Source organism: Aquamicrobium soli (assembly GCF_042646345.1).
Classification (GTDB): Bacteria; Pseudomonadota; Alphaproteobacteria; order Rhizobiales; family Rhizobiaceae; genus Mesorhizobium; species Mesorhizobium soli_A.
Genome location: NZ_JBHRTK010000015.1, coordinates 1 through 54,562 on the forward strand (window position 1 = coordinate 1; position 54,562 = coordinate 54,562).

61 protein-coding genes (1 of these 61 cut by a window edge) are annotated in these 54,562 nt (G+C 65.0%); 46 read left to right on the plus strand and 15 right to left on the minus strand.

The window, feature by feature from the left end; genetic code table 11:
- The 34 genes from ACFOHJ_RS15475 to ACFOHJ_RS15640 form a co-directional block, all read left to right on the plus strand.
- Positions 1-190, plus strand: a 190-nt coding sequence (locus ACFOHJ_RS15475; protein WP_449224167.1) for an EF-Tu C-terminal domain-related protein, incomplete at its 5' end; no start/stop codon positions are given.
- Positions 191-263: 73 nt separating this feature from the next.
- On the plus strand, positions 264-572 hold the full coding sequence (gene rpsJ, locus ACFOHJ_RS15480) for a 30S ribosomal protein S10 (RefSeq protein WP_006205468.1): 309 nt from the start codon (positions 264-266) through the stop codon (positions 570-572).
- A 75-nt stretch (positions 573-647) separates the two neighbouring features.
- Positions 648-1,361, plus strand: a complete 714-nt coding sequence (gene rplC / locus ACFOHJ_RS15485) for a 50S ribosomal protein L3 (RefSeq protein ID WP_378221979.1) — start codon at positions 648-650, stop codon at positions 1,359-1,361.
- Entirely contained in the window at positions 1,361-1,981 is a 621-nt protein-coding gene (gene rplD / locus ACFOHJ_RS15490) for a 50S ribosomal protein L4 (RefSeq protein ID WP_378221980.1), read from the plus strand. The genes rplC and rplD overlap by 1 nt, the downstream gene beginning before the upstream one ends.
- A complete protein-coding gene (locus ACFOHJ_RS15495; RefSeq protein WP_378221982.1) occupies positions 1,978-2,271 on the plus strand; it encodes a 50S ribosomal protein L23 in 294 nt (97 codons plus the stop codon). Before rplD ends, ACFOHJ_RS15495 begins: the two co-directional genes overlap by 4 nt.
- A gap of 22 nt (positions 2,272-2,293) precedes the next feature.
- Positions 2,294-3,127 carry a 50S ribosomal protein L2 gene (gene rplB, locus ACFOHJ_RS15500; protein ID WP_378221984.1) on the plus strand — a complete coding sequence of 278 codons (834 nt, stop codon included), beginning with the start codon at positions 2,294-2,296 and terminating at the stop codon, positions 3,125-3,127.
- A 16-nt stretch (positions 3,128-3,143) separates the two neighbouring features.
- A complete protein-coding gene (gene rpsS / locus ACFOHJ_RS15505; protein ID WP_378221985.1) occupies positions 3,144-3,422 on the plus strand; it encodes a 30S ribosomal protein S19 in 279 nt (92 codons plus the stop codon).
- Positions 3,423-3,424: 2 nt separating this feature from the next.
- Entirely contained in the window at positions 3,425-3,814 is a 390-nt protein-coding gene (gene rplV / locus ACFOHJ_RS15510; protein WP_378221987.1) for a 50S ribosomal protein L22, read from the plus strand.
- On the plus strand, positions 3,814-4,527 hold the full coding sequence (gene rpsC, locus ACFOHJ_RS15515; RefSeq protein WP_378221988.1) for a 30S ribosomal protein S3: 714 nt from the start codon (positions 3,814-3,816) through the stop codon (positions 4,525-4,527). Before rplV ends, rpsC begins: the two co-directional genes overlap by 1 nt.
- 29 nt (positions 4,528-4,556) lie before the next feature.
- Positions 4,557-4,970 carry a 50S ribosomal protein L16 gene (rplP, locus tag ACFOHJ_RS15520; RefSeq protein WP_378221990.1) on the plus strand — a complete coding sequence of 138 codons (414 nt, stop codon included), beginning with the start codon at positions 4,557-4,559 and terminating at the stop codon, positions 4,968-4,970.
- 11 nt (positions 4,971-4,981) lie between these two features.
- A complete protein-coding gene (gene rpmC, locus ACFOHJ_RS15525; RefSeq protein ID WP_378221992.1) occupies positions 4,982-5,182 on the plus strand; it encodes a 50S ribosomal protein L29 in 201 nt (66 codons plus the stop codon).
- Positions 5,183-5,193: 11 nt separating this feature from the next.
- Positions 5,194-5,433: a 30S ribosomal protein S17 gene (rpsQ, locus tag ACFOHJ_RS15530; protein WP_378221994.1), complete on the plus strand. Its 240-nt coding sequence runs from the start codon at positions 5,194-5,196 to the stop codon at positions 5,431-5,433.
- A gap of 76 nt (positions 5,434-5,509) precedes the next feature.
- A complete protein-coding gene (gene rplN / locus ACFOHJ_RS15535) occupies positions 5,510-5,878 on the plus strand; it encodes a 50S ribosomal protein L14 (RefSeq protein ID WP_024924768.1) in 369 nt (122 codons plus the stop codon).
- A 12-nt stretch (positions 5,879-5,890) separates the two neighbouring features.
- The gene (gene rplX, locus ACFOHJ_RS15540) at positions 5,891-6,205 is read left to right on the plus strand and encodes a 50S ribosomal protein L24 (RefSeq protein ID WP_378221996.1); all 315 of its coding nucleotides are present in this window, start codon (positions 5,891-5,893) and stop codon (positions 6,203-6,205) included.
- On the plus strand, positions 6,198-6,770 hold the full coding sequence (rplE, locus tag ACFOHJ_RS15545; protein ID WP_378221997.1) for a 50S ribosomal protein L5: 573 nt from the start codon (positions 6,198-6,200) through the stop codon (positions 6,768-6,770). The genes rplX and rplE overlap by 8 nt, the downstream gene beginning before the upstream one ends.
- A gap of 26 nt (positions 6,771-6,796) precedes the next feature.
- The gene (gene rpsN / locus ACFOHJ_RS15550; RefSeq protein ID WP_378221999.1) at positions 6,797-7,102 is read left to right on the plus strand and encodes a 30S ribosomal protein S14; all 306 of its coding nucleotides are present in this window, start codon (positions 6,797-6,799) and stop codon (positions 7,100-7,102) included.
- A 12-nt stretch (positions 7,103-7,114) separates the two neighbouring features.
- Positions 7,115-7,513, plus strand: a complete 399-nt coding sequence (gene rpsH / locus ACFOHJ_RS15555; RefSeq protein WP_378222001.1) for a 30S ribosomal protein S8 — start codon at positions 7,115-7,117, stop codon at positions 7,511-7,513.
- A gap of 118 nt (positions 7,514-7,631) precedes the next feature.
- Positions 7,632-8,165, plus strand: coding sequence for a 50S ribosomal protein L6 (gene rplF / locus ACFOHJ_RS15560; protein WP_378222003.1), 534 nt, complete (start codon positions 7,632-7,634; stop codon positions 8,163-8,165).
- A gap of 126 nt (positions 8,166-8,291) precedes the next feature.
- A complete protein-coding gene (gene rplR / locus ACFOHJ_RS15565; RefSeq protein WP_378222005.1) occupies positions 8,292-8,651 on the plus strand; it encodes a 50S ribosomal protein L18 in 360 nt (119 codons plus the stop codon).
- 144 nt (positions 8,652-8,795) lie between these two features.
- Positions 8,796-9,359 (plus strand): 30S ribosomal protein S5, encoded by a 564-nt coding sequence (rpsE, locus tag ACFOHJ_RS15570; RefSeq protein WP_378222007.1) that lies wholly within the window; start codon positions 8,796-8,798, stop codon positions 9,357-9,359.
- 24 nt (positions 9,360-9,383) lie between these two features.
- The gene (gene rpmD / locus ACFOHJ_RS15575; protein ID WP_378222009.1) at positions 9,384-9,581 is read left to right on the plus strand and encodes a 50S ribosomal protein L30; all 198 of its coding nucleotides are present in this window, start codon (positions 9,384-9,386) and stop codon (positions 9,579-9,581) included.
- 22 nt (positions 9,582-9,603) lie between these two features.
- The gene (gene rplO / locus ACFOHJ_RS15580) at positions 9,604-10,077 is read left to right on the plus strand and encodes a 50S ribosomal protein L15 (protein ID WP_378222010.1); all 474 of its coding nucleotides are present in this window, start codon (positions 9,604-9,606) and stop codon (positions 10,075-10,077) included.
- Between the two features lie 132 nt (positions 10,078-10,209).
- Complete coding sequence (gene secY, locus ACFOHJ_RS15585) at positions 10,210-11,550, plus strand: preprotein translocase subunit SecY (RefSeq protein WP_378222012.1); 1,341 nt, start codon at positions 10,210-10,212, stop codon at positions 11,548-11,550.
- Complete coding sequence (locus ACFOHJ_RS15590) at positions 11,547-12,140, plus strand: adenylate kinase (RefSeq protein WP_378222013.1); 594 nt, start codon at positions 11,547-11,549, stop codon at positions 12,138-12,140. The genes secY and ACFOHJ_RS15590 overlap by 4 nt, the downstream gene beginning before the upstream one ends.
- Positions 12,141-12,326: 186 nt before the next feature.
- On the plus strand, positions 12,327-12,695 hold the full coding sequence (gene rpsM, locus ACFOHJ_RS15595; protein WP_378222015.1) for a 30S ribosomal protein S13: 369 nt from the start codon (positions 12,327-12,329) through the stop codon (positions 12,693-12,695).
- A gap of 157 nt (positions 12,696-12,852) precedes the next feature.
- A complete protein-coding gene (gene rpsK / locus ACFOHJ_RS15600; protein ID WP_378222016.1) occupies positions 12,853-13,242 on the plus strand; it encodes a 30S ribosomal protein S11 in 390 nt (129 codons plus the stop codon).
- 100 nt (positions 13,243-13,342) lie between these two features.
- Complete coding sequence (locus ACFOHJ_RS15605) at positions 13,343-14,353, plus strand: DNA-directed RNA polymerase subunit alpha (RefSeq protein WP_378222018.1); 1,011 nt, start codon at positions 13,343-13,345, stop codon at positions 14,351-14,353.
- 105 nt (positions 14,354-14,458) lie between these two features.
- Positions 14,459-14,884, plus strand: a complete 426-nt coding sequence (gene rplQ / locus ACFOHJ_RS15610) for a 50S ribosomal protein L17 (protein ID WP_378222019.1) — start codon at positions 14,459-14,461, stop codon at positions 14,882-14,884.
- Positions 14,885-15,082: 198 nt separating this feature from the next.
- The gene (gene phoA, locus ACFOHJ_RS15615) at positions 15,083-16,540 is read left to right on the plus strand and encodes an alkaline phosphatase (RefSeq protein WP_378222021.1); all 1,458 of its coding nucleotides are present in this window, start codon (positions 15,083-15,085) and stop codon (positions 16,538-16,540) included.
- Between the two features lie 130 nt (positions 16,541-16,670).
- Positions 16,671-18,149 (plus strand): DegQ family serine endoprotease, encoded by a 1,479-nt coding sequence (locus ACFOHJ_RS15620; RefSeq protein ID WP_378222023.1) that lies wholly within the window; start codon positions 16,671-16,673, stop codon positions 18,147-18,149.
- 9 nt (positions 18,150-18,158) lie between these two features.
- The gene (locus ACFOHJ_RS15625) at positions 18,159-19,469 is read left to right on the plus strand and encodes a replication-associated recombination protein A (RefSeq protein ID WP_378222024.1); all 1,311 of its coding nucleotides are present in this window, start codon (positions 18,159-18,161) and stop codon (positions 19,467-19,469) included.
- Between the two features lie 75 nt (positions 19,470-19,544).
- On the plus strand, positions 19,545-20,108 hold the full coding sequence (locus tag ACFOHJ_RS15630; RefSeq protein ID WP_378222026.1) for an RNA polymerase sigma factor: 564 nt from the start codon (positions 19,545-19,547) through the stop codon (positions 20,106-20,108).
- A 2-nt stretch (positions 20,109-20,110) separates the two neighbouring features.
- Positions 20,111-22,072 (plus strand): vWA domain-containing protein, encoded by a 1,962-nt coding sequence (locus ACFOHJ_RS15635; RefSeq protein ID WP_378222028.1) that lies wholly within the window; start codon positions 20,111-20,113, stop codon positions 22,070-22,072.
- Between the two features lie 27 nt (positions 22,073-22,099).
- Positions 22,100-22,492 (plus strand): hypothetical protein, encoded by a 393-nt coding sequence (locus ACFOHJ_RS15640; protein WP_378222030.1) that lies wholly within the window; start codon positions 22,100-22,102, stop codon positions 22,490-22,492.
- A gap of 15 nt (positions 22,493-22,507) precedes the next feature.
- Here the strand turns inward: ACFOHJ_RS15640 and bmt are convergent, their stop codons facing one another.
- Positions 22,508-23,524, minus strand: coding sequence for a betaine--homocysteine S-methyltransferase (gene bmt / locus ACFOHJ_RS15645; protein WP_378222031.1), 1,017 nt, complete (start codon positions 23,522-23,524; stop codon positions 22,508-22,510).
- Positions 23,525-23,601: 77 nt separating this feature from the next.
- Positions 23,602-24,450, minus strand: coding sequence for a helix-turn-helix domain-containing protein (locus ACFOHJ_RS15650; RefSeq protein WP_378222033.1), 849 nt, complete (start codon positions 24,448-24,450; stop codon positions 23,602-23,604).
- A 215-nt stretch (positions 24,451-24,665) separates the two neighbouring features.
- Here ACFOHJ_RS15650 and ACFOHJ_RS15655 point away from each other — a divergent pair, with 215 nt between their 5' ends.
- A complete protein-coding gene (locus ACFOHJ_RS15655) occupies positions 24,666-25,679 on the plus strand; it encodes a fatty acid desaturase (protein WP_378222035.1) in 1,014 nt (337 codons plus the stop codon).
- 48 nt (positions 25,680-25,727) lie between these two features.
- Positions 25,728-26,618: a phosphate/phosphite/phosphonate ABC transporter substrate-binding protein gene (locus ACFOHJ_RS15660; RefSeq protein WP_378222037.1), complete on the plus strand. Its 891-nt coding sequence runs from the start codon at positions 25,728-25,730 to the stop codon at positions 26,616-26,618.
- A gap of 12 nt (positions 26,619-26,630) precedes the next feature.
- On the opposite strand, the gene ACFOHJ_RS15665 is transcribed toward ACFOHJ_RS15660, so the two are convergent.
- The 5 genes from ACFOHJ_RS15665 to ACFOHJ_RS15685 all read right to left on the minus strand — a co-directional run bounded on the left by ACFOHJ_RS15665 (position 26,631) and on the right by ACFOHJ_RS15685 (position 34,156).
- Positions 26,631-29,201: a GcvT family protein gene (locus ACFOHJ_RS15665; RefSeq protein WP_378222039.1), complete on the minus strand. Its 2,571-nt coding sequence runs from the start codon at positions 29,199-29,201 to the stop codon at positions 26,631-26,633.
- 81 nt (positions 29,202-29,282) lie between these two features.
- A complete protein-coding gene (locus tag ACFOHJ_RS15670; protein WP_378222040.1) occupies positions 29,283-30,860 on the minus strand; it encodes a trimethylamine methyltransferase family protein in 1,578 nt (525 codons plus the stop codon).
- A gap of 186 nt (positions 30,861-31,046) precedes the next feature.
- Positions 31,047-32,111, minus strand: coding sequence for a quaternary amine ABC transporter ATP-binding protein (locus ACFOHJ_RS15675; RefSeq protein ID WP_378222042.1), 1,065 nt, complete (start codon positions 32,109-32,111; stop codon positions 31,047-31,049).
- The gene (locus tag ACFOHJ_RS15680) at positions 32,104-32,991 is read right to left on the minus strand and encodes an ABC transporter permease (protein WP_378222044.1); all 888 of its coding nucleotides are present in this window, start codon (positions 32,989-32,991) and stop codon (positions 32,104-32,106) included. Before ACFOHJ_RS15680 ends, ACFOHJ_RS15675 begins: the two co-directional genes overlap by 8 nt.
- 166 nt (positions 32,992-33,157) lie before the next feature.
- Complete coding sequence (locus ACFOHJ_RS15685; protein ID WP_378222046.1) at positions 33,158-34,156, minus strand: ABC transporter substrate-binding protein; 999 nt, start codon at positions 34,154-34,156, stop codon at positions 33,158-33,160.
- Between the two features lie 420 nt (positions 34,157-34,576).
- On the opposite strand from ACFOHJ_RS15685, the gene ACFOHJ_RS15690 reads away from it, so the two are divergent.
- The 4 genes from ACFOHJ_RS15690 to ACFOHJ_RS15705 all read left to right on the plus strand — a co-directional run bounded on the left by ACFOHJ_RS15690 (position 34,577) and on the right by ACFOHJ_RS15705 (position 38,974).
- Positions 34,577-35,758 carry an MFS transporter gene (locus ACFOHJ_RS15690; RefSeq protein WP_378222048.1) on the plus strand — a complete coding sequence of 394 codons (1,182 nt, stop codon included), beginning with the start codon at positions 34,577-34,579 and terminating at the stop codon, positions 35,756-35,758.
- The gene (locus ACFOHJ_RS15695) at positions 35,755-36,918 is read left to right on the plus strand and encodes an MFS transporter (protein WP_378222050.1); all 1,164 of its coding nucleotides are present in this window, start codon (positions 35,755-35,757) and stop codon (positions 36,916-36,918) included. Before ACFOHJ_RS15690 ends, ACFOHJ_RS15695 begins: the two co-directional genes overlap by 4 nt.
- A 224-nt stretch (positions 36,919-37,142) precedes the next feature.
- Positions 37,143-38,522, plus strand: a complete 1,380-nt coding sequence (locus ACFOHJ_RS15700; protein ID WP_378222051.1) for an aspartate aminotransferase family protein — start codon at positions 37,143-37,145, stop codon at positions 38,520-38,522.
- An 86-nt stretch (positions 38,523-38,608) separates the two neighbouring features.
- Entirely contained in the window at positions 38,609-38,974 is a 366-nt protein-coding gene (locus ACFOHJ_RS15705) for a hypothetical protein (protein ID WP_378222053.1), read from the plus strand.
- A 236-nt stretch (positions 38,975-39,210) separates the two neighbouring features.
- Here ACFOHJ_RS15705 and mmsB read toward each other — a convergent pair whose 3' ends face one another.
- Positions 39,211-40,095 carry a 3-hydroxyisobutyrate dehydrogenase gene (gene mmsB, locus ACFOHJ_RS15710; RefSeq protein WP_378222055.1) on the minus strand — a complete coding sequence of 295 codons (885 nt, stop codon included), beginning with the start codon at positions 40,093-40,095 and terminating at the stop codon, positions 39,211-39,213.
- A gap of 96 nt (positions 40,096-40,191) precedes the next feature.
- Positions 40,192-41,361: an isobutyryl-CoA dehydrogenase gene (locus ACFOHJ_RS15715; protein WP_378222056.1), complete on the minus strand. Its 1,170-nt coding sequence runs from the start codon at positions 41,359-41,361 to the stop codon at positions 40,192-40,194.
- 132 nt (positions 41,362-41,493) lie between these two features.
- On the opposite strand from ACFOHJ_RS15715, the gene ACFOHJ_RS15720 reads away from it, so the two are divergent.
- Complete coding sequence (locus ACFOHJ_RS15720; RefSeq protein WP_378222058.1) at positions 41,494-42,966, plus strand: cobyric acid synthase; 1,473 nt, start codon at positions 41,494-41,496, stop codon at positions 42,964-42,966.
- A gap of 99 nt (positions 42,967-43,065) precedes the next feature.
- Here the strand turns inward: ACFOHJ_RS15720 and rsmA are convergent, their stop codons facing one another.
- The 6 genes from rsmA to lptF form a co-directional block, all read right to left on the minus strand.
- A complete protein-coding gene (gene rsmA, locus ACFOHJ_RS15725; RefSeq protein WP_378222060.1) occupies positions 43,066-43,896 on the minus strand; it encodes a 16S rRNA (adenine(1518)-N(6)/adenine(1519)-N(6))-dimethyltransferase RsmA in 831 nt (276 codons plus the stop codon).
- Positions 43,893-44,921, minus strand: coding sequence for a 4-hydroxythreonine-4-phosphate dehydrogenase PdxA (gene pdxA, locus ACFOHJ_RS15730; protein WP_378222062.1), 1,029 nt, complete (start codon positions 44,919-44,921; stop codon positions 43,893-43,895). The genes rsmA and pdxA overlap by 4 nt, the downstream gene beginning before the upstream one ends.
- Positions 44,922-44,931: 10 nt before the next feature.
- Positions 44,932-45,864, minus strand: a complete 933-nt coding sequence (locus tag ACFOHJ_RS15735) for a peptidylprolyl isomerase (protein WP_378222063.1) — start codon at positions 45,862-45,864, stop codon at positions 44,932-44,934.
- Between the two features lie 93 nt (positions 45,865-45,957).
- The gene (locus ACFOHJ_RS15740) at positions 45,958-48,294 is read right to left on the minus strand and encodes an LPS-assembly protein LptD (RefSeq protein ID WP_378222064.1); all 2,337 of its coding nucleotides are present in this window, start codon (positions 48,292-48,294) and stop codon (positions 45,958-45,960) included.
- A 95-nt stretch (positions 48,295-48,389) separates the two neighbouring features.
- Positions 48,390-49,478, minus strand: coding sequence for an LPS export ABC transporter permease LptG (gene lptG, locus ACFOHJ_RS15745; protein ID WP_378222065.1), 1,089 nt, complete (start codon positions 49,476-49,478; stop codon positions 48,390-48,392).
- Positions 49,475-50,647 carry an LPS export ABC transporter permease LptF gene (gene lptF / locus ACFOHJ_RS15750; RefSeq protein ID WP_378222066.1) on the minus strand — a complete coding sequence of 391 codons (1,173 nt, stop codon included), beginning with the start codon at positions 50,645-50,647 and terminating at the stop codon, positions 49,475-49,477. Before lptF ends, lptG begins: the two co-directional genes overlap by 4 nt.
- A 321-nt stretch (positions 50,648-50,968) precedes the next feature.
- On the opposite strand from lptF, the gene ACFOHJ_RS15755 reads away from it, so the two are divergent.
- From ACFOHJ_RS15755 to ACFOHJ_RS15775, 5 genes are all read left to right on the plus strand, one after another.
- Positions 50,969-52,465, plus strand: coding sequence for a leucyl aminopeptidase (locus tag ACFOHJ_RS15755; protein ID WP_378222068.1), 1,497 nt, complete (start codon positions 50,969-50,971; stop codon positions 52,463-52,465).
- Between the two features lies 1 nt (position 52,466).
- On the plus strand, positions 52,467-52,916 hold the full coding sequence (locus ACFOHJ_RS15760; RefSeq protein ID WP_378222069.1) for a DNA polymerase III subunit chi: 450 nt from the start codon (positions 52,467-52,469) through the stop codon (positions 52,914-52,916).
- On the plus strand, positions 52,913-53,767 hold the full coding sequence (locus ACFOHJ_RS15765) for a 23S rRNA (adenine(2030)-N(6))-methyltransferase RlmJ (RefSeq protein ID WP_378222070.1): 855 nt from the start codon (positions 52,913-52,915) through the stop codon (positions 53,765-53,767). Before ACFOHJ_RS15760 ends, ACFOHJ_RS15765 begins: the two co-directional genes overlap by 4 nt.
- 71 nt (positions 53,768-53,838) lie before the next feature.
- Positions 53,839-54,285, plus strand: a complete 447-nt coding sequence (locus ACFOHJ_RS15770; RefSeq protein WP_378222072.1) for a hypothetical protein — start codon at positions 53,839-53,841, stop codon at positions 54,283-54,285.
- 41 nt (positions 54,286-54,326) lie between these two features.
- A protein-coding gene (locus ACFOHJ_RS15775) for a ribonuclease T2 family protein (RefSeq protein WP_378222074.1) crosses the window boundary here: on the plus strand, positions 54,327-54,562 show its 5' end (the start). It continues 505 nt past the right edge of the window; only the first 236 of its 741 coding nucleotides appear in the window; the start codon lies at positions 54,327-54,329; the stop codon falls past the right edge of the window.

The following is a 54,562-nucleotide window of genomic DNA, read 5'->3' on the forward strand; positions in this document are numbered from 1 at the left end:
CTTCCGCACGACGGACGTGACGGGCGTGGTGACGCTGCCGGAAGGCACCGAGATGGTGATGCCGGGCGACAACATCACGGTCGACGTGGAACTGATCGTGCCGATCGCCATGGAGGAGAAGCTGCGCTTCGCCATCCGTGAAGGCGGCCGCACCGTCGGCGCCGGCATCGTCGCATCCATCAAAGAGTAAGAAGAAGACTTAAGCGATCTGTCGTCGGCGCGGCTCAAATTGTCCGCGCCGCGCCGGAACAAGGAATGACTAAATGAACGGACAGAATATCCGCATCCGCCTCAAGGCGTTTGACCACCGGGTGCTCGATGCTTCGACCCGCGAAATCGTGTCGACGGCCAAGCGCACGGGCGCAAATGTCCGCGGCCCCATTCCGCTGCCGACGCGGATCGAGAAGTTCACGGTCAACCGCTCGCCCCACGTCGACAAGAAGAGCCGCGAGCAGTTCGAGATGCGCACCCACAAGCGGCTGCTCGACATCGTCGATCCGACGCCGCAGACCGTCGACGCTCTCATGAAGCTCGACCTGGCCGCCGGCGTCGACGTCGAGATCAAGCTCTAGGACCCGACAGGGAACCTTGAAAAGACATGAGCCTAAGGCGACAGGCCGATGGCTCCTCTGAAGGAAGATGAACCGATGCGTTCAGGTGTGATTGCAAAGAAGGTGGGAATGACCCGCATCTATAACGATGCAGGCGAGCATGTCCCCGTCACCGTTCTCCACATGGAGAACTGCCAGGTCGTTGCCCAGCGCACGCAGGAGAAGAATGGCTACACCGCCGTTCAGCTCGGCGTCGGCCTTGCCAAGGTAAAGAACACGACGAAGGCGATGCGCGGGCATTTCGCCACCGCTTCGGTCGAGCCCAAGGCGAAGGTCGCGGAGTTCCGCGTTTCGGCCGACAACATGATCGATGTCGGCTCCGAGATCACCGTCGAGCACTTCGTCGCCGGCCAGAAGGTCGACGTGACGGGCACGACGATCGGCAAGGGCTTCCAGGGCGTCATCAAGCGCCACCATTTCGGTTCGGGCCGCGCTTCGCACGGTAACTCGCTGTCGCACCGCATTCACGGTTCGACCGGCCAGCGCCAGGATCCGGGCAAGGTGTTCAAGGGCAAGAAGATGGCCGGCCACCTGGGTTCGGTCCGCGTGACCACCCAGAACGTCGAGATCGTTTCGACCGACCTCGACCGCGGCCTGATCCTGATCCGTGGCGCCGTCCCCGGTTCCGCCGGTTCGTGGATTTATGTACGCGACGCCGTGAAGGCTCCGCTGCCGGCCAATGCGCCGAAGCCGGCGGGCATCCGCGTGGCGAAGAAGGAAGAAGCCCCGGCCACCGAGGGAGCGGAATAATGGACATCAAGATCACGACGCTTGCCGGCAAGGACGCCGGCAAGGTGGAGCTTTCCGAGGCGATTTTCGGCCTCGACCCGCGCGAGGACATCCTGCAGCGCGTCGTGCGCTGGCAGCTGGCCAAGCGCCAGCAGGGCACGCATCAGGCCAAGGGCCGCGCCGACATCGCGCGTACCGGCTCCAAGATGTACAAGCAGAAGGGTACGGGCCGCGCCCGTCACTCTTCGGCCCGCGCTCCGCAGTTTCGCGGCGGTGGCAAGGCGCACGGCCCGGTCGTGCGCAGCCATGAGCACGACCTGCCGAAGAAGGTCCGCGCGCTCGGCCTCAAGCACGCGCTGTCGGCCAAGGCCAAGACGTCGAGCCTGATCGTCATCGACGACCTGAAGCTCGCCGAGGCCAAGACCAAGGCGCTGGTCGCCAACCTGGCGGCGCTCGGCCTCACCAACGCACTGGTGATCGGTGGCGCCGAGCTCGACCAGAACTTCAAGCTGGCGGCGACCAACATTCCCAACATCGACGTGCTGCCGATCCAGGGCATCAACGTCTACGACATCATGCGCCGCGGCACGCTGGTCCTTTCCAAGGCCGCCGTCGAGGCTCTCGAGGAGCGCTTCAAATGACCGACCTTCGTCACTACGACGTGATCGTTTCTCCCGCGATCACCGAAAAGTCGACCATGGCTTCCGAGCAGAACCAGGTGGTCTTCAACGTCGCCAAGAAGGCGACGAAGCCGGAGATCAAGGCCGCCGTCGAGGCGCTGTTCGGCGTCAAGGTGACGGCGGTCAACACGCTGGTTCGCAAGGGCAAGGTCAAGCGCTTCCGTGGCACGATCGGCCGCCAGGGCGACGTCAAGAAGGCGGTGGTGACCCTGGTCGACGGTCAGTCGATCGACGTCGCGACGGGCCTGTGAACGGGGCCGCGAGGATAAGAAAATGGCATTGAAGCATTTCAACCCGATTACGCCGAGCACCCGCCAGCTGGTCATCGTCGACCGCTCGGGTCTCTACAAGGGCAAGCCCGTCAAGGGCCTGACCGAGGGCCTGACCAAGTCCGGCGGCCGCAACAACTACGGTCGCATCACGGCCCGCTTCATCGGCGGCGGTCACAAGCGTTCGTACCGCATCATCGACTTCAAGCGTCGCAAGTTCGACGTCGTCGGCACGGTCGAGCGTCTCGAGTACGACCCGAACCGGTCGGCCTTCATCGCGCTGATCAAGTATGAGGACGGCGAGCTGTCCTACATCATCGCGCCGCAGCGCCTGGCCCCTGGCGACAAGGTCGTCGCCGGCGAGTCCGTCGACGTCAAGCCGGGCAACGCGATGCCGCTTTCGGCGATGCCGGTGGGCACCATCGTCCACAACATCGAGCTGAAGCCGGGCAAGGGCGCCCAGGTGGCCCGTTCGGCCGGTACCTATGCCCAGCTGGTCGGTCGCGACCAGGGCATGGCGATCCTGCGGCTTTCCTCCGGAGAGCAGCGCGTCGTGCACGGCTCCTGCCTGGCGACGGTCGGCGCGGTGTCCAATGCCGACCACGGCAACATCAACGACGGCAAGGCCGGACGCACGGTCTGGCGCGGCAAGCGCCCGCACAACCGCGGCGTCGTGATGAACCCGGTCGACCACCCGCATGGCGGCGGTGAAGGCCGCACCTCCGGCGGCCGCCATCCGGTGACCCCGTGGGGCAAGCCCACCAAGGGCAAGAAGACGCGGTCCAACAAGGCGACCGACAAGTTCATCCTGCGCTCGCGTCATCAGCGCAAGAGCTAACAAGAGGTAGGCCCAAGTGACTCGTTCTATTTGGAAAGGCCCCTTTATCGACGGCTTCCTTCTGAAGAAGGCAGACAAGGTTCGTGAAGGCGGTCGCAATGAGGTGATCAAGATGTGGAGCCGCCGTTCCACCATCCTGCCGCAGTTCGTCGGCCTCACCTTCGGCGTCTATAACGGCCAGAAGCATGTTCCGGTCTCGGTGAACGAGGACATGGTCGGGCACAAGTTCGGTGAGTTCGCTCCGACCCGGACCTACTACGGTCATGGTGCGGATAAGAAAGCGAAGAGGAAATAATCATGGGCAAGGCCAAAGCTCCGCGCAGGCTTGCTGACAACGAAGCGCGCGCCGTCCTGCGCACGATCCGTATCAGCCCGCAGAAGCTCAACCTGGTTGCCGCGCTGATCCGCGGCAAGAAGGTTGCGGCGGCGCTCAACGATCTCGAATTCTCGGCCAAGCGGATTTCCGGCACCGTCAAGAAGACGCTGGAATCGGCGATCGCCAACGCGGAAAACAACCACGACCTCGACGTCGATGCCCTGGTGGTGGCGGAAGCCTATGTCGGCAAATCGATCGTCATGAAGCGTTTCCACGCCCGTGGCCGCGGTCGTGCCAGCCGCGTCGAGAAGCCGTTCTCGCACCTCACGATCGTCGTTCGTGAAGTCGAAGAAAAAGGGGAGGCCGCATAATGGGCCAGAAAATCAATCCGATCGGTCTTCGCCTCGGCATCAACCGGACCTGGGATTCGCGCTGGTACGCGAACACCGGCGACTACGGCAAGCTGCTGCATGAGGACCTGAAGATCCGCGAGTACCTGGAAAAGGAACTCAAGCAGGCGGCGATCTCCAAGATCGTCATCGAGCGTCCGCACAAGAAGTGCCGCGTCACCATCCATGCCGCGCGTCCGGGCCTGATCATCGGCAAGAAGGGCGCGGACATCGAGAAGCTTCGCAAGAAGCTGATGGAGATGACGCAGTCCGAGACGCACCTCAACATCGTCGAGGTGCGCAAGCCGGAGACCGACGCGACGCTGATCGCGCAGTCGATCGCCCAGCAGCTCGAGCGCCGTATCGCGTTCCGCCGCGCCATGAAGCGCGCCGTCCAGTCGGCGATGCGCCTGGGCGCCGAAGGCATCCGCATCAACTGCGGCGGCCGTCTCGGCGGCGCGGAAATCGCGCGCATGGAGTGGTACCGCGAGGGCCGCGTGCCGCTGCACACGCTGCGCGCCGACGTCGACTACGGCACGGCCGAAGCCAACACCGCCTACGGTATCTGCGGCGTCAAGGTCTGGGTGTTCAAGGGCGAGATCCTCGAGCATGACCCGATGGCCTCCGAGCGCCGCGCGACCGAGGGCGATCACGCCGGCGACCGCGGTGGCAGCCGCCGCCGCGAGAACGCCTGAGCGGATTTTGAGAATCTGGAGTAGATAAGATGCTGCAACCGAAGCGCACGAAGTTCCGCAAGCAGTTCAAGGGTCGCATTCACGGCGCTGCCAAGGGCGGCACCGACCTGAATTTCGGCGGCTTCGGGCTGAAGGCGCTGGAGCCGAACCGCGTTACCGCGCGTGAGATCGAGGCGGCCCGCCGCGCGATCACCCGCGAGATGAAGCGCGCCGGCCGCGTGTGGATCCGCATTTTCCCGGATCTGCCGGTGACCTCGAAGCCGACCGAAGTCCGCATGGGCAAGGGCAAGGGCGCGGTGGACTACTGGGCCGCTCGCGTCAAGCCGGGTCGCATCATGTTCGAGATCGACGGCGTTCCGGAAGAGACGGCGCGTGAGGCGCTGCGCCTCGGCGCCGCCAAGCTGTCGGTCAGGACGCGCTTCGTTCAGCGCATTGCGGAATAAGGATCAAGATCATGAAAGCCGACGATCTCCGCGCCAAGACGCAGGATCAGCTTACCGATGAACTGGCGAGCCTGAAGAAGGAGCAGTTCAACCTGCGCTTCCAGAAGGCGACCGGCCAGCTCGAAAAGACCGCGCGCGTCAAGGAAGTCCGCAGGGACATCGCGCGTATCAAGACCATCGCGGCGGAAAAATCCGCTGCCAAGAAGGCTTAAGGACGAAGATCATGCCAAAGCGCATTCTGCAGGGCACCGTCGTCAGCGACAAGAACGAGAAGACGGTCGTTGTCAAAGTCGAACGGCGCTTCACGCATCCCGTTATGAAGAAGGTTGTTCGTATGTCCAAGCGCTACAAGGCGCATGACGAGAACAACGCACACAAGGTCGGCGACCAGGTGTTCATCCAGGAGTCGGCGCCGATCTCCAAGGACAAGCGCTGGGTCGTGGTCGAGAGCGACCAGGCCTGAGCAGAGACGAATTTCAGACAGACTGGGGGAGGGCGTGAACCGCCCGCTCCGTTAGAAAAGAAGAAGGCGGCCAGTCATGATTCAGATGCAAACAAACCTCGACGTGGCGGATAATTCCGGCGCACGTCGTGTCATGTGCATCAAGGTGCTGGGCGGCTCGAAGCGGAAGTACGCCTCCGTCGGCGACATCATCGTGGTGTCGATCAAGGAAGCCATTCCGCGCGGGCGCGTCAAGAAGGGCGATGTGATGAAGGCGGTCGTGGTCCGCACGGCCAAGGACATCCGCCGCCCCGACGGCAGCGTGATCCGTTTCGACAAGAACGCGGCCGTTCTCGTCGACAACAAGAAAGAGCCGGTCGGCACGCGTATCTTCGGACCGGTTCCGCGCGAACTGCGCGCCAAGAACCACATGAAGATCATCTCGCTCGCGCCTGAAGTGCTGTAAGGGAACCGACCAATGCAAAAGATCCGTAAAGGCGACAAGGTCGTCGTCCTGGCCGGCAAGGACAAGGGCCGTACCGGCGAAGTCCTTTCGGTGCAGCCGAAGGAAGACACCGCGCTGGTGCGCGGCGTCAACCTGATCCGCCGCCACCAGAAGCAGACCCAGTCCCAAGAGGGCGGGATCATCACCAAGGAAGCGCCGATCCACCTTTCGAACATCGCGATCGCCGACCCCAAGGACGGCAAGCCGACCCGCGTCGGCTTCAAGTTCGAGAAGGACGGCAAGAAGGTGCGCGTCGCCAAGCGCTCAGGAGAAGTCATCAATGGCTAAGGCAGCACAGGCAGAAGCCAAGAACACGCCGCGGCTGAAGAAGGTCTATAACGAGACCATCCGCAAGGCGATGATGGAGCAGTTCAAGTACGACAACGAGATGCAGATTCCGCGCATCGACAAGATCGTGCTGAACATGGGCGTCGGCGAAGCCACGGCGGACTCGAAGAAGCCTTCGGTCGCGGCCGAGGACCTCGCGCTGATCACCGGCCAGAAGGCCGTCGTGACCCGTGCGCGCAAGTCGATCGCCGGCTTCAAGGTGCGCGAGCACATGCCGATCGGCGCCAAGGTCACGCTGCGCCAGGAGCGCATGTACGAGTTCCTGGATCGCCTGGTCAACATCGCGCTGCCGCGCGTTCGCGACTTCCGCGGCCTGAACCCCAAGAGCTTTGACGGCCGTGGCAATTACGCCATGGGCATCAAGGAGCACATCGTGTTCCCGGAGATCAACTACGACAAGGTCGATCAGGTCTGGGGCATGGACGTCATCGTATGTACGACGGCGAAGACGGACGACGAAGCCAGGGCTCTGCTCAAGGCTTTCAACTTCCCCTTCCGCCAGTAACGGCAGCGAGCAAAGGAAAATCTGAAATGGCAAAGACCAGCTCAGTCGAAAAGAACAAGCACCGCCGCAAGCTCGTGGACCAGTACGCCGCGCGCCGGGCCGCCCTGAAGGCGATCATCATGGATCAGTCCAAGCCGATGGACGAGCGCTTCCGCGCCCAGCTGAAGCTTTCGGCGCTGCCGCGCAACTCGGCCAAGATCCGCATCCGCAATCGCTGCGAAGTGACCGGGCGTCCGCGCTCCTACTATCGCAAGCTCAAGGTTTCGCGTATCGCGCTTCGCGATCTCGGCAATAACGGCCAGATCCCGGGCCTGGTCAAGTCGAGCTGGTAAGGAGGACACGAGATGTCATTGAGCGATCCTATCGGCGATATGCTGACCCGCATCCGCAACGCCTATGGCCGCAAGAAGTCGAGCGTTTCGACGCCGGCCTCGCGGCTGCGCGCCCGCGTCCTCGACGTGCTGAAGTCCGAAGGCTATATCCGCGACTACAGCCAGACCGATTTCGATAACGGCAAGTCCGAGATCAACATCGAGCTGAAGTATTTCGACGGCTCGCCGGTGGTGCGTGAAATCGCCCGCGTTTCGAAGCCTGGCCGCCGCGTCTACGTTTCGGCCAAGTCCATCCCGCAGGTAGCCAACGGGCTCGGCATCGCCATTCTTTCGACCCCGAAGGGTGTGATGGCCGATCACGAGGCCCGCGAACAGAATGTCGGCGGCGAAGTTCTCTGCCAGGTATTCTAAGGGTGAATGGTCAATGGTGAGCAGGGAAGGGTGACAGACCAGGTGCCAAGCGGCCCTTCGTCCATTCACCCTTTTACCGCCCGCCATTTGCGAAGACTAAGGAAAGAGGAGACACCAAATGTCTCGTATTGGTAAGAAGCCCGTATCTGTTCCGCAGGGCGTGACCGCGAGCGTCGACGGCCAGACCGTGACGGCCAAGGGTCCGAAGGGCGAGCTGAAGTTCGTCGTGAACGACGAGGTGCTGGTCAAGATGGAGAACGGCGAGATCGCCGTCCAGCCGCGCGACCAGTCCAAGGAAGCCCGCTCCAAGTGGGGCATGTCGCGCACGCAGATCGTCAACATCCTGACGGGCGTGAAGGACGGCTTCGAGCGCAAGCTCGAGATCAGCGGCGTTGGCTACCGTGCGGCGATGCAGGGCAAGAACCTGCAGCTTTCGCTCGGCTTCAGCCATGAAGTTGTGTACCAGACGCCGGAAGGCATCACCATCGCCACGCCGAAGCCCACCGAAATCACCGTTTCGGGCATCGACAAGCAGAAGGTGGGTCAGGTTGCCGCGGAAATCCGCGAGTATCGCGAACCCGAGCCCTACAAGGGCAAGGGCGTGCGCTACGAGGGCGAGAAGATCGTCCGCAAGGAAGGCAAGAAGAAGTAAGACAGCGAGGGGCAGGGCGATACGTATTCGTCCGCACCCTCGGGATTTCAACGCCACGGGGCATTGTCGCGGGAGCTTCGGCTACCGCATAGGGCAAGCCCCGGTTCATGAAGGCAGAAGACTACTATGGCATCCAAAGAGACCACCCAGCGCCGCTCGGCGCGCGTTCGCCGCCAGCTCAAGAGCGTCGCCAACGGCCGTCCGCGCCTGTCGGTGCACCGCACCTCGAAGAACATCTACGTCCAGCTGATCGACGACGCGAAGGGCCAGACGCTGGCCGCCGCGTCGACCCTGGAAAAGGATTTCAAGGCCGGCAAGAAGACCGGGGCCGACACCGCCGCCGCCGCCGCCATCGGCAAGCTGATCGCCGATCGCGCTATCAAGGCCGGCGTCAAGGACGTCGTGTTCGACCGCGGCGCCTACATCTATCACGGCCGCGTCAAGGCCCTGGCCGAAGCCGCCCGCGAGGGTGGCCTGAACTTCTAAGCGACTGATCGGGCGGTGGTCGGCGCAGATTCGCCGACTTTCGCGCCCGATCGTTCAAGAGGCATTTGATTTCGCCGCCGGTGCCCGCTAAGAGGACCGGCATTCAGTAACCCGTGCTTCCGGAAAAGAACAAGGAACTAGGATATGGCACAGGAACCCAGGGGCCGCGAACGCGGCCGGGACCGCGAAGAGCGTGACGACGGCATCGTCGACAAGCTCGTTCACATCAACCGCGTCGCCAAGGTGGTGAAGGGCGGCCGTCGCTTCGGCTTCGCCGCGCTCGTCGTCGTCGGCGACCAGAAGGGCCGGGTCGGTTTCGGCCATGGCAAGGCGCGCGAAGTGCCGGAAGCCATCCGCAAGGCGACCGAATCGGCCAAGCGCGACATGATCTTCGTGCCGCTGCGCTCCGGCCGCACGCTGCACCACGACGTGGAAGGGCGCTGGGGCGCCGGCCGCGTTCTCCTGCGCTCGGCCAAGGTCGGTACCGGCATCATCGCCGGCGGCCCGATGCGCGCCGTGTTCGAGACGCTCGGCATGCATGACGTCGTCGCCAAGTCGATGGGTTCCTCGAACCCGTACAACATGGTTCGCGCCACCTTCGACGCGCTGAAGAACCAGATGCATCCGAAGGATGTGGCTGCCGCGCGCGGCATCAAGTATTCGACGCTTCAGGCCCGCCGCGGCAGTGCCGTAGCGGCTGAAGAATAGTCGGCGCTGACAAGGACCAGGACCATGGCCAAGAAAGCAGGAAAGACCATCACCGTTGAGCAGATCGGCTCGCCGATCCGCCGGCCCAAAGAGCAGCGCGCGACGCTGGTCGGCCTCGGCCTCAACAAGATGCACAGGAAAAGCACGCTGGAGGATACGCCCTCCGTGCGCGGCATGATTGCAGCCGTTCAGCACCTCGTCCGCGTCGTGGACGAGGCTTGAGCCGGCGCGCAGGAGAACGACCATGAAACTCAACGAACTGCGTGACAACGAAGGCGCGACCCCGTCCAAGAAGCGCGTCGGTCGCGGCATCGGCTCGGGCAAGGGCAAGACCGGCGGCCGCGGCGTCAAGGGCCAGAAGTCCCGCTCCGGCGTGGCGATCAACGGCTTCGAGGGCGGCCAGATGCCGCTCTACCGCCGCCTGCCCAAGCGCGGCTTCAACAACATCTTCGCCAAGAGCTTCGCGACCGTGTCGCTCGGCCGCGTGCAGGCGGCGATCGATGCCAAGAAGCTCGACGCCAAGGAGACGGTGAATGCCGAGGCGCTGGTCAAGGCCGGCGTGCTGCGCCGCGCCAAGGACGGCGTGCGCGTGCTTTCGGACGGCGAGCTCAAGGCCAAGCTTTCCTTCGACGTCGCCGGCGCTTCCAAGGCCGCGATCGAGAAGATCGAGAAGGCCGGCGGTTCGGTCAAGCTGCCCGAACAGGCCGCCGCCGAGTAACGTTTTTCCGTAGGCGGCCGCGTCATCGCGGCCGCTTGCATCTTTGGCACGCGGAGCCTATCTCGGTGGCTTCGGTGTCACGCATCGCCCTGACCTGCGGGCCCCTGAGCGTGACCAAGCGGAGAATCACGCATGGCTTCGGCTGCTGAACAACTAGCCTCCAATCTCAATTTCGCGGCCTTCGCCAAGGCCGAAGACCTGAAGAAGCGCATCTGGTTCACGCTGGGTGCGCTGTTCGTCTATCGGCTCGGCACCTATATCCCGCTGCCCGGCATCAACCCGGAGGCGTTCGCGCAGGCGTTCCAGCAGCAGAGCGGCGGCGTGCTCGGCATGTTCAACATGTTCGCCGGCGGCGCCGTGGAGCGCATGGCGATCTTCGCGCTCGGCGTGATGCCCTATATTTCCGCGTCCATCATCATGCAGCTCATGACGTCGGTCATTCCGTCGCTCGAGGCGCTGAAGAAGGAAGGCGAGCAGGGCCGCAAGATCATCAACCAGTACACGCGCTACGGCACCGTGCTCCTGGCGATCGTGCAGTCCTACGGCATCGCCGTCGGCCTATCGAGCGGCAACAACATCGTCACCAATCCCGGGCCGTTCTTCGAGATCTCGGCCGTCATCAGCCTGACCGGCGGCACCATGTTCCTGATGTGGCTCGGCGAGCAGATCACGGCGCGCGGCATCGGCAACGGCGTTTCGCTGATCATCTTCGCCGGCATCGTCGCCGGCATGCCGGCGGCGCTCAGCGGCACGCTGGAACTTGGCCGCACCGGCGCGCTGCCGACCAGCCTGTTGCTGGCGATCCTCGTGCTCGCCGTCGCGGTGATCATGCTGATGGTGTTCATGGAGCGCGCCCAGCGTCGGCTCCTGATCCAGTATCCGAAGCGCCAGGTCGGCAACCGCATGTTCCAGGGCGATACCTCGCACCTGCCGCTGAAGCTGAACACCTCGGGCGTCATCCCGCCGATCTTCGCTTCCTCGCTGCTGCTCCTGCCGGCGACGCTGGCGGGCTTTTCCGACAGCACGAACCTGCCGTCCTGGGTGCAGACCATCCTCACCACCTTCGGTCACGGCCAGCCACTCTACATGATCTTCTACGGCGGCATGATCGCGTTCTTCACCTTCTTCTACACGGCCATCGTCTTCAATCCGAAGGAAACGGCCGACCAGTTGAAGAAGCACTCCGGCTTCATCCCGGGCTACCGTCCGGGCGAACGCACCGCAGACTATATCGACTACGTGCTCACGCGCATCACCGTAGTCGGCGCCATTTACCTGGTGGCGGTGTGTCTGCTGCCGGAATACCTCATCTCGGCCACTGGCATCCCCTTCTACCTTGGTGGCACTTCGCTTTTGATCGTGGTCAGTGTTACGCTCGATACCGTGGCGCAACTTCAGGGCCACCTGGTTGCCCATCAGTATGAGGGCCTGATCAAGAAATCGAAGCTGCGCGGGGGTAAGAGAAACAGATGAGGCTGATATTGCTCGGACCGCCCGGAGCGGGCAAAGGGACGCAGGCGCAGCGGCTGGTCGAGAAGCACGGCATTCCGCAACTGTCGACCGGCGACATGCTGCGGGCGGCGGTGAAGGCCGGAACCGAAGTCGGCAAGCGCGCCAAGGCGATCATGGATGCCGGCGGGCTGGTGTCGGACGAGATCGTCAACCAGATCGTCTCCGACCGGGTCGGCGAGCCGGATGCCGCACGCGGCTTCATCCTCGACGGATTTCCGCGCACCGTGCCGCAGGCCGAGGCGCTGACGCGCATCCTGGCCGGCAAGGGGCAGGAACTCGACGCGGTCATCGAGCTCAAGGTCGACGAGAACGCCCTGCTCAAGCGCATGGAAAAGCGCGTGGCCGACACCAAGGCCGCCGGCGGGCAGGTGAGGGCGGACGATAATCCCGAGTCGTTCAAGAAGCGCCTCGATGAGTATCGCGAGAAGACCGCGCCGCTGTCGAAGTACTATGCCGGCACCGGCCAACTGAAGACGGTGGACGGCATGGCGGACATGGATACGGTCACCGCCGAGATCGAGAAGCTGGTCGCCGCTGCGGTGAACGCTTAACAGACACTTGACAGCGCCGCCCCTGCGGAGTATGGCGGCGCGTCTCCCTATCAGGCATGAAGCTTGCCTGTCCGAAAGGACGGGTTATTCGCATTGAATACGGAACACCCGCAAGGGCCGGCCTCCACCGGACGCGGGGCCTCTTGAAAAGCGCCGGCGCTGTCCGGCCCACATGGAGAAGTAGATATGGCTCGTATAGCCGGCGTCAACATTCCGACCAACAAGCGCGTCGTCATCGCGCTTCAGTACATCCACGGCATCGGCAAGAAATTTGCCCAGGAGATCGTCGAGAAGGTCGGTATCCCGGCCGAGCGTCGCGTCAACCAGCTTACCGACGCCGAAATCCTGCAGATCCGCGAAACCATCGACCGCGACTACCAGGTCGAGGGCGACCTGCGCCGCGAAGTCTCGATGAACATCAAGCGCCTGATGGACCTCGGCTGCTACCGCGGCCTGCGCCATCGCCGCTCGCTGCCGGTGCGCGGCCAGCGCACGCATACCAATGCGCGCACCCGCAAGGGTCCGGCCAAGGCGATCGCCGGCAAGAAGAAGTAATTCAAGGGAATATGGAAGTAGGGGAGTAAGGGAGTCTGTACGACGCTGCGGCCTGCCGCGACGCAAGCATACTTCCCTGCTCACCTGTTCCCTTACTCCCTTCCCAGGTGTAGCCGCTGGCGTTACGGCGGCGTAGATATCAGTTGAAAGGACCATTATGGCCAAGGAAGTCACACGCGTTCGTCGCCGCGAGCGCAAGAATATCTCGTCGGGTGTCGCCCACGTCAACTCGACCTTCAACAACACGATGATCACCATTTCCGACGCGCAGGGCAATGCGATTGCCTGGTCGTCGGCCGGCGCCCAGGGCTTCAAGGGTTCGCGCAAGTCGACCCCGTTCGCCGCCCAGATGGCAGCCGAGGATTGCGCCAAGAAGGCGCAGGAGCACGGCATGCGCACCCTCGAGGTCGAGGTTTGCGGACCGGGTTCGGGCCGTGAGTCGGCGCTGCGCGCGCTGCAGGCCGCCGGCTTCACCATCACCTCGATCCGCGACGTGACGCCGATCCCGCACAATGGCTGCCGCCCGCGCAAGAAGCGCCGGGTCTGATATCTTTTCGAACTGCCGGATGAGCGCCACGAGCGCTCATCCGTAATTTCCAGGTCGCCCGTCACGATTGGATGGTGGCGGGCAAGCAAGGGAAGAAAAAATGATCCAGAAAAACTGGCAGGAACTGATCAAGCCCAACAAGATCGAGTTCTCGTCGAAGGGCAAGACGCTGACCACGCTGGTGGCCGAGCCGCTTGAGCGGGGCTTCGGCCTGACGCTTGGCAACGCGCTGCGCCGCGTGCTCCTGTCTTCGCTGCGGGGTGCTGCCGTCACCGCCGTGCAGATCGACGGCGTTCTGCATGAATTCTCCTCGATCGCCGGCGTGCGCGAGGACGTGACCGACATCGTGCTCAACATCAAGGAAATCGCCATCAAGATGGAAGGCGACGGCCCCAAGCGTATGGTCGTGCGCAAGCAGGGTCCGGGCGCCGTTCTGGCAGGCGACATCCAGACGGTCGGCGACGTCGAGATCCTCAACCCCGACCACGTCATCTGCACGCTGGACGAGGGCGCGGAAATCCGCATGGAATTCACGGTCGACACCGGCAAGGGCTATGTGCCGGCCGAGCGCAACCGCGCCGAAGACGCGCCGATCGGCCTGATCCCGGTCGATTCGCTCTACTCGCCGGTCCGCAAGGTGTCCTACAAGGTCGAGAACACCCGCGAGGGCCAGGTCCTCGACTACGACAAGCTGACCATGGCCATCGAGACCAACGGTTCGATCTCGGGCGAGGACGCGGTGGCTTTCGCCGCCCGCATCCTGCAGGACCAGCTCGGCCTCTTCGTCAATTTCGAGGAGCCGCAGAAGGCGCAGGCCGAAGAGCAGGTCACCGAGCTTGCCTTCAATCCGGCGCTGCTCAAGAAGGTCGACGAGCTCGAGCTTTCGGTGCGTTCGGCCAACTGCCTGAAGAACGACAACATCGTCTATATCGGCGACCTGATCCAGAAGACGGAAGCCGAGATGCTGCGCACGCCGAACTTCGGCCGCAAGTCGCTCAACGAGATCAAGGAAGTGCTGGCGGCCATGGGCCTGCACCTCGGCATGGAAGTGCCGGATTGGCCGCCGGAGAACATCGAGGACCTCGCCAAGCGGTACGAGGACCAGTACTGAACCTGAATAGAGCATGGTGCCAAGGACCGGCGCGCCGGTCCGACGGCCATGCGGAAAACCATCAGAGGCCGTGGCCTCTTGAACAGATAAAGAAGGAAAAGAGCCATGCGCCACGGTTTTAAAGGCCGCCGCTTCTCCCGCAGCATCAGCCATCGCAAGTCGATGTTCGCCAACCTCGCCGTGTCGCTCATCGAGCACGAGCAGATCGTCACCACCCTGCCGAAGGCGAAGGACCTGCGTCCGATCGTCGAGAAGCTGGTGACGCTCGGCAAGCGCGGCGACCTGCACGCCCGCCGCCAGGTGATCGCACAGATCGGCAACGAAGACGTCGTCAAGCGCCTGTTCGACACCGTGGCTCCGCGCTACGCCACCCGCAACGGCGGCTATCTGCGCATCATGAAGGCCGGCTTCCGCAAGGGCGACAACGCTCCGATGGCCGTCATCGAATTCGTGGACCGCGACACCTCGGCCAAGGGCGCTGCCGACCGCGCCCGCCTCGAAGCCGAGGCCAGCGAGGAAGCTGCCGCGTAAGTTTCCGGCACTTCCGGATCGATCGAAAGGGGCCTTCGTGGCCCCTTTTTGTTTTTGCGATCGAGGCGGCGCGCCTGCCGAGCGTGGATCGTCATGGATCGGTAACCGCATTGTCATGCGACGGTCACGTGTGCCGGACAGAATTCTCGCGGGCTGAAGGCTCCACCCACCCCGAGAAATCCGAAGGATCGACACGCCATGACCCATCTGTCACGCAATTTCCTGATGGCGGGCGCCGCCGCCGTGACCCTGCTTGCCGCCGGCGCAGGCCAGGCCCAGGACAACGCCTCCGTCGAAACCTATCTCGATCGCACCGCCAAGGGCGACATCACCCAGCCCGGAGGCGCCCGCCGCCTGGCCGGCGACGCCACACAGGCTCTGCAGGGGCTGATCGGCAATGGCGAGGTGAAGAACGTCATCCTGCTGATCGGCGACGGCATGGGGGATTCCGAGATAACCATCGCCCGCAACTATGCCGAGGGCGCGGGCGGCTTCTTCAAGGGCATCGATGCGCTGCCGATCACCGGGCAGTACACGCATTACGCGCTCGACAAGAAGACGGGCAAGCCGGACTACGTGACCGATTCCGCCGCCTCCGGCACGGCCTGGGCGACGGGTGTTAAGACCTATAACGGCGCGATCGGCGTCGATATCCACGAGAAGCCGCACCGCACGCTGATCGAAATGGCCAAGGCGGCCGGGCTCGCCACCGGCGATGTCTCCACCGCCGAGATACAGGACGCGACGCCGGCCGTGCTGCTGGCGCATGTCACCGGGCGCAAGTGCTACGGGCCGGTGGCGACCAGCGAAAAATGCGCCGGCAACGCGCTGGAAAACGGCGGCGCCGGCTCGATCTCCGAGCAGATATTGAACACCCGGGCCGACGTCGTGCTCGGTGGCGGCTCGAAGTCATTCGACGAGGTCGCGAAGGCGGGCGACTGGAAGGACAAGTCGCTGCTCGATCAGGCGAAGGAGCGCGGCTTCACCATCGTCGGCACTCTGGACGAGCTGAACGCGGTGGCTTCCGCGGATCAGGACAAGCCGGTGCTCGGTCTCTTTGCCGAGGGTAACATGCCGGTTCGCTGGAAGGGGCCGAAGGCCAGCCGCCACGGCAATATCGATGCCGAGCCGATAAGCTGCGAGCCGAACGCGGAGCGCGCGGCCTCGGTGCCGACGCTTGCCGGCATGACTGCCAAGGCGATCGATCTTCTCAAGGGCAACGAGAAGGGTTTCTTCCTCCAGGTCGAAGGCGCGTCGATCGACAAGCAGGACCACGCCGCCAACCCCTGCGGGCAGATCGGTGAGACGGTCGACCTCGACGAGGCGGTGCAGAAGGCGCTCGAATTCGCCAAGGCCGATGGCAAGACACTGGTGATCGTTACTGCCGACCATGCCCATTCCAGCCAGATCATCCCCAACGGGACCAAGGCTCCGGGCCTCACGCAGGCGCTCACCACAAGGGACGGCTCGGTGATGACCGTGAGCTACGGCAACGCCGAGGAGGACGACCAGGAGCATACGGGCGCGCAATTGCGCGTGGCGGCCTTCGGACCATACGCGGCAAATTTCGTCGGGCTGACGGACCAGACCGACATGTTCTACACCATCAGCGAGGCGCTGAAACTGCAACCGGAGCAGCGCGCCAGCGCCGAATAGCGCTTGCGGCACGAAAACGACGCCCCGGCCGCCTCGGCCGGGGTTTTCTTTGCCTTGGGAGAAAGTATCGGCCTTTCATTTTGCACAATCCTCACCACAATGGCGCGCGAACGGTTCGGAGGATTCGCATATGCTGAAACGGCTGTCCTTGTTTGTGCTTTGCGCGCTGGTGGGGCTTGCCGCCGCGTCGGCGAGCCAACGGGCGGTCGCGCAGGAAAAGGACCCCGGCCTGACCGATGTGCTGACGGACCTGCTGCGCGGTGTCGAGAACGAAAATCCGACCCCCGGCCCGGACAAGCGGGTGCCGTTCGGGCGCGACGAGGTGCAGTTGTCGTTCGCGCCGCTGGTCAAGCAGACCGCTCCCGCCGTGGTCAACGTCTATGCCTCGCAGACCGCCAAGGTGGTGTCGCCGTTCCAGGGCGACCCGTTCTTCGAGCAGTTCTTCGGCCGTTCGCGGCCGCGCGCGCAGTCTTCGCTGGGGTCGGGCGTGCTGGTCGATCCGAGCGGCATCGTCGTCACCAATTTCCACGTCATCAAGGATGCGGACGAGGTGAAGGTCGCCACGTCGGACGGGCGCGAATTCACCAGCAAGGTCCTGCTCAAGGACGAGACGGTCGACCTTGCCGTGCTCAAGATCGAGGGCGACAAGCCGTTCCCGGTCGTGCCCATCGGCGATTCCGACGCGCTGGAGATCGGCGACCTGGTGCTTGCCATCGGCAATCCGTTCGGGGTAGGCCAGACCACCACCAGCGGCATCGTCTCTGGCCTGGCGCGCAGCCATATCGGCGTTTCCGACTTCGGTTTCTTCATCCAGACGGATGCCGCCATCAATCCCGGCAATTCGGGCGGGGCGCTGATCAACATGGGCGGCCAGCTTATCGGCATCAACACGGCGATCTATTCGCGCAGCGGCGGCTCGATCGGCATCGGCTTCGCCATTCCGTCCAACATGGTGCATGCCTTCGTGGAGGCGGCCAAGGCCGGCCGCGATTTCTTCGAACGGCCCTATATCGGCGCACAGTTCGAGCCGGTGACGCCGCAGATCGCCGAGTCGCTCGGCATGGATGCGCCGAGCGGCGCGCTGGTCACCTCCGTCGAGCCGCAAGGGCCGGCGGCCAAGGCCGGGCTGAAGCCGGGCGATGTCGTGCTGAAGATGAACGGTGCGGCGCTGGAAAGCGTCGATGCGCTTGGCTACCGGCTGGCGACGCAGGCCATCGGCGCCGAGGCGACCCTGGATGTCCTCAGCAAGGGGCAGACGGAGACGCTGAAGATCACGCTGGAGCGCGCGCCCGAGGGCACGAACGCCGCCCCGGTCACGCTGCGCGGGCGCAGCCCCTTTGCCGGGGCGCAGGTGGCGGAACTGTCGCCGCGCCTTGCCCAGAAGCTCGGCATGCCGACCGACGCCAAGGGCGTCGCCGTGGTGGACGTCGCCGGCAACTCGCCGGCGGCCGGCTTCGGCTTCCAGCCGGGCGACATCGTGCGCGAGGTCAATGGCGTGACGATCGACACGACCAAGGCGCTTGCGGCCGCGGCCGCGCAGAACACCCGCTGGTGGCGCTTCACCGTCGAGCGCGACGGTCAGATTTTGCGCCAGGTTCTGCGGTATTGATGAGACGTCATGGCTGATCTTTTCAGTGCGGGCGAGCCGGAGAAAGCGCGGGCCGGGCAACCGCTGGCCGACCGGCTGCGGCCGAAGAATCTGGGCGAGGTCGTCGGCCAGGAGCACCTGACCGGCCCGGACGGCGCGCTGACGCGGATGATCGCGTCGGGCTCGCTGGGTTCGATGATCTTCTGGGGACCGCCCGGCACCGGCAAGACCACCGTGGCGCGCCTCCTGGCCGGCGAGACCAGCCTGGCGTTCGAGCAGATATCGGCGATCTTTTCCGGCGTCGCGGACCTGAAGAAAGTATTCGAGACAGCTCGGATGCGGCGCGCGAACGGTCGCCAGACGCTGCTGTTCGTCGACGAGATTCATCGCTTCAACCGCGCCCAGCAGGATTCCTTCCTGCCCGTCATGGAAGACGGCACGGTGGTGCTGGTGGGGGCCACGACCGAGAACCCGTCCTTCGAACTGAACGCCGCGCTGTTGTCGCGGGCACGCGTGCTGGTCTTCCATTCGCTTGGCGAGGAAAGTATCGGCAAGCTGCTTTCGCGGGCCGAGGAGGCCGAGGGGAAAAAACTGCCGCTCGACGACGAGGCGAGGGCGGTGCTGATGCGCATGGCCGACGGCGACGGCCGCGCCTCGCTGACCCTGGCCGAGGAAGTGTGGCGTGCCGCCAAGCCGGGCGAGGTGTTCGACGCCGAGGGCCTGCAGCGCATCGTCCAGCGCCGGGCGCCGATCTACGACAAGGGCCAGGACGGCCACTACAACCTGATTTCGGCGCTGCACAAGTCGGTGCGCGGTTCCGATCCCGATGCCGCGCTCTATTACCTGTGCCGCATGTTCGATGCCGGCGAGGACCCGCTCTATATCGGCCGGCGTCTGGTGCGCATGGCGGTGGAGGACATCGGCCTGGCCGATCCGCAGGCGCTGGTGATCGCCAATGCCGCCAAGGATGCCTATGACTATCTCGGTTCGCCGGAAGGCGAACTTGCCTTCGCACAGGCCTGCGTCTATCTCGCCACCGCGCCCAAGTCGAACGCCGTCTATACGGCCTTCAAGGCGGCTACCCGCGCCGCCAAGGAACATGGCTCGCTGCTGCCGCCCAAGCATATCCTCAACGCGCCGACCAAGCTGATGAAGGCGGAGGACTACGGCGCGGGTTACCGCTACGACCATGACGAACCGGAGGCCTTTTCCGGGCAGGACTATTTCCCCGAGAAGATGGGGCGGCAGCTTTTCTACGACCCGCCCGAGCGCGGCTTCGAGCGCGATATCCGCAAGCGGCTCGATTATTGGGCGAAGCTGCGCAAGGAGCGCAATTCGTAGCCTCGGCGGAACGCCCGGAAAAAATATTGCCGGGCGTCCCCAAGGAAATGCGTTGCGCGTTCGTCCAACGGGCAAATGACGGCGATGATGCTTGAGGGAAGCGAAGCCTCCGACAGCGAACTGGCGGCGCGCGCGAAAGGCGGGGACCGCGAGGCCTTCGGCACGCTGGTCGAACGGCACTATGCGTTCGTTCATCGGGTGGCCTACCGCTGGTGCGGCCGCAAGGCCGATGCCGAGGATATCGCCCAGGAGGTCTGTGCCAGGCTGGGCAGGGCGATCCGCGGCTACCGCGACGGCGGGGCGTTCACGACGTGGCTCTACGCGATCACGCTCAACGCCGCGCGCGACCACGCCCGCAAATGCGCCCGGGAAACCGCCGGGACCGCTGCCTTCGGTGTCCATGTGCGGGTCATGGGCGAGAGTGCCGGCGAGGCGGAAGACCCGGTGGAAGCGCTGTGGGCGGCAGTGCGGCAACTGCCCGACAAGCAGCGCGAGGCGGTGACGCTGGTTTATGGCGAAGGCGTTTCGCATGCGGTCGCGGCTGGGGCGATGGGTATCTCCGAGACGACGGTTTCCTGGCACATCCATGAAGCGAAGAAGCGGCTGAAGGTGTTGATGCACCAGGCCGGGGAAGTGTGACCATGGTCGACGACAACGAACTTTTCGGATTGCGGGAAAGCGCGGTTCCGGCCCCGGGTGCCGATGCGAAAGCGCGCGCCGTGCGGGCCGCGATGGCCGCCTACGGCGAAAATCTTTCCGCCGCGCCCCAAGGATCGGCGGGCCGTCCGCGTCTCATCCAGCGAGCCCGTCGGCTCTGGAGAGAGAGCATGCAGAAGAAACTGATTGCCACGCCGGCGATTGCCGCACTCGTCGCCCTGCCGATCGCCGGCTATACGGCATTCTACCTCGTGAAGGACCAGCCGTTCGGTTTGGCTCGCGGGCCGGACCAGAAACAGGTCGAAATGGAGAAGCCGGCGGCGGTGCAGGAGCAGGCCCCGGCGGTAGCGCCAGCCGACCAGCAGGACACGCTGGCGGCAGCGCCTCGCCCCGCCCTGACGGGCAAGGGTGGGGTGGCCAGCGGCCAAAGGCGCGAGGCGTTCACGCAGAACCTGATGGTCGAACCGTCGGTGGCGCCGATTCCTGCGCCCGCGGATATTCAGCCGCCGCAGCCGGAGAACCGCGACCGGATCGAGGATTTCAGGTCCAACCCGGTGCGCTCGGTGGTGCAGGACCCGGTTTCGACCTTTTCCGTCGATGTCGATACGGCGTCCTATTCCTTCGTCCGCCGCTCGCTGAAGGAAGGCGTGCTGCCGCAGGCCGATACGGTGCGCGTGGAGGAAATGGTCAATTACTTCCCCTACGATTGGAAGGGGCCGGACAGCGCGGCAACGCCGTTCAATTCCACTGTGACCGTCATGCCGACGCCGTGGAATGCCCGCACCAAGCTAATGCATGTGGCAATCAAGGGCTATGATGTGCAGCCCGCCACCCAGCCGAAGGCCAATTTGGTGTTCCTGATCGATGTGTCGGGCTCGATGGATGCGCCCGACAAGCTGCCGCTGCTGCAATCGGCGTTCCGCCTGCTGGTGGGCAAGCTGAAGCCCGACGACACCGTTTCCATCGTCACCTATGCCGGCGATGCCGGCGTCGTGCTCGAGCCGACGAAGGTTTCGGACAAGGACAAGATATTACGGGCGATCGACACGCTGACGCCAGGCGGCTCGACGGCGGGAGAGGCGGGTATCCGCGAAGCCTATCGGCTCGCGGAAAGCGCCTTCGTCAGGGGCGGGGTCAACCGGGTGATGCTTGCCACCGACGGCGATTTCAATGTCGGCCAGAGTGACGACGCCGACCTCAAGCGGCTGATCGAGAAGGAGCGCAAGTCCGGCGTGTTCCTGTCGGTGCTGGGCTTCGGGCGCGGCAACCTCAACGACCGCATGATGCAGACGATCGCCCAGAACGGCAACGGTACGGCCGCCTATATCGACACGCTGGCGGAGGCCGAGAAGGTGCTGGTCGAGGACGCTTCCTCGACGCTGTTTCCGATCGCCAAGGACGTGAAGATACAGGTCGAGTTCAACCCGGCGAAAGTATCCGAATACCGGCTGATCGGCTACGAGACGCGGGCGCTGAACCGCGAGGATTTCAACAACGACCGCGTCGATGCCGGCGACATCGGCTCCGGCCATTCGGTGACCGCGATTTACGAAATCACGCCGAAGGGCAGCGGAGCCGAGCAGATCGACAGCCTGCGTTACGGGCAGGCGGTTGAGGACAAGGGCAGCGTTGCCAATGGCGATGAATATGCCTTCGTGAAGATCCGCTACAAGCTGCCCGATGGCGACACCTCGAGGCTGATCGCGACGCCGGTAACGCCGGAAAACGAGGTCAAGGCCTTCGACGAGGCGAGCGCCGACCAGCGCTTCTCCGTGGCGGTGGCTGCCTTTGGCCAGAAACTGCGCGACGAGGACGCGACCAGCCGGTTCGGCTACGACCGGATCGGCGAGATTGCCGCCGGCGCCCGCGGAACGGACCCGTTCGGCTACCGCTCGGAATTCCTGTCGCTGGTGCGGCTCGCCTCGGCGCTCGACAAAGGCCGCTGACGACAATAAAGGCCGGCGAAGCGGGGCTTGCCGGCCTTTTCCCTAAAATGCACGCCTTTTCAGGTACGGCTTTTCAATGTCCTCCGACTAGAAGAAGAGCACCTGAATCTCGAAGGTGATCACGTGCATATCGACGGTTCCTTGCCACGGTCGACAGCCAGTGCTTCGCGCGCCACCGGCGGCGCGACCTATGCCTCGGCCAACCAGGTGAGGGCGGACGAGGCACGGCGCGCCGGGAGCGCCGTGGAGGCGGCGCACAGCACCGCCCTGTCGGCCCTGAAGAACGAACGCTTCGGCCAGATGCTGGCCAAGATCAGCGAGCCGGCCGCCGGCGCGCTGATGACGATGCGGCGGGAGAGCGATAGCACGAGCGCGGATTTCAACTCCGTCGTGGCGAGCTACGCCGAAAACGGCGAGTAGGGCGGCTTTCCCCGGTCAGGCGCGTTCGCGGCGGCGCGAACGGCGACCCTCGCCGGCTTCCGCGCTGTTCTCCTGCGCCGCCTTGTTGCGCAGCGGGCCGATGCGCCCGACGATCGTCTCCAGCGTCGGCCGGCTTTCCTTCGTGTGGGTGTCGAGCGCCTTGCGCATGGCGGCAAGATGCGCGAACGAGGTGCCGCAGCAGCCGCCGATGATTTTCGCGCCGCTGTCGACCGCCAGCCGCACATAGTCCGACATCAGCTCCGGCGTCCCGGAATAGGTGATCTCCGAGCCGTGGAATTCGGGGATGCCGCAATTGCCCTTGACGATGACGGTCGCCTCCGGCCTTGCCTCGGTCATGTCGAGCAGCGAGGCGAGAATGTCGGAAGCGCCGACGCCGCAATTGGCGCCGACACCGACCGGGCGCTGTTCCAGCCCGTCGACGACATCGTGGATGTCCTTGGGCAACAGGCCCATCATGGTGCGCCCGGCGGTGTCGAAGGAACCGGTGTAGGTGTAGGGCAGGCCGACGCGGATGGCGGCCTCGGCGGCGGCGCGGATTTCGCCGGGCGCCGACATGGTTTCGATCCAGGCGACTTCGGCGCCGCCGGCCTTCAGGCCCTCGATCTGCTCGGCGAAGGCATCCACCGCGTCTTCGTAGGTCATGGCGCCGAGCGGTACCAGCAGTTCGCCGGTCGGGCCGACGGAGCCGGCGACAATCACCTTGCGGCCCGCCTTGTCGGCCACCGAACGGGCGATCTCGGCGGCGCGCTTGTTGAGGTCGAAAACGCGCCCCTCGGCCTTGTGCAGCTTGAGCCGATGGCGGGTTCCGCCGAACGAATTGGTAAGGATGATGTCGGCCCCGGCATCGACAAAGCCCTGGTGCAGGCTGGCGATGGTGTCGGGCGCGCTTTCGTTGAGCAGTTCCGGCGCTTCGCCGGCCTGCAAGCCCATGGCGAACAGGTTGGTGCCGGTGGCGCCGTCGGCCAGGAGTATGCCCTTTTCAGCCAGGAGAGCGTCGATAGGGTTGTTCATCGCATCTGCTTTCGGAGAGTTTCTTGAGATAAGGATATAAAGAAATCTTTATGTCGGGTCAATAACGTGGCGGTGCGTCACGGATCAAATCGCATTTCAGCGAGGCTGTGAGTGAAGCTCGCCGCCTCGTGGGCGTTGATGTCGGCGGCGCGGATCAGGTTGTCGAAATGCCGGGTCAGCCGCTGGATCGGCTGGGTGGCGTTGAGCACGATATACATGTCGCCGGCATAGATGGCCGCGCGGTAGGGACCGAAGATCGTGTAGGGGATCGAGTAGCGCATCCGCCCGTCGTAGAGAAAGAGCCGGAAGGTGGGGTAGAGGTCGTCGAGCAGCGTGGCCATGTGGTGTAGCTGTTCGCGGCGATCGGACACCGGCAACCCGCTCCAGACGCCGAGCCCGCGCGCGAAGATTTCGAGGGTGTGGCGCGGCATGCAGACTTCCATGTCCGTCTCGGGACGGCGGGTGTAGTCGATGCGGTACTGGGTTTCGCCGATCTGCGCCTCGCGGCTGCGGTTGGCGATGCCGGCCTCGTAGTCCACCACCGATTCGGTGCGCAAAAGGTCGGGCAGCCCGGCCGGGACATAGCGGATCTTGGTGCCGGCCGCCTCGGCGTGCCATCGGGCCAGGAGCGTGCGGTCGAAACTGCCCAGCGCCTCCTCGATCTCCAGGCTTTCGCGGATTTCGCCGGTGACGCCCTCGTCATGGCTGAGGCCGAGCAGCCAGTCGAGCGACACCTTGAACTCGGCGGCGATGTTGAGCAGCGTTTCGGCGCGCGGCAGGCGGGTCGAACTCCCCGACAGAAGCTGGGATAGCGCGGACCGGTCGATGCCGACTGCGGTAGCAAAAGCCGACTGGTTGAGGTCGGAGCGCGCCAGCAGCGTCTTCAGCCGCTCGCGGAACAGGGTGGAAAGATCGCGCTTGTCCATTTCACCGCTCATCGAGTGCAATCGCTCATTGTGCCGCGACCTGTGCGGAATGCAAACGAAAATCCCTATTATGTTTATTTTACACAACATATGATGCATAAGCTGCGTCATGTAAACGGTTTGTGCGCGTTGTCGCGTTGCGAGCGCACATCCCTGCTGACATCATGGTGTCAGGAGCCGGATTCGGTCTCCTGACAGCAGGGCATCAGGGTGAAATGGCAAAAGCGAATGAAACAAGGAATCGGGCGCGCACCATCGAGTGGCCGACCGTGTTTCTCGCGGTTTTCTGCTACGGCACCTGGCTGGTCGCGGGGCTTTTCCTCTGGCCGTCCTGGCCATTGGTCGCGCTTGGCCTGCTGACACTGACCGTCGCGCTGCAGTCCTCGCTGGTCCACGAAGTGCTGCACGGCCATCCGACCCGCAATGCGCTGGTCAACGAGGCCTTCGTCTTCCTGCCGCTGGGGCTGGTGTGGCCCTATCGCCGCTTCAAGACGCTGCATCTGCGCCATCACCACGACGAGCGCCTGACCGACCCGCTGGACGATCCCGAAAGCTACTACCAGGCGCTGTGGCGGCATGAGGAACTGCCGGCGACGATGAAATTCCTGCTGCGGATCAACAACACCATGGCCGGCCGCTTCGTACTGGGGCCGTGGCTGGCGTCGATCGGCTTCATCCTTGGCGACGGCAAGGCGATGATGGCCGGCGACCGTGCGATCCGAAAGGCGTGGCTGCTGCACGGGCTGGGCGTGGCGGTGGTGCTGCCGGCCGTGCAGTTCGGCTTCGGCATGCCGCTGTGGCTTTACGTGCTGGTGCCGGTGTGGCTCGGCCAGTCGCTGATCGCCATCCGCACCTTTGCCGAGCACCAGTGGTCGGAGCGGCCGGAAGGGCGCACCATCATCGTCGAGCGCTCGCCTCTGGCGCTGTTGTTCCTCAACAACAACCTGCACTTCGTCCACCACAAGCTGCCGACCGTGCCGTGGTACAGCCTGCCGAAGCTTTTCCGCGAGCGCCGCGAGGAGTGGGTGAAGGCCAACAACGGCTATGTCTATCCGAACTACCTGGCGCTGGTGAAGGCTTATGCCTTCCATGCCAAGGAGCCGGTGGTGCACCCGGCGTTGCGCCGCTCGCCCGAGCCGGGCAGGGCGTTCAAGCCCCGCGTGCGCGAGGCGCATCAGTTGAACGGCCTCGGCACCGCGCCGGTGCCGGCAGAGCCGCCGAAAGAGTGAGCGGCGGCGGCCCTTGCATTTTCACGCCTGCTTTCCCCAGATAGGGCGATGACCGGATTTATCGCCGCCTTGCCGATGTACGACTGGCCGGAAGTCCGCGCCGAGACCGATGCCCAGTGGGCGCGGCTGCGCGATGCCCTGCGCCGGCGTGGCATCGATGCGCCGGCTGCGTTGACGCGGCGGAATACGCCCTCCGGGGGTCTCGACCTGATGGCCCTGTGGCGCGACCCCGCGCTGCTGTTTGCGCAGACCTGCTGGGGGCCGATGGGCCTCGGGCTGGCGGAGCACGTGCAGGTGATCGGCCAACCGGACTATTCCGACTGCGAAGGCGGGCGGGGCGAGCTTTATTCCAGCGTCGTGGTGATGCGCGGGCCTGCCATCTTCCTTGCGGATGCAGAGCACTTGGCTGCGGGGCTACCCCCACTCCTGACCCCTCCCCGCAAGGGGGAGGAGGATTTGGAAGCGCTGTTCCGCTCTCCTTTGCGGGGAGGGGCTAGGGGAGGTGCAACTGCCGACGGATCGGCGGAAGATGTGCCAGCGCCCGCCGACGGCCGGGCCGTGCTGCCGCTCGAGCTGCTGCGCGGCAAGCGCTTTGCCTTCAATGGCGAAGATTCCATGTCGGGCGTGCTGGCGCTTGAACAGGATTTGGCGGCGCTTGGCGAAGGCTTGGCCTTGTTCAGCGAGCGGCAGGAAACCGGCGGTCATCGCGCTTCGCTTCGCGCGGTGGCCGAGGGCAGGGCGGATGTGGCGGCGGCCGATTGCCGTTCATGGGCGCTTTTCAGGCGGCTGGAGCCGGAGGTTGCCGCGACGCTTCGGGCCGTCGGCTGGACGGCCCGGCGCAAGGGGCTGCCCTATATCTGCGCGCGTGGAATCGCGCCGGCAACCGTGGCGATCCTGCGCGAGGAACTCGCCTCAGCCGGCATGCTGGCCGCCGGCTGAGGCGAAGACTTTTCAGCCTCGCATTTTCGCGCCGCTCGGGTCGAAGGGCGGCTCGACGAGGATGCGGGCGGGCCGGCGTTTCCCGAGTATCTCGATCTCGAACAGGCCCTCGCTCGTGTTTTCGGCCAGGGCCGCCGGCACGTAGCCCTGCGCCATCGACTTTTCCACGAAGTGGGCATAGCCGCCCGACGTCACCCAGCCGACCACGCGCCAGTCGCCGTCGACGATGCCGCGAATGGACGAGGCGCCTTCCTGGGCAACCGAAACGCGGGTTTCCTGGCCCTTCTCGTCGAAACGCGGCGCGCCGTAGCCATGCGGCTTTTCGATCGTTCCGTAATCGGTGGAAACCCTGGCCCAGATCGGCTCGTCGCCCATCACGTCGGCATCGAGCGCATCCACCACCAGCGAAACGCGCCGCAGCTTCGGCCCGGCTTCCAGTTCCTTTGCGGCAGCGTCGCGGCCGATAAAATCGTTCTTGTCCATCTTGACGAAGCGATCCATCGACCCTTCGAACGGCCCATAGATCGGGCGAAGCTCGCGGAACCAGGTCGGGAAATTCTTTTCCAGCCGCATCGAGAGCAGGGCGCGCATGCCGAAATCGACCAGGCCGAATTCCTCGCCCGCCTGCTTGATCGCCTGATAAACAAGCCGCTGGTAGGCCGGCTGCATCCAGATTTCGTAGCCGAGATCGCCCGTATAGGTGATGCGGTTGACCATGCAGGGCGCGCCGCCCACCGCCATCTCGCGATAGTCCATGAAGCGGAAGGCCTTGGTCGAGACGTCCACGTCCGCCAGCTTCTGCAACAGCGCCTGCGCCTTGGGGCCGGCGATGGAGAGGCCGACCAGCGTCTGGTCGAAGCGGTGAATGCGCACGGAGCCGTCCTTGGGCAGGTGCTTTTCGAACCAGCGCATGTGGTACTTGGCCGCCGCCGAGGAGCCCCAGATCATGAAGCGGTCATCACCCGCATGCGCGATGGTGAAGTCGCCGATCAGCTTGCCGAATTCGTTCAGCATCGGGGTCAGCACGAGGCGGCCCTTTTTCGGCATGCGGTTGGTCATCAACCGATTCAGGAAAGCTTCCGAACCCGTTCCGGTCACTTCATATTTGGCGAAGTTGGCGATCTCGGTGACGCCGACGCGCTCGCGCACGGCCCGCACTTCCTCGCCGATCGGCTTGAAGTCGTTGGAGCGGCGGAAGGAGACGACATCCTTCGGCTCGGTGCCCTTCGGCGCAAACCAGAGCGGCGTCTCCAGCCCCCAGCTATCGCCCATGACGGCGTTGTTGGCGAGCATGGTGTCGTAGAGCGGCGTGGTCTGCGCAGGGCGTGCGGCCGGCAGTTCCTCGTTGGGGAAGCGGATCGAGAAGCGGCGCGAATAGTTCTCGCGCACCTTGGCGTTGGTGTAGCGCAGGCTCGCCCATTCGCCGAAGCGGGCAACATCCATGCCCCAGACGTCGAAGCCCGGGTCGCCGTTGACCATCCAGTTGGAGAGCGCCAGGCCGACGCCGCCGCCCTGCGAAAAGCCGGCCATGACGGCGCAGGCGCACCAGAAATTGGTCAGGCCCTGCACCGGGCCGACCAGCGGGTTGCCATCCGGCGCGAAGGTGAAGGGGCCGTTGATGACCTGCTTGATGCCGGCATTGGCGATGCCCGGGAAATGCTTGAAGCCGAGTTCGAGCGATGGCGCGATGCGGTCGAGGTCGGGCTGCAACAATTCATGGCCGAAATCCCACGGCGTGTTGACCGGCGACCACGGCTTGCAGGCCTTTTCATAGGTGCCGAGCAGGATGCCGTTGCGTTCCTGGCGGGTGTAGATCTCGCCCTTGAAGTCGAGCACGCCGACCATTTCGCGGCCGGTTTCCCGGTTGAAAGCTTCGACCTCCGGCATCGGCTCGGTCAGGAGGTACATATGCTCCATGGCGAGGACCGGCAGTTCGAGGCCGACCATGCGGCCGATCTCGCGTGCCCACAGGCCGCCGCAGTTGACCACGTGTTCGGCCTTCACGGTTCCCTGTTCGGTGATCACGTTCCAGGTGCCGTCCGGTTCCTGCGTGAGTTCCCGGACCGGGTTGCGCAGCACGATCTCCGCGCCCAGCTTCTTTGCCGCCTTGGAATAGGCGATGGTGGTGCCGGAGGGGTCGAGATGGCCCTCGACCGGGTCCCACATGGCGCCGACGAAGTTCGTCTCGTCCATCAGCGGGAACATCGCCTTGGCTTCCGAAGGCGTGATCAGTTCGGTGTCCATGCCGAGGTAGCGGCCCTTGGCGTGGGCGAGGCGCAGGAAGTCCATGCGCTCGGGCGTGTCGGCCAGCATGACGCCGCCCGTCAGGTGCAGCGAGCAGGACTGTCCGGAAAGCTCTTCCAGCTCCTTGTAGAGCTGGACCGTATAGGCTTGCAGCTTGGCGACGTTCGGGTCGCCGTTGAGCGTATGGAAGCCGCCCGCCGCATGCCAGGACGAACCGGAGGTGAGCTCGGAGCGCTCGATCAGCATGACGTCGCTCCAGCCGGCGCGGGCCAGATGGTAGAGCACAGAGCAACCGACGACACCGCCGCCGATGACAACCGCTTTAACGTGGGATTTCATAGTGTTGAGGCTCACAAGCTGGAAAGTGATTCAAGTGACTGGTGGAGCGGCTGACTCTTGATCGGCCGCCCCCGGGCGGCTTCAAAAATCCGTCGGGGCGCCGCCTTCGGCGATGCGGCGATCGACGAAGGCGTTGAGTTCTTCGCGGATGGCGGGATCCATGGGCGGTTCCTGGTAGCCGGCAAGCCGCTCCTTCCAGACGCGGTTGGCGCGCTCGACGGCGGTAGGGGAACCGGCTTCGGCCCAGGTTTCGAAATTGCGCCAGTCGGAGACGATCGGCGAATAGAAGGCGGTCTTGTAGCGGTCCTGCGTGTGCTGGGTGCCGAAGAAGTGGCCGCCGGGGCCGACGTCGCGGATGGCGTCGATGGCAAGCGCGTCTTCGGAGAAATCGAGCGGCGTCAGGAATTCCGCCACCATCTGCAACAGATCGATGTCGAGGATGGTCTTTTCGTAGGAGCAGCGCAAACCGCCCTCCAGCCATCCGGCGCCGTGCATCAGCATGTTGCCGCCGCCCTGCATCGCGCCCCACAGCGAAAACACGCTTTCATAGGCGGCCTGCGCGTCGACCGCGTTGGCGGCGCAGACGTTGGAGGTGCGGTAAGGTATCTTGTAGCGGCGCGCCAACTGGCCGCCGACAAGCTGCGCCTTCATGTATTCGGGCGTGCCGAAGGCGGGCGCTCCGGACTTCATGTCGACATTGGAGGTGAAGCCGCCATAGCCGACCGGCGCGCCCTTCTTCACCATCTGGGCGAAGGAAATGCCGGCCAGCGCCTCGGCGTTCTGCTGCACCAGCGCTCCGGCGATCGTCACCGGCGCCATCGCGCCCGAAAGCGTGAAGGGGGTGACGACGACCGCCTGGCCCATGCTGGACATCTGGATGATGCCCTCCATCATCGGAATGTCGAGGCGCAGGGGCGAGTTGGTGTTGATGATGGTGAAGACCGACGGCTCCTGCAGCAACTGCTCATGCGAGATGCCGCGGGCGAGGCGCGCGATCTCGATGCCGTCGACGTTGCGTTCCTTACCCAGCGAATAGATGTGGAACGCCTTGTCGGTGAGCGTGGCGAGGTCCCGGATGCATTCCAGATGGCGGATCGAGGGGTGGATATCGGTCGGCTCGACCGGGTAGCCGCCGGTGGCGTGCAGAATGTTGTGCATCTGCGCCAGCCGCAGGAAATTGCGGTAGTCGGCCTGGTTGCCCGAGCGGCGGCCACGGTCCGTGTCCGAGCAGTTGGGGGCCGAGGCCATCATCGTGAAGATGACGTTGTCACCGCCGAATCGCACATTGTGCGCGGGGTTGCGGGCGTGCAGCGTGAACTCCGACGGGCAATGCGAAATGAGTTCGAGGATGAGGTCGGCATCGAAACGCACGCGCTCGGAGCCCTCGCGCACATCGGCGCCGTGTGCCTTCATGATGCGCCGCGCTTCCTCATGCAGCACGTCGACGCCGATCTCCCTGAGGACGCGCAGCGAGGCGAGGTGGATCGATTCCAGTTCGTCGTCGGAAATCAGCCGCGTCGGGGCGAGCGGATTGCGCAATTGCCGGAACGGGGGCTGCTCGAAGCCGACGGTTCCGGATGAGCGCTTTCCGGCGCGGCCGCCACGGCGGGAATGCTCGGGCGCCGACGCGTGGTCGGCTAGGTTTGGCTCGGCTGACATGATGGTCCTCGATAGGCGGTATTTTTACCGCATAATGGACCGGCGACCCTGCCCGCATTGCGGAGGCGGCGACCACTAGGGCGAGGGAAGCGACATCGTCGGAAGAGGGTGTTGCTGCGGACGAGCAGGCCCGCACCCCCAAAATCCCTCCCCGCAAGGGGAGGGACGGAGGAATAAAGGCGGAAACTACGCTTCCACGCCTTCAGTCATATGGGAGGGCGTCACCATGGCCGAGGCCACCGCGTGCAGGGTGAGCGAGCCGGCCGGCGTGCCGTCGCGGCCAAGCACGTGGGCTGTGCGCATGTCCGCCTGCACCATTTCGCGCAGCGCATCCTCCAGCGTCGCGTCTGCCGCGATCGGCAGGCCGGCGGGGGCCGCGCCGTTGAGCGGCGTCATCACCGACGAGGCATAGACGATGCGGGCGCGGTTCACTTCCTTGACGAATTTCTCGATATACGGGTCGGCCGGGCGCAGCACGATGTCCTGCCCGCTGCCTTGCTGGATGACTTCGCCGTCGCGCAGGATGGCGATGCGGTCGCCGAGCCTCAGCGCCTCGTCGAGATCGTGGGTGATGAAGACGATGGTCTTCTTGATCTCCTTCTGCAGGTCGAGGAGCACGCCCTGCATGTCGGTGCGGATCAGCGGGTCGAGCGCGGAAAACGCCTCGTCCATCAACAGGATCGGCGCGTCGTTGGTGAGCGCGCGGGCGAGGCCGACGCGCTGCTGCATGCCGCCCGAGAGCTGGTTGGGATAGCGGTTCTCGAAGCCGGAAAGGCCGACCCGCTCGATCCAGCGCATCGCCTGCTCGACCTGCGTCTTGCGCGGCACGCCCTGGATCTGCAGGCCATAGACCGCGTTGTCGAGCACCGTGCGGTGCGGCAGCAATGCGAATTTCTGGAACACCATCGCCGTGTTCTTGCGGCGGAATTCGCGCAGCTCGTGCTCGTTCATCTTGACCACGTCGGCGCCGCCGACCAGTACCTCGCCGGCCGTCGGGTCGATGAGGCGGTTGATGTGGCGGATCAGCGTCGACTTTCCGGAGCCCGACAGGCCCATGATGACCTGGATGCAGCCGCCCGGCATTTCCAGGTTGATGTTCTTGAGGCCGAGCACGTTGCCGTGCTTCTCGTTCAGTTCGGCCTTGCTCATGCCGCCCTTGACGAGTTCCACGGCGCGCGCCGCGTTGGCGCCGAACACCTTGTAGAGCGAGCGGACTTCGATGCCGGAGGCGGGTTTCGTGCTCTCAGCCATGGACCACCTCCAGGTGCCGTTGCAGGCGCTTGCCATAGGCCTGGCTGACGCGGTCGAAAATGATGGCGATGACGACGATGGCCAGGCCGTTGAACACGCCGAGCGTGAAATACTGGTTGTTGATCGCCTTCAGCACCGGCTGGCCGAGGCCCTGCACGCCGATCATCGAGGCGATGACGACCATGGCCAGCGCCATCATGATGGTCTGGTTGATGCCGGCCATGATGGTGGGCAGTGCCAGCGGCATCTGCACGTCCTTCAGCTTCTGCCAAGCCGAGGAACCGAAGGAATCGGCGGCCTCGAGAACGTCCTTGTCGACGAGGCGGATGCCGAGATTGGTCAGGCGTATCATCGGCGGAATGGCGTAGATCACCACCGCGATCAGGCCCGGCACCTTGCCGATGCCGAGCAGCATGACCACCGGGATCAGGTAGACGAAGCTCGGCATGGTCTGCATGACGTCGAGGACCGGGTTGATGACCGCCTGGACGCGGTCGGAGCGCGCCATCAGGATGCCGATCGGGATGCCGATGACGATCGCCAGCACCGTACACACGAAGATCATGGAAATGGTCTTCATGGTGTCGTCCCACATGTCGAACATGCCGATCACGAACAGCGCCGCCAGCGAGCCGAACACGATCTTGAGGCTGCGGCTGCCGTACCAGGCGAGCAGGCCGATCAGCAGCATGATGATCGGCCACGGCGTCTGCGTCATGAACCGTTCGGACTGGATCAGGAAATACTGGAGCGGGTTGAAGAAGGACTCGATGCTGTCGCCATAGGCGCGCGTGAACATCCGGAAGCCTTCGTCGATGCTCTTTTTCAAATTACGGAGAAAGTCGTCGTTCAGATGCGGGAAGGTCGTCAACCAATCCATCGTTCGCTGCCTGCCTCGGTGCTGGTCGGTTTCGGTGCGCTACAGCATAGAATCAATGCGTAGCCTTGTCTCGGCTCGCCGGTTTGCGCGCCCGGATGCGTGGCATGGCCCGCAAAAGAGGAAAGCGGCGGGGCAACCGCCGCTTTCCAGAACCGGCGAAGCCGGATTACTCGACCGCCTTCTTGACCTTTTCGGCAACGTCCGCCGGAACCCAGGCCGTCCACACGTCCGGGCTTTCCTTGAGGAAGTGCTTGGCACCTTCCTCGCCGGTGGCCTGGTTGTCGGTCATCCAGGCCAGCAGCTTGTTGACGGTGGCGTTCGACCAGGAGCGCTTGGAGAAGTAGTCCATGGCCGGGCCGGCGCGCTCGGCGAACGCCGTCGTCACCAGCGTCTGGACATGGTCCTTCGGCCATTCGTTCGGCTTCGGATCGGGGCAGTCGGCAACGGTATTGCAGCGCTTCCACTCGGCCGCGTCGTAGGGCACGCCGTAGTCGAGCTTGACCATCTCGTACTTGCCGAGGATGGCGGTCGGGGCCCAGTAGTAGCCCATCCAGCCTTCCTTGCGCTCGTAGGCCTTGGCGATGGAGCCGTCGAGGCCGGCGGCCGAACCGGTGTCGACCAGCGTGAAGCCGGCCTTCTCGCCGCCATAGGCCTTGAACAGCTGGGTGGTTACCAGCGTGCCGCCCCAGCCCTGCGGGCCGTTGAAGACGGCGCCCTTGGACGAATCTTCGGGAGCGGGGAAGAGCTCCGGGTGCTTCAGCGCATCCGGGATCGTCTTGATGTCGGGGTGGGCGTCGGCGAGGTACTTCGGAATCCACCAGCCCTGGACCGCGCCGTCTGACAACGCTTCGACGGTGGACACCAGCTTCTTGTCGGCGATGCCTTTCTGTACCACGTCGGGCAGCAGGTCGACCCAGCCTTCGGGCGCGACGTCCGGCTGGCCCTTTTCCGTCATCGAGGTCAGGGTCGGCACGGTGTCGCCGACGACCAGGTCGGCGTTGCAGCCATAACCGGCGTTGAGGATGATCTTGTCGATATTGGCCAGCACCTCGGCAGACTGCCAATTCATATTGGAGATCGTCACGTCGCCGCACTCGGCGGAGGCGGCGCTGGCAAAGCCGACGAGGGCAGCAGCGAGAGCGGTTGTGGCCAATAGGTACTTCATGGAAGGTTCCTCCCCAGGGCGTTGTTGAACTTTCGCTTGAGGTTATCCGGGGTAATCCCGCAAGCTCAAGCAGGAACTGTCAGGGCAAAACATGACGCTTGCAAGCCAAATAGTGTGACGCGGATCGGCCGGGGCTTGCCAGCGACAGATGATTGTCTTTTTGCGACTGACCCCAAACCAGCCCAATAAATTTCGTCGCAGGCGGCCGTTTCCTCGCCTTTGTCGCGCAATTGCGGCGGCGCGGAGCCCCGTTTTCGCTTCTGGCGCCAGCTTTGCAGACTGGCCGGGCCGACGCGGGATCGGGTCGTGCGTGGCGCAAGCGGATTTCGGCGGGCGGCACTTTCCTTGGCGGCACGGAGTGGGTAGCAGGGCGGAGCGCCGGCGTTTGCCCGCGACGATTCATGCGGGCGGTAGGGCACGATGCCACATCAGGCTTCCAGAGAGATACGGACGGCCAGCGTCGCCCCGACGGATTGGGCGGCGATCGGCGGCGTCATCGCGACCGTTTCGGTGTTCGCGATCGCGCAGGGGCTGAGCTATCCGCTGCTTTCCTTCGTGCTCCAGCGCCAGGGCGTGTCGCCGGCGATGATCGGCCTTTCGGCGGCGATGACGCCCATCGGCTTCATCGTTTCGGCGCCGATGGTGCCATCGCTGGCTCGCCGTTTCGGTGCCGGCCGCACGGCGCTCACCTGTGCCGGCCTGTCGGCGCTGACGCTGTTCCTGGTGGGCTGGACCTACAACGTCTATGCGTGGTTCCCGCTGCGCTTCATGATCGGCGTGGTGACCAATCCGCTTTACGTCATGAGCGAGACCTGGGTCATCGGGCTGGCGCCGCCGGCACGGCGCGGCCGCATCTTCGGCATCTACGCGACCGTGATCTCCATGGGCTTCGGCGCCGGCCCGCTGTGCCTGATGCTGGTCGGAACCGACGGCTGGCCGCCTTTCCTGGTCGGCATCGTCGCCTTCATCATCTGCGGCGCCTGCCTGGCGTCGGTGCTCCATCGCCTGCCCAGGACCGATACGAGCGGCGAGCATGTTTCGGTCTGGCAGTTCATCCCGCTGGCGGTGCTCCTGACCTTCACGGTGATCGTGGCGGCCGGCTTCGAGCAGACGGTGCTGGCGCTGCTTCCGGTTTATGGCGCGGAATACGGCATCGCCTCCTTCGACATGTCGGCACTGCTGACGGTGATGATCGCCGGCAACATCGCCATGCAGGTGCCGCTCGGCCTGCTGGCGGAACGGCTTTCGGCGCGGCCGGTGCGGCTCGGCTGCATCGGCCTGACCGTGCTCGGCTGCATGCTGCTGCCGCTGCTGATCCGCACGCCGGCGATCTGGCCGTGCCTGTTCCTCTGGGGATCGGCTTCCTACGGCATCTATACGATGTCCATCGTCGAACTGGGCGAGCGCTTTACCGGCAAGACCATGATGGCGGGCAACGCCGCCTTCGCCATGGTGTGGGGCATAGGCGGCATCGCCATGCCGCCGCTCAGCGGTGGCGTCATGGCGCTGATCGGCGCGCCGGGCCTGCCGCTGACGCTGGGCCTGACGTGCTCCGTCCTGGGCGTGGCGACCGCCGTCGCCATGGTGCGGGCCGTGCGATGAGCGCGCCGCAAACGCCGCCCGCCCGCATGCCGTTGGCCGCACTTTTCGGCGTCATCGCCAGCGTCACCGTGTTCGGCGTCGCGCAGGGGCTGAGCTATCCGCTGTTCACCTTCCTGATGCAGAAGCAGGGCATGTCTTCCGGCGCGATCGGCCTTTCGGCGGCGATGACGCCGCTCGGGCTGATGGTGTCGTCGCTGTTCGTGCCGACGCTGGTTCGCCTGTTCGGGTCGCGCGGGCTGGCGGTCGGCAGCGCCGCCTCGGCGGCATTGCTGTTTGTCTTCATCGGCTTCACCCAGAACTGGCTGGCCTGGTATCCGGCGCGCTTCCTCATCGGGCTTGCCGTCAATCCGCTCTACATCCTGGGCGAGGTGTGGCTGATAACGCTGGCCCCGCCCGCGCGGCGCGGCCGCCTGCTCGGCATTTTCAACGCCGTCACCGGGGCAGGCTACGCCAGCGGCCCGCTCTCGCTGGCGCTGCTTGGAACCGAGGGCTGGCCGCCCTTCCTGGTGGGCATCTGCGGCTTCAGCGCCTGCGCGGCGATCCTTTTCGTCGCGGCAAGGCGATTCGACCGCTTCGACGACGGCGTGCGCCATGGCGGCGCCCTGCATTTCTGGCTGGTCGCGCCGACGCTGCTTCTGGCGGTGACGGTGGCGGCGGCGACCCAGCAGAGCATGTATTCGCTGCTGCCGGTGTTCGGCAAAGGCTACCTCCTTGGCGAGGCGACCATCTCCACCCTGATCAGCGTCATGTCGGTCGGCAACATCGTGTTGCAACTGCCGCTCGGCATGGCGGCGGAGCGTTTCGGCGGCCGGCGGATGATCCTCGCCTGTGCGATGACCAACATGACCGGTGCGCTGCTCCTGCCGCTGATCGTGACGACGCCGCTGCAATGGCCGGTGCTCCTGGTGATGGGCGGCGTCGGCTACGGCGTCTACACCATGGCGCTGGTCGAACTCGGCGACCGCTTCTCCGGGTCGGCGCTGGTGGCCGGCAACGCCGCCTTCGGCCTGATGTGGGGCGTGGGCGGCATCATCGGGCCGCCGGGCTCGGGCTTCCTCATCGAGATGATCGGGCCGATCGGGCTGCCGGCCGTGGTGGTGACGCTGAGCGTCCTCCTGATCCTGTTCTCGACGCTGCGTTCCCGGCTGCGCCGCGCGTGAGGCGGCATTCCGGTTTCGGCTTTGTTGGTTTATAAGGCAGGCATGTCTGCCGGCCGCCCCGCCAGGAACCAGCAAGAACGCTTCGCCTCGACGCCGTCGAGCCGAACCCTTCATTGCGACCTGCTCAGGCTGTGTGCCCGCATCGGCTATTCGCCCCACGCCGCTTCTTGACCCCGTTTGCCGGCGGCGGTTGTCGCCGTGAGTCAAGAGGAAAGGCTAACCCCATGACATACCAGAACTATTCGCTGAAGCAGCTTCAGCAGATCGATGCCGCGCACCATCTGCATCCGTTTACCGACCACAAGGAACTGCGCGCGGCGGGCTCGCGCGTCATCACGCATGCGCGAGGCCCGTATATCTACGATTCGGAAGGCTTCGAACTGCTGGACGGCATGGCCGGGCTGTGGTGCGTGAATGTCGGCTACGGCCGCGAGGAACTGGCCGAGGCCGCCTATGAGCAGATGAAGGAACTTCCCTATTACAATTCCTTCTTCAAATGCTCGACGCCGACGCCGGTGCTTTTGGCCAAGAAACTGGCCGAGATCGCGCCGCCGTCGGTCAACCAGGTGTTTTTCGGCTCCTCCGGTTCGGAAGCCAACGACACAGCGCTCAGGCTGGTGCGCCATTACTGGGCGCTGGAGGGCAAGCCGGAAAAGAACCGCATCATTTCACGCAGGAACGCCTATCACGGCTCTACGGTCGCCGGCACGTCGCTGGGCGGCATGGAGGCCATGCACAAGCAACTCGGCGGCGCAGTGCCCAACATCGTGCATGTAATGATGCCCTATGCCTATGAACTGGCGCTGCCGGGCGAGAGCGACCACGAATTCGGCCTGCGCGCCGCAAGGGCAGTCGAGGAGGCGATCCTGGAGGCCGGAGCCGACAAGGTCGCGGCCTTCATCGGCGAGCCGATCATGGGCGCGGGCGGGGTGAAGATCCCGCCGATGAGCTACTGGCCCGAGGTCGAGCGCATCTGCCGCAAATACGACGTGCTCTTGATGCTGGACGAGGTCATCACCGGCTATGGCCGCACCGGCGAATGGTTCGCGGCGCAGACGTTCGAGGTTACGCCGGACACGATGACGACGGCCAAGGCGCTGACCTCCGGCTACCAGCCGCTGTCGGCGCTGCTGGTCGGCGACCGCATCGCCGCCACGCTTACCGAGAAGGGCGGGGAGTTTGCCCATGGCTACACCTATTCCGGGCATCCGGTGGCCTGTGCGGTGGCGCTGAAGAACCTCGAGATCATCGAGCGCGAGGGGCTGGTGGAACGCGTGAAGACCGACACCGGTCCCTATTTCGCACAGGCCCTGCGCGAGCGCGTCGCCGGCCACGGCCTGGTGGGCGAGACGCGCTCCGTCGGGCTGATGGGAGCGATCGAGATCGTCAAGGACAAGGCGACGAGGGAGCGCTTCGAGGGCGATGGGCGCGCGGCCGTGGTGGTGCGTGACCATGCCATCGAAAACGGCGTGATGATGCGCGCCACCGGCGACACCATGATCCTGTCGCCGCCGCTGATCTGGACGCGCGAGACGATCGACCTTGCCTGCGAGCGCATCGTCCGCGCGCTCGACCTTGCCGAGGCCGACCTGCGGCGCGCCTGACGCTTCCACAGGTAGCGGAACCAAATCCGCGTCCATATATTGTCATGGCGGGCTACGTCGCCCGCCATTTTTGAGAGTGCACATCCATGAGAGCATCCCCTAAGAGAGCCGCGGCGCTGCGGGCCGCGAGGACGGCCAACGCGTTCATGCTTTCGCCGATGGTGGCGATGATGCGGCTGCCGATTTTGGCGGAGGAAGCGAGCCGGCAGACGCCCTGGCGCGGCGAGACCGGCCGGGCGGTCGCCGAAAAAATGCTTGCGGCGGCCGATGGCGTCTTTTCCGCGCAGATGTCGATGGCGGGCTCGATGGCCGCGTTCTGGCCGGAAGTGATGTCGGGGCGCATGCCCTCGATGCTGAACGGCGTTGCCTTCGAGCGCTCGGTCGAGGCCGCGTTGCGGCTGGCACGCCGCGCCGTGCAGGCCAATTACCGCCGGCTTTCAAGGCGGCCCTGAACGCAAAAACCGCGTCCCTGCAGGGAACGCGGCTTTGCCAGATACGCATGGCGTTTCGCGACCGAACGCTTGCGAAACTTAACTGCTCCGGTACGCAGTACCTGATCCGGAGCGCTGGGCGGATGCGCTGTCCGCCTCGCGTTCCGTTCTACAGGCACATCGTTACCGCGTGGTTAGCAAGAGCTTAATCAAACCTAAATTTGTAATCTTTTTCGCCGGTTGGGCCGGAATTTCCGTCAGGCGGAACGGCCGCGTAGGAAATTGAGGATGCCGGAGAAATCGACGCCGCCGTTACCCTGCGCGTTGAAAAGCGCGTAAAGCTGGGCAGCCTCGGCGCCCATTGGCGTCACCGCGCCGGCGCCTTGCGCGGCTTCCTGCGAAAGCTTCAGGTCCTTCAGCATCAGGGCGGCGGCGAAACCCGGCTTGTAGTCCTTGTTGGCCGGCGAGTTCGGCACCGGGCCGGGGACCGGGCAATAGGAGGTCAGCGACCAGCACTGGCCCGACGAGGTCGAGGCCACGTCGAACAGCGCCTGGTGCGACAGGCCGAGCTTTTCGGCCAGCACGAAGGCTTCGGCGACGCCGATCATGGAAATGCCGAGGATCATGTTGTTGCAGATCTTGGCTGCCTGGCCGGCGCCGTCGCCGCCGCAATGGACGATGCGGCCGGCCATCGGCTTGAGAATGGGTTCGGCCCGCGCGAAAGCTTCGTCCGCACCGCCGGCCATGAAGGTGAGCGTGCCGGCTGTCGCACCGCCGGTGCCGCCGGAAACCGGCGCGTCGATCGACTGGAGCCCGTGCTTCTGTGCCAGCGTATGCGCCTTTTTCGCCGAATCGACGTCGATGGTCGAGCAGTCGATGAACAGCGCGCCGGTCTTGGCCTTGGGCGCGATGTCGCCATAGACGGAAAGCACATGCTTGCCGGCGGGCAGCATGGTGATGACCACATCGGCATCCTTCAGCGCCGCGACGGCGCTCGCCATGACGGTGACGCCATGGTCGCGCGCCACCGCGAGGCTTTCCGCCACCAGATCGAAGCCCTGCACGGTGTGCCCGGCCTTGATGAGGTTGGCGGCCATGGGATTGCCCATGTTGCCGAGGCCGATGAAGGCGATGGTGGTCATGATGAACTCCTCCTCGAATGGGAATAGGGGAGTAAGGGAATAGGGGATGAGGGGAGCAGCGGGTCTCGGCTCTCCACTCCTCAATCCCGTATTCCCTTACTGCCTTCCAATCATGTGGCGCGCCACGATCAGGCGCATGATCTCGTTGGTGCCTTCGAGGATCTGGTGGACGCGCAGGTCGCGCACCAGTTTCTCGACGCCGTAATCGTGCAGGTAGCCGTAGCCGCCGAACAGTTGCAGCGCGTCGTTGGCGACGCGGAAGCCGGTGTCGGTGACGAAGCGCTTGGCCATGGCCGACCATTTCGAGGCGTCGGGCGCCTTGCGGTCGAGCTTCGAGGCGGCGGCGTAGAGGAAGACGCGGGACGCCTGCAACTCGGTTTCCATGTCGGCCAGCCGGAACTGCAGGGCCTGGAACTGGTCTATGGTCTTGCCGAAGGCCTTGCGCTCGGAGGTGTAGGTCAGCGCCTTGTCGAGCGCCGACTGCGCACCGCCCAGCGAGCAGGCGGCGATGTTGAGACGGCCGCCGTCGAGGCCCGCCATGGCGATGGAAAAGCCGGCGCCTTCGCTGGAAAGCAGGTTTTCGGCCGGAACCCGGCAATCCTCGAAGATGACCTGGCGGGTGGACTGCATGTGCCAGCCCATCTTGTGTTCCTGCGCACCGAAGGAGAGCCCCGGCGCATCCTTCGGCACGACTAGCGTGGAAATGCCCTTGGGGCCTTCCGCGCCGGTGCGCGCCATGACCACGTACAGGTCGCTGTCGCCGGCGCCGGAAATGAACTGCTTGGCGCCGTTCAGTACATAGTGGTCGCCGTCCTTCACCGCGCGCGTCTTCAGCGCCGCCGCGTCGGAACCGGAGCCGGGCTCGGTCAGGCAGTAGCTCGCCAGCCACTCCATCGACGTCAGCCTCGGCAGGAAGCGCTGGCGCTGCTCCTCGCTGCCGTAGCGGTCGATCATCGAGGCGGCCATGTTGTGGATCGAGATGAAGGAGGAAAAGGCTGGGCAGGCGTGGGAAAGCGCCTCGAAGACAAGCACCGCGTCGAGCCGGCCCAGCGCCGAGCCGCCGACATCGTCGCGCACATAGATGCCGCCCAGGCCGAGCGGCCCCGTTTCGCGGATCACGTCGGCGGGGAAATGATGGTCGCGGTCCCAGGCGAGCGCGTTCGGCTCCACGCGGTCGGCCGCGAAGGCCTGCGCCATTTCCTGGATGGCACGCTGGTCGTCGTTCAATTCGAATTGAGCGGCGGCCGCATCGACTATGGCGTCCATGACGTCCTCGCTGACGGTTTCAGCCTGTTACCGGGCCGAAGGTTTGGCTATGCGTGGCCGGTAATTTAGACCAATGAGGCCGCCGCGCAACCCCGTCGAAGGGGCAAGGCGCGGCCATGCGGGAGCAAGGCGATGGCCAAGGCGATCATGCTGCAAGGCACGGGATCGGATGTCGGCAAGACGGTGCTGGTCGCAGGCCTGTGCCGTGTGGCGAGGAACCGCGGCCTGAAGGTGCGGCCGTTCAAGCCGCAGAACATGTCGAACAACGCCGCCGTCGCCGAAATCCCCGGCGCGCCGGGAGAGGGCGGCGAGATCGGCCGCGGAACCTGGCTGCAGGCGCTCGCCTGCAGGGCGAAGCCGAGCGTCCACATGAACCCGGTGCTCCTGAAGCCGCAGACCGACATCGGCTCGCAGATCATCGTGCAGGGCAGGGTGTTCGGGCAGGCCGAGGCGCGCGACTACCAGCAACTGCGCGCCGGCCTGCTCGATGCGGTGCTGGATTCGTGGGCCAAGGTGCAGGAAGGCGCCGACCTGGTGGTGGTCGAGGGCGCGGGCTCGCCGGCCGAGATCAACCTGCGCGACCGCGACATCGCCAATATGGGCTTTGCCACGCGCGCCGGCGTGCCGGTGGTGCTGGTTGGCGACATCGACCGGGGCGGGGTGATCGCCTCGCTGGCGGGCACGCACCTGATCCTGCCGGAAGAAGACCGGCGCATGATCGCCGGCTATCTCGTCAACAAGTTTCGCGGCGACGTCTCATTGTTCGATGACGGGCTCGCGGCGGTGGAACGCTTCACCGGTTGGCCCTGTTTCGGCGTGGTGCCGTGGCTGAAGGCGGCGGCGCGGCTACCCTCGGAGGACGCAGTGGTGCTGGAACGGCTGGCCGACGGGCAAAAGCGCCAGCTCAAGGTCGCGGTGCCGATGCTGTCGCGCATCGCCAATTTCGACGACCTCGACCCGCTCAAGGCTGAGCCGCAGGTCGAGGTGGTGTTCGTGCCGCCCGGCCGGGCGTTGCCGCATGACGTCGGGCTGGTGGTCATTCCCGGCTCGAAATCGACCATCGGCGACCTTGCCCAGTTTCGCGAGCAGGGTTGGGACCGCGACCTTGCCGCCCATGTGCGGCGCGGCGGCCATGTCGTGGGCATCTGCGGCGGCTTCCAGATGCTGGGGCGCGTGGTGCGCGATCCGCATGGGATCGAGGGCAGCGTGACCGAAGCGCAGGGCCTCGGCCTGCTCGACGTGGAAACGGTGATGGAGCCGGAAAAGACGGTGCGCAACGTGTCCGCCCGCTCGGTCCGCTTCGGCGTCGGCCTGGAGGGCTACGAAATCCATCTCGGCCGTACTACCGGGCCGGACACGAAGCGGCCGGTCGCGGTGATCGAAGGCATCGACGACGGGGCTGTCTCGGCCGATGGCAAGGTGTCCGGAACCTATCTGCACGGGTTGTTTTCAGCCGACGCCTTTCGCGCGAGATTCCTGGAAAGCCTTGGCGTCAGCGGTGGCGGCGTCGATTATCGCGCCGAGGTCGAGCGGGCCATGGACGAGATTGCCGGCGAGCTTGAAACGCATCTCGACTGTGACGCGCTGCTGGCGCTGGCGCGCTGATGCATGCCTCCCAAAAGCGGGTACCGGTTTGGGATAAGGACATGCGGCAAATCAAGGATGCGTACCGCGCAGTGCGAACCTGAAAGATCGCGACGGGCGTCAGGCAGTACCGGCGTTGGCGAGTGCCACGAATTCCTCGACGCCCAGCGTCTCGGCACGCCGTGTCGGGTCGATGCCGACCTTGTTCAGCAATGCCTCGCCGCCAAGGCTCTTGATGCTTTGGCGCAGCATCTTGCGGCGTTGGCCGAAGGCGGCTTCGGTCACGCGCGCCAGCCGGTTCACGTCGGCAGGAAGCGGTGCGGCGCGCGGCACCAGATGCACCACCGAGGAGGTTACCTTCGGCGGCGGCGTGAACGCCTGCGGCGGCACGTCGAAGGCGATCGTGGCTTCGGTGCGCCAGCCGGCCAGCACGCCGAGCCGGCCATAGGCGCTGCTGCCGGGTTTCGCTACGATCCGCTCGGCCACCTCGCGCTGGAACATCAGCGTCATCGAGGCATAGAAAGGCGGCCATTGCCCGACGGTGAGCCAGCGCACCAGCAGTTCGGTGCCGACATTATAGGGCAGGTTGGCGACGATTTTCGTCGTATCGCCGGTGGCGAGGGCCGAAAAGTCGGCCTTCAGGGCGTCGCCTGAGATGACCTCGAGCCGGCCCGGATAGTGGTCCGAAATCTCCGCCAGCGCCGAAAGGCAGCGCTCGTCGCGCTCGATGGCGACGACGCGGCGGGCGCCGTTGAACAGGAGCGCCCGGGTTAGGCCGCCGGGGCCGGGGCCGACCTCGATCACGGTGGTCTGCGACAGGTCGCCCGCGCTGCGCGCGATCTTGCCGGTCAGGTTGAGGTCGAGCAGAAAGTTCTGGCCAAGCGCCTTTTTGGCCTGGAGGCCATGGCGTTCGATCACTTCGCGCAGCGGCGGCAGGCCGTCGATGCTCACGCCGCGCTCGCCCGGTTGTCCGCCAATTGGCGGGCGAGTTTCAGCGCCGAAATCAGGCTGTCGGGCCTGGCGATGCCCTTGCCGGCGATGCCGAAGGCGGTGCCGTGGTCGGGCGAGGTGCGGATGAAGGGCAGGCCGAGCGTCGCATTGACCCCCTCGTCGAAGGCGAGCGTCTTGGCCGGGATCAGCGCCTGGTCGTGGTACATGCACAGGGCGACGTCGTAACCGGCGCGGGCGCGCGGATGGAACATGGTGTCGGCCGGCAGTGGACCGAAGGCGTCGATGCCTTCCGCGCGCAGCGCCTCGACCGCCGGGCGCACGATGGCCTCGTCCTCCCTGCCCATCGCACCGCCTTCGCCAGCATGCGGATTGAGGCCGGAGACGGCCAGCCGAGGCTTTTCCAGCCCGAATCGGTCCTTCATGTCCCTGGCGGTGATGCGACCGGTCGCGACGATCAACTCGCTGGTCAATACCAATGGCACTTCGGCGAGCGGGATATGAATGGTGACCGGCACCGTGCGCAGGTCGGGTCCCGCCAGGAGCATTACCGGCATCGCCTCTACCCCGGTGCGGCGAAAGGCCAGATGCGCCAGGTATTCGGTGTGGCCGGGAAAGCGGAAGCCGGCGTCGTAGAGCGGCTTCTTGGCGATGGGGCAGGTGACCATGGCGGCGGCCTTGCCGGAAAAGCAGTCTTCCACGGCGCGGTCGATGGCCTCGACGATGCCGGCCGCGTTGGCCTTGTCCGGTTCGCCCGGCAGGTCGGTAAAGCGGGCGGCGAGCGGCACCACCGGCAGCGCCCGTCCGAACACGGCGGGCGCATCGGCCGGCGTCGTCTGTTCGATCTCGACCTCGGCGCCGACCAGCCGCGCCCGCGCGGCAACAACGGCCGGGTCGGCCAGCAGGTAGAAGGCCGGGACGCCGTCACGCTTGCGGTTCTGCCATGCGGCGATCGCCGTTTCGGGGCCGACGCCGGAAGGATCGCCGACGCTCAGCGCCAGCGGAACCGGGGGTGGGGCGGCGGCCATGATGCTTGCTTCAGCGCTTGACGATGCGGGCCTTGGCCTTCAGCTCGCCAAGATACTTGGCGCTGAGCGCGTCCGCCTTGTCGTCGCCGCCTTTGCCGCCGTCGGTGTCGAACATCAACTGCGCCACCTTGTCGTCGGAAACCTGGCGCGAGGAGCAGATGCCGATGAACTCCACGCCGCGCTCGGTTTCGCGCACGCTGGTCGCACCGCCGACCTTGGTGCTCTTGATCTGCTCGGCCCATTCGGGCGGCAGTTGCGGCGCGAGCACGCGGCCGAGGTCACGGACGGTGACGTCGAGCAGACCCTTGGCGAACTGGCGGGTGCTGTCGCAGCCGTTGAAGCGGCTGCGCAGGGCTTCGGCCTCGCGCTTGCGCTTGGCCATCGAGGACCGGCGCTCGGCGGCGGGAACGACGAAAATGACCTGCTGGAGCATGTATTCGGTGGCACTGGGCTTGCTGCCGCCCTTTTCCAGCATGCGCCGGACCATCTCCTGCTCGCTGGTGCCGCCCGAGCCCTGCTCGGCGCGCTGGCGGGCGCCCAAGGCCTGGTTCCAGGCCATCTGCGAGCGGATGAAGGCCTTGAAATGCTCCTTCGTCACGCCCGACTGGGCCATGATGCCGTCGAGCTGCTTGAGCTGCATCTTGTTCGAGGAGGCAAAGCGCGCATAGGCCTCGTCGACCTGGGCATCGCTGACGCGGATGCCGAGGCGCTTCGCCTCGGCGAGCCGCAGCGTCTGCTCGATCATCTCGTTGGCGGCGTCGCCCTTCTTGCGCTGCAGGCGCAGGAAGGCGGCGCGGTGCTTGATGTCACCCGTCGTGATCGGCACATCGTTGACGATATACTTGATCGTATCGGCGAAAGCAGGCGGCGCCATAGTGGCAACAAGGACCGGCGTTGCCATGACCAAAAATGCCAATCCTGCCGAAAACAGGTATTTCCTCATCGAAAGCGTCCAATTCCACCAGTAACGGGTCTTTTCAAAACGGATGACCCTTGCCAGCCCTATGAGGCAAAACCGTGTCGCCGCGCTGCGGCATCACTGATCGATAACGTTGTCCTTCGCCCCGCCGAAGTCACCGAGGGTACGGAATGAAATATTGAATCCGATGTTCTGCGATCTTTCCGCAGTGCGGCTGGAGCGTGTTTCGGAAAACGTCATCAGATAGGTAAAGCACTCGTCGGCATAGGAAAATCCGATGCCCTTGCGGGCCATGAAGCTGTTTTCAATATCGTAGGTGCCCGACCCGAACAGCCGCCAATGCTCGCTGAGGCGCGTGCTGGCGCCGAGCGATACCTCGTGGCGATCCTTGTCGAAGCCGTAAGGCTCCTGCTTCTGGATGAAGGTGTAGCTGGAGGTGAGCGTCACCGGCGTGCTGGCATAGGCGGCCTTGACCTCGGCGCGCCGGGCCTCGAAGCTCTTCTCGTCGAAGCGGCCGCTGACGGAGGCCGAGAAGCCGTTGGGGCTGGCAAAGCCGGCGAGCGCGACGAAATCGGACGTATTGGTTTCCAAGCCGGAAAAGGCGCCGGCATTGACCAGATCGGGCGAGGCGAAGGAATTTTCCCCCGCCACCTGGTAGGATTGGCCGAAGATGGCGTTGGTCGTCCAGCCGTTTTCGTAGCTGCCCGAATAACGCAGGCCGACATTGACGCGGGTGCCGCCTTCGATGCGGTCGTAGCCCGAGAACTTGTCGCGGTCGAACAGCGTCGTGGCGTCGAAGACGAAACTTTGCGCATCCTCGTTGGGAATGCCGAGGCCGCCGACATAGCGCTCGTTGGGGCGCACGAAGGTCTGCACCACAGGCTCGAGGATGTGGCTGGAGCCGGCCATGGAGAACAGGATCGGATAGCGCAATTCCAGCCCGGCGGTCGCCATGAAGCGGGCAAAGGAGGAACGATCGTCGGCGGTGACGCCGGGATGAAGCGACTGGATATTCGGGTTGCCGGCCATGTCGTTGATCGCGGCGAGCGAACCGGCCGAGGCATTGACGTAGTTGGCGTCGGCCTGGAAGGCGAGCAGCGGCGTGATCACCAGCCCGCCATCGGTGATGAAGGTCCGCTTCCATTCGGCTTCGCCGGTCAGCCGTCCGGACTCGCCTTCGATGCCGGGCACGCGCTGGACCGGCGTGGTGTCGTCGTACGGTTCGTTGAACGCGCGGTCGAGGTCGTTACGGTGGATTACCCGCGAATTGAGGTTGAAGCTCAATTGCCCGCCGGCCAGCGGCGTATCGGGGATATAGGCGTAGTCGAGGCTGGGCAGGACCCAGGGCTGTTCCTTGGCGCGCGCCTTGGGGTCGCTGTTGAAGGCGTCTTCCTGCACCTCGAAATGCATGGCGCGCAGGTCGAAATAGTTACGGTCGTTGAGACCGGTAAGGTAGACCTCGGAGCGGTGGACCTTCTGGTCGTAGCCGTCGATGCTGTAGGTGTGGGCGAAGTTCTTGTCGCTCTGGACGAGAATGTCCCAGCCGAAGTTCCAGCGCGAATTGATCGCGAACTGGCCCTTGGTGCCCATCATGCCCCGGGTCTTGTTGGCGTCGCCCGCAAAGCCCCTGTCGACGGTGTCGCGGGCGAACGCGCCCGGATCGGCCTGGCGCATGCCGGCGACCTTCAGGCTGTACTCGCCGTTGTCGAAGCGCTGGCGCCATTCCGCCTCGCCGAGGAAGCCCTGCCGGGAGAAGTAGGTGCTCTTGGCGGTCAGGTCATAGGTCGGGGCCAGCGCCAGGTAATAGGGGATCGAGACGCCGACGCCGAGCTTGTTGTTGTAGCTGATGCCCGGCATCAGGAAGCCGCTCTTGCGCTTCACCGTCGGGTCCGCGATCTCGAAGGCGGGCAGGTAGGCGATCGGGAAGCCGAAGAACTCGAAATTCGATTCCTCGAAACGGATCGTCTTCCGCTCGCCGTTCCAGATCACCTTGCGCGCCTTGATGCGCCAGATCGGCGCCGTGTCCGGCTTGTCCTCGCAGGGCGCGCACGCGGTGTAGACGCCGTTGTGGAAAGTGGTCAGCACGCCGCCCATGCGCTCGGCGCTTTCGGCGGCCATGTAGGTCTTGTCCACCGTTTCGACGCGCAGCGCGTTGACGAAGCCGTTGCCGAAGTCGTCGGTGATGTCGGCGTGGTCGGAATAGACCTTGGTGCCGTCGCTGTTGACGAGCTGGACGTTGCCGCTGGCCACCAGGCGCTTGGTCTTGCGGTCGTAAGTGACGCGCTGGGCGACGAGGCGGTTGCCGTCATAGTCGATCTGGACGCCGCCGACGGCCGTCACCGTCTGCCGGTCGTTGTCATAGACCAGCGTGTCGGCCTCGAGCAGCATCTGCGCGTTGGGATTGACCTTGGTCGCCGCCAGTTCGGCGAGGTCCTGCGCCTGGGCCGGCAGCATCGGAAAGGCGCACGAAAATAGGCACGCCAAGGCCGTCGCCCCGTAAAGGCGCGCCAAACGCGCTGTCCTACGGCTACGCAAAACATCCCCTTCCACTAGCCGTCTTCCTTGTACAGCAGGAACGTCACCCCAAAAAACATTGCCACGACGACAGGAAACCAGGCGGCCACGACAGTCGGCACGAATCCGGCAATTCCAAATGCCTTGACGAGAACCGTCACGACATAAAGCAGAAAGCCCGCGACGATGCCACCTAAAATCATTATCGCCGACTGCCCCATCCTCGCGAAGCGCATCGAAACCGTGGCCGCGATCAGCGTCATGGCGACGAGCAGGAAAGGAAGCGCCATCAGCGAATCGAATTGCATGGCGAAGGCATTTGCCCTGAGCCCGAACGAGCGGGCAACGTCTATCTTCTGCGGCAATTCGTAGAAGGGGATCGTTTCCGGCATCGCCAGCCGTTCCTGCACGAATTCCGGCTTGAGATTGGTGTCGACGCGGTCGCTGTCCCTGGTTTCGACAGCCTGTCCCTCGCGAAAGATGCGGACGTCGCGCAGTTCCCAGTAGCCGTCGCGCAGGTAGACATGCTTGGCGTCCTTGCGCTCGACGATGTCGCCCTGCGGATCGAGGACGAAGAACGAGGCGTCGGCCATTTCGAGGCCTTGGTTCAGGACCGCATGGGCGCCGATGATGGTGTCGCTGGAAGCCGTCTTCTGGCGGAGCCATGGCGCCGCATTGGCCGAAATGGCGTTGGACTTGCCGGAGCGCAGTGCGCTTTCCATCTGGTCGGAGAGGGAGAAGCCGTAGGCCGCGATCGGGTTGAGCACGGCAACCGACAGTACGCCGAACAACAGCGCGCCGATGCAGGCCGGCAGCAGGAACTGCCACGCCGATATGCCGGCCGAGCGGGCAATGACCAGCTCGTATTTGCGGTTCAGGGAAACCAGCATCGCCATCGCGGCGAACAGGCCGATGAAGGGCACGGTCTGGAGCATGATCATCGGTATGCGCATCGCCGAGATCGTCAGCACCGTGAAATAGGTGAAGCCCGGCAGCCGCGCGGTCCGGCTGGTCAGCTCCGTGAAGTCGATCAGGAACACCAGCGCGAAGATGCCGAGGAAGAACCACAGCGTGATCGTGGCGTAGCGGAAGAAGAAATAGCGGCCCAGCGTCCAGCCCATCACGCGGCTCCCTGCGTGCGCGGGGCCAGCCGGTGGAGCAGGCGGCGGCCGAGCGCCATGCCGGCGTCGATCCAGTTCATCGGCAGTTCCATCGTCTTCTGGGCGCGGATGAACAGGATGGCGACCACGGACGCCAGGATCGGGACCGCGAACATGAAGTAGCCGAAGACGGGGGTACCCTTGGATTCGCCCTCGGCGAAGAAGGCCAGCCAGCGGACGAACAGGCAGATGGTGATCGCGGTGATCAGGGGATGGACGCGCGCTTCCCGGTGCGACTTGGGATCGCCGGCGACGGCGAGCGCAATCAGCGCGAAGGCGATGGGGAACAGCCAGTCGGAGAAGCGCTTGTTGAGCTCGGTCTGGTAAAGATTGGGCGACTGCTTGTAGATCGGGTCGTTGGCGTCGGGATCGAGGAGGTACTGGGTCGTCTGGTCCTTGGGCAGGAGCTTGGCCTGGCCGGCGTCCGAGGCAAAGGCGGACAGGTCGAACACGTAGGAGGTGAAGCGCACGACTGACACGTCGCCCGAGGGCACCTTGCGCTGGACGACGCCGTCATTCATCAGAAGCACCTGCTTGCCGTCGCGCTCCAGGATCGCGCCGGTCTTGGCGTAGTAGATCAAGTCGACCCCTTCATTGCGCGAATCGGCCACGAAGACGCCGCCCAGCCGGTTGTCGGAAAAGCGCTCGCCGACCTGGACGAACAGGCCGTCCTCGATCTTGCGGAACGTTCCCTCCTGGATGATCAGCGACAGGAAGTCGGCGCGCGCCGACGCCACCAGCTCGCGATTCTTCTGGCGGGCATAGGGGTCGATGCCGTTGTGGACGACGAAGCAGAAGATGCTTGCCCCCAGCGCCAGAAGTAGGATCGGCCGCACCACGGTCATGCGCGAAGCGCCGGCGGCGCTGATGACCACCAGCTCGGAATCGGCATTCATGGTGCTCAGCGTCTGGGCGACGGCGACCACCAGCGCGAACGGCACGACGATCGGGATGATCTGCGGAATGATGAGCGAGGCGACCTTGAAGAAGGTGAGGGCGGACTGGCCGCTGTCGGTGACCAGGTCGATGCGCGCCAGGACCTGCGTGGTCCATACGATCGTCAGCGTCCACAGGAGCGTGCCCATGAAAAGCGCGAAAGCGCGCCGCATGATGTAGCGTTCGACGACCTTCATTCAGACTGGTTCTCGGCTGCTTTCGACCGGCATCATGCCCGTGGACAAAATATCTGCCCCACGAGGCACACACAACAGGGTTGCTCATGTTTCGGTTGTCCACGCCTGCCCCGGCCTGTCCAATTGTCGGGAAGAGTGGATAAGAAACCGCAAAGGCGAATGGTAAACGGAGCGTTACGGCAAAAACCGGGGGCCGGCGACAGGCGCGAGCGGCCCTGCGACAAAGAAGCGCCGATGGCCGATTTGCCGCGCGAGGGTTGCTAAAAGGCACAAAACGACGAAATGTTGCGCGTCATTTCGCCATTCTCGAAAGCCAGCCTCATGTCTTCCCGCCCGACCATCGCCTTCGCCAAATTCGCCGCCCCGGCGAAAGGCGCCGTCTTCGTCCTACTTGGCGAGGACGGCGAGACGGGCGAGGTGGCGGCTGCAGCCGACCCGGCGGGCGTGCTTCGCCGCGCCGCGCCGGCGGCCGGATTTTCTGGGAAGTTGGGCGGCATTGTGGAAGTTCTCGCTCCCGAAGGGGTTGCCTGCGACCGGTTGGTCGGCGTGGGAACCGGCAAGACGGCTGCGCTCGATGAATATGCGTGGCTGAGGCTCGGCGGCGCCATTGCCGCCTCGCTGCGCAAGGCCACGGAGGCGACGGTGGTGCTCGACGCGCCGGGCCTTTCCATCGGCCCCGCGCAGGCGGCGGACCTGGCGGCAGGCCTTGTTTTGCGCAGCTACCGCTTCGACAAATACAAGAAAGCCCGCAAGGACGACGATTCCGCCGAGGAGGCGAAGAAGCCGGCCAAGGTAACCATCCAGTGCGCCGATCCGGCCAAGGCGCGCAAGGCCTTTGCCGAGGCAGCGGCGGTGGCCGATGGCGTGTTCCTGGCCCGCGACCTCGTCAACGAACCGGCCAACGTGCTCGGCCCGGTGGAATTCGCCGAGCGCGCCAGGGAACTGGAGGCGCTGGGCGTCAAGGTCGAGATCCTGGCCGAAAAGGAGATGCGCAAGCTCGGCATGGGGCTGCTTCTCGGCGTTGCCCAGGGGTCTCCGCGCGGCGCGCGCCTCGCGGTCATGCGGTGGACCGGCGGCAGGACCGGGGACAAGCCGATCGCTTTCGTCGGCAAGGGGGTGACCTTCGATACGGGCGGCAATTCGATCAAGTCGGCCGCCGGCATGGAGGACATGAAGGGCGACATGGGCGGGGCTGCCGCGGTGACCGGGTTGATGCACGCGCTCGCCGCCCGCAAGGCCAAGGTCAATGTCGTCGGTGTCATCGGGCTGGTGGAAAACGCCGTCGACGGCCATGCCCAGCGCCCCGGCGATATCGTCACCTCGATGTCGGGCCAGACCGTCGAGGTGATGAACACCGACGCGGAAGGCCGCCTCGTGCTGGCCGATGCTCTGTGGTACTGCAACGAGCGGTTCGGGCCGAAATTCATGGTCAACCTGGCGACTTTGACCGGTGCGGTGATGGTGGCGCTCGGCGCGTACCATGCCGGGCTTTTCTCCAATGACGACGAATTGGCCGGGCAACTGGTCGAGGCCGGGCTTTCGACGCAGGAGCGCGTGTGGCGCCTGCCGATGGGGCCGGACTACGACAAACTGATCGATTCGAAGAACGCCGACATGAAGAATGTCGGCGGCCGCCAGGGCGGCGCCATCACCGCCGCGCAGTTCCTGAAGCGTTTCGTCAAGGAAACACCGTGGGCGCATCTCGACATTGCCGGGACCGCGATCGCCGCGCCCGCCACCGAGATCAACCAGTCCTGGGCTTCGGGCTTCGGCGTGCGCTTGCTCGACCGCCTAGTCCGCGATCATTACGAGCGCTGAATTGGCCGAGGTCCTGTTCTACCACCTGACGGAATCGACGCTGGAAGAGGCGCTGCCCGGCCTTCTGGAGCGCAGCGTCGGGCGCGGCTGGCGCGCCGTGGTGCAGACCGGAAGCGAGGAACGGCGCGATGCGCTCGACCAGCACCTGTGGATATTTCGCGACGATTCCTTCCTCGCCCACGGCACCGACCGCGAGCCATACGCCACCGAACAGCCGGTGCTGCTGACGACGGGCGAGGCCAACGCCAACGGGGCCGACATCCGCTTCCTGGTCGATGGCGCGGTGCCGCCGGACCTTACCGGCTACGAACGGGCAGTGTTCCTGTTCGACGGCCACGACGCCGAACAATTGCAGGCGGCGCGCGGGCACTGGAAGGCGATGAAGGCGTCGGGCCATGACGTCACCTACTGGCAGCAGGGCGCCGACCGGCGCTGGGAGCGCAAGGCGTGAACTACCGCCACGCCTATCATGCCGGCAATTTCGCCGATGTCGTCAAGCACGCGGTGCTGGCGCGGCTGATCGAGTACCTGAAGCTGAAGGAAAAGGCCTTCCGCGTCATCGATACCCATGCCGGCATCGGTCTTTACGATCTTTCCTCGCAGGAAGCGCAGAAAACCGGCGAATGGAAAGGCGGGATCGGCAAGTTGATCGGCGCCGAACTGGAGCCGCAGGCGGCAGTATTGCTGGCGCCATACCTTGAAGCGGTTCGCGCCGTCGGCGGCGAGGGCGCGCTGCGCAGCTATCCGGGTTCGCCGCTGATCGCCCGGCACCTGTTGCGCAAGCAGGACCGGCTTTCGGCGATCGAACTGCATCCCAAGGATGCGGCATTGCTGAAAACGCGGTTCGAGGGCGACTACCAGGCGCGGGTCATCGAACTGGACGGCTGGCTGGCGCTGGGCGCACACCTGCCGCCGAAGGAAAAGCGCGGGCTGGTGCTGGTCGATCCGCCGTTCGAGGAGGAGGGCGAGTTCGGCCGGCTGGTCAAGGGGCTGGCCCGGGCGCACCAGCGCTGGCCGGGCGGCATCTATGCGCTGTGGTACCCGATCAAGGACCGGGTGGCGGTCTCGCGGTTCAGGCGCGACCTTGCCGAATCGGGCATTGCCAAGATACTCGACATCGCCTTCGAAATCCGGCCGCCGTCGTCGGTCGCCAGCCTGGACGGCAGCGGCCTGGTGGTGGTGAACCCGCCGTTCACGCTGGAAAAGGAGCTCGAGACGCTGCTGCCGGCGCTGCTTCGGCAGCTGGCGGTGGAACAACCCGCGCGCTGGGCGGTTGAATGGCTGGCCGGCGAAAACGCCTGATTGCACGGCCGCTTGACCGCGGCGCGCCTAGACCGCAAACTGCACAGCCTGCTCCCAAAGAGATCATCATCATGAGTCGCTTTCTTGCTTCCGTTCTTGCCGCGCTGATCGGGATTTCGACGCCGATCGTCACCGCGCCGACCGCGTTCGCGGCCGACCTGCCGGGCTATGTCGACTACGGCAGCGACAGCGGGGTCTGCGCACAGCCCTGGGTCCTCAACCGGATCACCAGCCGCTTCCGCTACCAGGTGCACAACGTGCCGAACCTGCCGGACGTCGCGATCGTCGACTTCCAGCGTATCCGCGAGAATCGCTACCTGCCGGCCAGCGAGCAATGGCCGATCGGCCGCCGCTATTGCGGCGCCACGGTGGCGCTGTCGGATGGCCAGAGCCGCCCGATCTGGTACCTGATCGAGGAAGGGCAGGGGTTTGCCTCGGTCGGCAACAATGTCGAATTCTGCGTCGCCGGCTTCGATCGCTGGATGGTCTATAACGGCCGCTGCCGCGTCCTGCGCTGACAGAGCGCGGCGCCATGACGTGCTGGCCACGCCGGTGGCGAATGCTGGTTTGTGGGCCGGTGCTCGGGCTGGCGCTTGGCGGCGCGCTGCTGGCCGGTTGCGCTCCGTCCGGCGACGAAAACGAGGCCAAGGATGAACCGGCCGCGACGCAGGCGGCGGGCAAGGTCCAGCCGGCGGTGCCGGGCCGGGCCGCTTTTGTCGCGCAGGGCAGCGGCTTCGATTTCTACGTCCTGTCGCTTTCGTGGTCGCCCAGCTATTGCGAGGCCGAAGGCGCCGA

Coding starts and splice junctions, on each gene's coding strand:
- rpsJ (WP_006205468.1), top strand. CDS start 264: ATGAACGGACAGAATATCCGCATCCGCCTCAAGGCGTTTGACCACCGG.
- rplC (WP_378221979.1), top strand. CDS start 648: ATGCGTTCAGGTGTGATTGCAAAGAAGGTGGGAATGACCCGCATCTAT.
- rplD (WP_378221980.1), top strand. CDS start 1,361: ATGGACATCAAGATCACGACGCTTGCCGGCAAGGACGCCGGCAAGGTG.
- ACFOHJ_RS15495 (WP_378221982.1), top strand. CDS start 1,978: ATGACCGACCTTCGTCACTACGACGTGATCGTTTCTCCCGCGATCACC.
- rplB (WP_378221984.1), top strand. CDS start 2,294: ATGGCATTGAAGCATTTCAACCCGATTACGCCGAGCACCCGCCAGCTG.
- rplV (WP_378221987.1), top strand. CDS start 3,425: ATGGGCAAGGCCAAAGCTCCGCGCAGGCTTGCTGACAACGAAGCGCGC.
- rpsC (WP_378221988.1), top strand. CDS start 3,814: ATGGGCCAGAAAATCAATCCGATCGGTCTTCGCCTCGGCATCAACCGG.
- rplP (WP_378221990.1), top strand. CDS start 4,557: ATGCTGCAACCGAAGCGCACGAAGTTCCGCAAGCAGTTCAAGGGTCGC.
- rpmC (WP_378221992.1), top strand. CDS start 4,982: ATGAAAGCCGACGATCTCCGCGCCAAGACGCAGGATCAGCTTACCGAT.
- rpsQ (WP_378221994.1), top strand. CDS start 5,194: ATGCCAAAGCGCATTCTGCAGGGCACCGTCGTCAGCGACAAGAACGAG.
- rplN (WP_024924768.1), top strand. CDS start 5,510: ATGATTCAGATGCAAACAAACCTCGACGTGGCGGATAATTCCGGCGCA.
- rplX (WP_378221996.1), top strand. CDS start 5,891: ATGCAAAAGATCCGTAAAGGCGACAAGGTCGTCGTCCTGGCCGGCAAG.
- rplE (WP_378221997.1), top strand. CDS start 6,198: ATGGCTAAGGCAGCACAGGCAGAAGCCAAGAACACGCCGCGGCTGAAG.
- rpsN (WP_378221999.1), top strand. CDS start 6,797: ATGGCAAAGACCAGCTCAGTCGAAAAGAACAAGCACCGCCGCAAGCTC.
- rpsH (WP_378222001.1), top strand. CDS start 7,115: ATGTCATTGAGCGATCCTATCGGCGATATGCTGACCCGCATCCGCAAC.
- rplF (WP_378222003.1), top strand. CDS start 7,632: ATGTCTCGTATTGGTAAGAAGCCCGTATCTGTTCCGCAGGGCGTGACC.
- rplR (WP_378222005.1), top strand. CDS start 8,292: ATGGCATCCAAAGAGACCACCCAGCGCCGCTCGGCGCGCGTTCGCCGC.
- rpsE (WP_378222007.1), top strand. CDS start 8,796: ATGGCACAGGAACCCAGGGGCCGCGAACGCGGCCGGGACCGCGAAGAG.
- rpmD (WP_378222009.1), top strand. CDS start 9,384: ATGGCCAAGAAAGCAGGAAAGACCATCACCGTTGAGCAGATCGGCTCG.
- rplO (WP_378222010.1), top strand. CDS start 9,604: ATGAAACTCAACGAACTGCGTGACAACGAAGGCGCGACCCCGTCCAAG.
- secY (WP_378222012.1), top strand. CDS start 10,210: ATGGCTTCGGCTGCTGAACAACTAGCCTCCAATCTCAATTTCGCGGCC.
- ACFOHJ_RS15590 (WP_378222013.1), top strand. CDS start 11,547: ATGAGGCTGATATTGCTCGGACCGCCCGGAGCGGGCAAAGGGACGCAG.
- rpsM (WP_378222015.1), top strand. CDS start 12,327: ATGGCTCGTATAGCCGGCGTCAACATTCCGACCAACAAGCGCGTCGTC.
- rpsK (WP_378222016.1), top strand. CDS start 12,853: ATGGCCAAGGAAGTCACACGCGTTCGTCGCCGCGAGCGCAAGAATATC.
- ACFOHJ_RS15605 (WP_378222018.1), top strand. CDS start 13,343: ATGATCCAGAAAAACTGGCAGGAACTGATCAAGCCCAACAAGATCGAG.
- rplQ (WP_378222019.1), top strand. CDS start 14,459: ATGCGCCACGGTTTTAAAGGCCGCCGCTTCTCCCGCAGCATCAGCCAT.
- phoA (WP_378222021.1), top strand. CDS start 15,083: ATGACCCATCTGTCACGCAATTTCCTGATGGCGGGCGCCGCCGCCGTG.
- ACFOHJ_RS15620 (WP_378222023.1), top strand. CDS start 16,671: ATGCTGAAACGGCTGTCCTTGTTTGTGCTTTGCGCGCTGGTGGGGCTT.
- ACFOHJ_RS15625 (WP_378222024.1), top strand. CDS start 18,159: ATGGCTGATCTTTTCAGTGCGGGCGAGCCGGAGAAAGCGCGGGCCGGG.
- ACFOHJ_RS15630 (WP_378222026.1), top strand. CDS start 19,545: ATGACGGCGATGATGCTTGAGGGAAGCGAAGCCTCCGACAGCGAACTG.
- ACFOHJ_RS15635 (WP_378222028.1), top strand. CDS start 20,111: ATGGTCGACGACAACGAACTTTTCGGATTGCGGGAAAGCGCGGTTCCG.
- bmt (WP_378222031.1), bottom strand. CDS start 23,524: ATGAACAACCCTATCGACGCTCTCCTGGCTGAAAAGGGCATACTCCTG.
- ACFOHJ_RS15650 (WP_378222033.1), bottom strand. CDS start 24,450: ATGGACAAGCGCGATCTTTCCACCCTGTTCCGCGAGCGGCTGAAGACG.
- ACFOHJ_RS15655 (WP_378222035.1), top strand. CDS start 24,666: ATGGCAAAAGCGAATGAAACAAGGAATCGGGCGCGCACCATCGAGTGG.
- ACFOHJ_RS15660 (WP_378222037.1), top strand. CDS start 25,728: ATGACCGGATTTATCGCCGCCTTGCCGATGTACGACTGGCCGGAAGTC.
- ACFOHJ_RS15665 (WP_378222039.1), bottom strand. CDS start 29,201: ATGAAATCCCACGTTAAAGCGGTTGTCATCGGCGGCGGTGTCGTCGGT.
- ACFOHJ_RS15670 (WP_378222040.1), bottom strand. CDS start 30,860: ATGTCAGCCGAGCCAAACCTAGCCGACCACGCGTCGGCGCCCGAGCAT.
- ACFOHJ_RS15675 (WP_378222042.1), bottom strand. CDS start 32,111: ATGGCTGAGAGCACGAAACCCGCCTCCGGCATCGAAGTCCGCTCGCTC.
- ACFOHJ_RS15680 (WP_378222044.1), bottom strand. CDS start 32,991: ATGGATTGGTTGACGACCTTCCCGCATCTGAACGACGACTTTCTCCGT.
- ACFOHJ_RS15685 (WP_378222046.1), bottom strand. CDS start 34,156: ATGAAGTACCTATTGGCCACAACCGCTCTCGCTGCTGCCCTCGTCGGC.
- ACFOHJ_RS15690 (WP_378222048.1), top strand. CDS start 34,577: ATGCCACATCAGGCTTCCAGAGAGATACGGACGGCCAGCGTCGCCCCG.
- ACFOHJ_RS15695 (WP_378222050.1), top strand. CDS start 35,755: ATGAGCGCGCCGCAAACGCCGCCCGCCCGCATGCCGTTGGCCGCACTT.
- ACFOHJ_RS15700 (WP_378222051.1), top strand. CDS start 37,143: ATGACATACCAGAACTATTCGCTGAAGCAGCTTCAGCAGATCGATGCC.
- ACFOHJ_RS15705 (WP_378222053.1), top strand. CDS start 38,609: ATGAGAGCATCCCCTAAGAGAGCCGCGGCGCTGCGGGCCGCGAGGACG.
- mmsB (WP_378222055.1), bottom strand. CDS start 40,095: ATGACCACCATCGCCTTCATCGGCCTCGGCAACATGGGCAATCCCATG.
- ACFOHJ_RS15715 (WP_378222056.1), bottom strand. CDS start 41,361: ATGGACGCCATAGTCGATGCGGCCGCCGCTCAATTCGAATTGAACGAC.
- ACFOHJ_RS15720 (WP_378222058.1), top strand. CDS start 41,494: ATGGCCAAGGCGATCATGCTGCAAGGCACGGGATCGGATGTCGGCAAG.
- pdxA (WP_378222062.1), bottom strand. CDS start 44,921: ATGGCCGCCGCCCCACCCCCGGTTCCGCTGGCGCTGAGCGTCGGCGAT.
- ACFOHJ_RS15735 (WP_378222063.1), bottom strand. CDS start 45,864: ATGAGGAAATACCTGTTTTCGGCAGGATTGGCATTTTTGGTCATGGCA.
- ACFOHJ_RS15740 (WP_378222064.1), bottom strand. CDS start 48,294: ATGCTGCCGGCCCAGGCGCAGGACCTCGCCGAACTGGCGGCGACCAAG.
- lptF (WP_378222066.1), bottom strand. CDS start 50,647: ATGAAGGTCGTCGAACGCTACATCATGCGGCGCGCTTTCGCGCTTTTC.
- ACFOHJ_RS15755 (WP_378222068.1), top strand. CDS start 50,969: ATGTCTTCCCGCCCGACCATCGCCTTCGCCAAATTCGCCGCCCCGGCG.
- ACFOHJ_RS15770 (WP_378222072.1), top strand. CDS start 53,839: ATGAGTCGCTTTCTTGCTTCCGTTCTTGCCGCGCTGATCGGGATTTCG.